This is a genomic window from Streptomyces sp. CNS606 (assembly GCF_000426325.1).
The window spans coordinates 57,236-114,103 of record NZ_AUFD01000015.1 but is presented as its reverse complement, the minus strand read 5'-3'; the positions used below and the strand labels follow the sequence as shown (position 1 = coordinate 114,103).

At 73.0% G+C, this 56,868-nt stretch carries 52 protein-coding genes and 1 tRNA gene (2 of these 53 only partly in view); 35 read left to right on the top strand and 18 right to left on the bottom strand.

What is annotated here, in order from left to right:
- The 4 genes from K304_RS0112600 to K304_RS0112585 all read left to right on the top strand — a co-directional run.
- Positions 1–17 carry the final stretch of an SUKH-3 domain-containing protein gene (locus K304_RS0112600; RefSeq protein ID WP_027764047.1) on the top strand. It extends 505 nt beyond the left edge of the window, so 17 of the gene's 522 nt are visible here — the last part of the coding sequence; the start codon falls outside the window, past its left edge; the stop codon is at positions 15–17.
- A gap of 96 nt (positions 18–113) precedes the next feature.
- Positions 114–950, top strand: a complete 837-nt coding sequence (locus tag K304_RS0112595; RefSeq protein WP_027764046.1) for a hypothetical protein — start codon at positions 114–116, stop codon at positions 948–950.
- Positions 951–1,241: 291 nt separating this feature from the next.
- The gene (locus K304_RS28710; RefSeq protein ID WP_078528990.1) at positions 1,242–2,078 is read left to right on the top strand and encodes an ABC transporter ATP-binding protein; all 837 of its coding nucleotides are present in this window, start codon (positions 1,242–1,244) and stop codon (positions 2,076–2,078) included.
- Positions 2,075–4,654, top strand: coding sequence for an FtsX-like permease family protein (locus K304_RS0112585; protein WP_027764045.1), 2,580 nt, complete (start codon positions 2,075–2,077; stop codon positions 4,652–4,654). The genes K304_RS28710 and K304_RS0112585 overlap by 4 nt, the downstream gene beginning before the upstream one ends.
- Positions 4,655–4,711: 57 nt before the next feature.
- Here K304_RS0112585 and K304_RS0112580 read toward each other — a convergent pair whose 3' ends face one another.
- Both K304_RS0112580 and K304_RS0112575 read right to left on the bottom strand, forming a co-directional pair.
- Complete coding sequence (locus tag K304_RS0112580; RefSeq protein ID WP_027764044.1) at positions 4,712–5,086, bottom strand: type II toxin-antitoxin system VapC family toxin; 375 nt, start codon at positions 5,084–5,086, stop codon at positions 4,712–4,714.
- On the bottom strand, positions 5,086–5,328 hold the full coding sequence (locus K304_RS0112575; RefSeq protein ID WP_027764043.1) for a type II toxin-antitoxin system Phd/YefM family antitoxin: 243 nt from the start codon (positions 5,326–5,328) through the stop codon (positions 5,086–5,088). The genes K304_RS0112580 and K304_RS0112575 overlap by 1 nt, the downstream gene beginning before the upstream one ends.
- A 187-nt stretch (positions 5,329–5,515) precedes the next feature.
- On the opposite strand from K304_RS0112575, the gene mfd reads away from it, so the two are divergent.
- Positions 5,516–9,061, top strand: coding sequence for a transcription-repair coupling factor (mfd, locus tag K304_RS0112570; protein ID WP_027764042.1), 3,546 nt, complete (start codon positions 5,516–5,518; stop codon positions 9,059–9,061).
- Between the two features lie 97 nt (positions 9,062–9,158).
- On the opposite strand, the gene K304_RS0112565 is transcribed toward mfd, so the two are convergent.
- Positions 9,159–9,788, bottom strand: coding sequence for a LysE family translocator (locus K304_RS0112565; RefSeq protein ID WP_027764041.1), 630 nt, complete (start codon positions 9,786–9,788; stop codon positions 9,159–9,161).
- 195 nt (positions 9,789–9,983) lie between these two features.
- On the opposite strand from K304_RS0112565, the gene K304_RS0112555 reads away from it, so the two are divergent.
- From K304_RS0112555 to K304_RS0112490, 14 genes are all read left to right on the top strand, one after another.
- Positions 9,984–10,841, top strand: coding sequence for an isocitrate lyase/PEP mutase family protein (locus K304_RS0112555; protein ID WP_078528989.1), 858 nt, complete (start codon positions 9,984–9,986; stop codon positions 10,839–10,841).
- 119 nt (positions 10,842–10,960) lie between these two features.
- Positions 10,961–11,659, top strand: a complete 699-nt coding sequence (locus tag K304_RS0112550) for an HNH endonuclease family protein (protein ID WP_027764039.1) — start codon at positions 10,961–10,963, stop codon at positions 11,657–11,659.
- A gap of 151 nt (positions 11,660–11,810) precedes the next feature.
- Positions 11,811–12,464: a SurA N-terminal domain-containing protein gene (locus K304_RS0112545; protein ID WP_027764038.1), complete on the top strand. Its 654-nt coding sequence runs from the start codon at positions 11,811–11,813 to the stop codon at positions 12,462–12,464.
- Positions 12,465–12,517: 53 nt separating this feature from the next.
- Entirely contained in the window at positions 12,518–13,528 is a 1,011-nt protein-coding gene (locus K304_RS28705) for a nucleoside triphosphate pyrophosphohydrolase (protein ID WP_037790162.1), read from the top strand.
- A 66-nt stretch (positions 13,529–13,594) separates the two neighbouring features.
- Positions 13,595–14,185 carry a Uma2 family endonuclease gene (locus K304_RS0112535; RefSeq protein ID WP_027764037.1) on the top strand — a complete coding sequence of 197 codons (591 nt, stop codon included), beginning with the start codon at positions 13,595–13,597 and terminating at the stop codon, positions 14,183–14,185.
- A gap of 79 nt (positions 14,186–14,264) precedes the next feature.
- Positions 14,265–15,482 carry a cytochrome P450 gene (locus tag K304_RS0112530; RefSeq protein ID WP_051308390.1) on the top strand — a complete coding sequence of 406 codons (1,218 nt, stop codon included), beginning with the start codon at positions 14,265–14,267 and terminating at the stop codon, positions 15,480–15,482.
- Positions 15,483–15,565: 83 nt separating this feature from the next.
- Positions 15,566–16,624 carry a transglycosylase family protein gene (locus K304_RS0112525; RefSeq protein ID WP_027764035.1) on the top strand — a complete coding sequence of 353 codons (1,059 nt, stop codon included), beginning with the start codon at positions 15,566–15,568 and terminating at the stop codon, positions 16,622–16,624.
- Between the two features lie 224 nt (positions 16,625–16,848).
- Positions 16,849–18,129, top strand: a complete 1,281-nt coding sequence (gene eno / locus K304_RS0112520; RefSeq protein ID WP_027764034.1) for a phosphopyruvate hydratase — start codon at positions 16,849–16,851, stop codon at positions 18,127–18,129.
- Positions 18,130–18,296: 167 nt separating this feature from the next.
- Positions 18,297–18,824, top strand: a complete 528-nt coding sequence (locus K304_RS28700) for a septum formation initiator family protein (protein WP_051308388.1) — start codon at positions 18,297–18,299, stop codon at positions 18,822–18,824.
- 139 nt (positions 18,825–18,963) lie between these two features.
- Positions 18,964–19,542 (top strand): DUF501 domain-containing protein, encoded by a 579-nt coding sequence (locus tag K304_RS28695; RefSeq protein WP_051308395.1) that lies wholly within the window; start codon positions 18,964–18,966, stop codon positions 19,540–19,542.
- Positions 19,539–20,480, top strand: coding sequence for a Ppx/GppA phosphatase family protein (locus K304_RS0112505; protein ID WP_027764033.1), 942 nt, complete (start codon positions 19,539–19,541; stop codon positions 20,478–20,480). Before K304_RS28695 ends, K304_RS0112505 begins: the two co-directional genes overlap by 4 nt.
- Before the next feature lie 336 nt (positions 20,481–20,816).
- Positions 20,817–21,590 carry an endonuclease/exonuclease/phosphatase family protein gene (locus tag K304_RS28690; protein WP_051308386.1) on the top strand — a complete coding sequence of 258 codons (774 nt, stop codon included), beginning with the start codon at positions 20,817–20,819 and terminating at the stop codon, positions 21,588–21,590.
- Positions 21,591–22,110: 520 nt separating this feature from the next.
- Positions 22,111–23,511, top strand: coding sequence for an NAD(P)/FAD-dependent oxidoreductase (locus K304_RS0112495; RefSeq protein WP_027764032.1), 1,401 nt, complete (start codon positions 22,111–22,113; stop codon positions 23,509–23,511).
- 173 nt (positions 23,512–23,684) lie between these two features.
- Entirely contained in the window at positions 23,685–25,001 is a 1,317-nt protein-coding gene (locus K304_RS0112490) for an SAM-dependent methyltransferase (RefSeq protein WP_027764031.1), read from the top strand.
- A 100-nt stretch (positions 25,002–25,101) separates the two neighbouring features.
- Here the strand turns inward: K304_RS0112490 and K304_RS0112485 are convergent, their stop codons facing one another.
- Entirely contained in the window at positions 25,102–27,639 is a 2,538-nt protein-coding gene (locus K304_RS0112485; RefSeq protein WP_027764030.1) for an ABC transporter permease, read from the bottom strand.
- A gap of 124 nt (positions 27,640–27,763) precedes the next feature.
- The gene (locus K304_RS0112480; protein ID WP_027764029.1) at positions 27,764–28,543 is read right to left on the bottom strand and encodes an ABC transporter ATP-binding protein; all 780 of its coding nucleotides are present in this window, start codon (positions 28,541–28,543) and stop codon (positions 27,764–27,766) included.
- A 428-nt stretch (positions 28,544–28,971) separates the two neighbouring features.
- Here K304_RS0112480 and K304_RS0112475 point away from each other — a divergent pair.
- The 5 genes from K304_RS0112475 to K304_RS0112455 all read left to right on the top strand — a co-directional run bounded on the left by K304_RS0112475 (position 28,972) and on the right by K304_RS0112455 (position 32,119).
- Positions 28,972–29,057, top strand: a tRNA-Leu gene (locus K304_RS0112475).
- A gap of 541 nt (positions 29,058–29,598) precedes the next feature.
- Entirely contained in the window at positions 29,599–30,168 is a 570-nt protein-coding gene (locus K304_RS28685) for a hypothetical protein (protein ID WP_051308384.1), read from the top strand.
- Positions 30,169–30,322: 154 nt separating this feature from the next.
- Positions 30,323–30,832, top strand: a complete 510-nt coding sequence (locus K304_RS0112465; RefSeq protein WP_051308381.1) for a M23 family metallopeptidase — start codon at positions 30,323–30,325, stop codon at positions 30,830–30,832.
- Positions 30,833–31,043: 211 nt separating this feature from the next.
- Positions 31,044–31,565, top strand: coding sequence for a hypothetical protein (locus K304_RS28680; protein ID WP_037790160.1), 522 nt, complete (start codon positions 31,044–31,046; stop codon positions 31,563–31,565).
- An 83-nt stretch (positions 31,566–31,648) separates the two neighbouring features.
- Positions 31,649–32,119: a hypothetical protein gene (locus tag K304_RS0112455; protein ID WP_027764027.1), complete on the top strand. Its 471-nt coding sequence runs from the start codon at positions 31,649–31,651 to the stop codon at positions 32,117–32,119.
- Positions 32,120–32,139: 20 nt separating this feature from the next.
- Here K304_RS0112455 and K304_RS28675 read toward each other — a convergent pair whose 3' ends face one another.
- Entirely contained in the window at positions 32,140–32,904 is a 765-nt protein-coding gene (locus tag K304_RS28675; protein WP_037790159.1) for a GvpL/GvpF family gas vesicle protein, read from the bottom strand.
- A 238-nt stretch (positions 32,905–33,142) separates the two neighbouring features.
- Between K304_RS28675 and K304_RS0112445 the strand changes: the two genes are divergently transcribed.
- A complete protein-coding gene (locus K304_RS0112445) occupies positions 33,143–34,012 on the top strand; it encodes a Bax inhibitor-1/YccA family protein (RefSeq protein ID WP_027764026.1) in 870 nt (289 codons plus the stop codon).
- Positions 34,013–34,124: 112 nt separating this feature from the next.
- On the opposite strand, the gene K304_RS0112440 is transcribed toward K304_RS0112445, so the two are convergent.
- Complete coding sequence (locus tag K304_RS0112440) at positions 34,125–34,352, bottom strand: DUF4287 domain-containing protein (protein ID WP_027764025.1); 228 nt, start codon at positions 34,350–34,352, stop codon at positions 34,125–34,127.
- A 130-nt stretch (positions 34,353–34,482) separates the two neighbouring features.
- Here K304_RS0112440 and K304_RS0112435 point away from each other — a divergent pair, with 130 nt between their 5' ends.
- Entirely contained in the window at positions 34,483–34,797 is a 315-nt protein-coding gene (locus tag K304_RS0112435; RefSeq protein WP_027764024.1) for a hypothetical protein, read from the top strand.
- 19 nt (positions 34,798–34,816) lie between these two features.
- Here K304_RS0112435 and K304_RS0112430 read toward each other — a convergent pair whose 3' ends face one another.
- From K304_RS0112430 to K304_RS0112420, 3 genes are all read right to left on the bottom strand, one after another.
- Entirely contained in the window at positions 34,817–35,851 is a 1,035-nt protein-coding gene (locus tag K304_RS0112430) for a hypothetical protein (protein ID WP_027764023.1), read from the bottom strand.
- Positions 35,852–36,173: 322 nt separating this feature from the next.
- On the bottom strand, positions 36,174–37,394 hold the full coding sequence (locus K304_RS0112425) for an acetyl-CoA C-acetyltransferase (protein ID WP_027764022.1): 1,221 nt from the start codon (positions 37,392–37,394) through the stop codon (positions 36,174–36,176).
- Positions 37,395–37,640: 246 nt separating this feature from the next.
- Entirely contained in the window at positions 37,641–38,714 is a 1,074-nt protein-coding gene (locus K304_RS0112420) for an SGNH/GDSL hydrolase family protein (RefSeq protein WP_027764021.1), read from the bottom strand.
- 246 nt (positions 38,715–38,960) lie between these two features.
- Here K304_RS0112420 and K304_RS0112415 point away from each other — a divergent pair, with 246 nt between their 5' ends.
- Positions 38,961–40,346, top strand: a complete 1,386-nt coding sequence (locus tag K304_RS0112415) for a cystathionine beta-synthase (protein WP_027764020.1) — start codon at positions 38,961–38,963, stop codon at positions 40,344–40,346.
- An 89-nt stretch (positions 40,347–40,435) separates the two neighbouring features.
- Here the strand turns inward: K304_RS0112415 and K304_RS0112410 are convergent, their stop codons facing one another.
- Entirely contained in the window at positions 40,436–40,873 is a 438-nt protein-coding gene (locus tag K304_RS0112410) for a hypothetical protein (RefSeq protein ID WP_027764019.1), read from the bottom strand.
- Between the two features lie 124 nt (positions 40,874–40,997).
- Between K304_RS0112410 and K304_RS0112405 the strand changes: the two genes are divergently transcribed.
- Positions 40,998–41,870, top strand: coding sequence for a MurR/RpiR family transcriptional regulator (locus K304_RS0112405; protein ID WP_051308379.1), 873 nt, complete (start codon positions 40,998–41,000; stop codon positions 41,868–41,870).
- Between the two features lie 44 nt (positions 41,871–41,914).
- Here K304_RS0112405 and K304_RS0112400 read toward each other — a convergent pair whose 3' ends face one another.
- The 4 genes from K304_RS0112400 to K304_RS0112385 form a co-directional block, all read right to left on the bottom strand.
- A complete protein-coding gene (locus K304_RS0112400; RefSeq protein ID WP_027764017.1) occupies positions 41,915–42,508 on the bottom strand; it encodes a TIGR03086 family metal-binding protein in 594 nt (197 codons plus the stop codon).
- Between the two features lie 9 nt (positions 42,509–42,517).
- Positions 42,518–42,898, bottom strand: a complete 381-nt coding sequence (locus K304_RS0112395; RefSeq protein WP_027764016.1) for a VOC family protein — start codon at positions 42,896–42,898, stop codon at positions 42,518–42,520.
- Positions 42,899–42,978: 80 nt separating this feature from the next.
- On the bottom strand, positions 42,979–44,448 hold the full coding sequence (locus K304_RS28670) for an APC family permease (protein ID WP_078528988.1): 1,470 nt from the start codon (positions 44,446–44,448) through the stop codon (positions 42,979–42,981).
- Between the two features lie 110 nt (positions 44,449–44,558).
- Entirely contained in the window at positions 44,559–45,935 is a 1,377-nt protein-coding gene (locus K304_RS0112385; protein ID WP_051308377.1) for a hypothetical protein, read from the bottom strand.
- Between the two features lie 185 nt (positions 45,936–46,120).
- Between K304_RS0112385 and hutU the strand changes: the two genes are divergently transcribed.
- The 5 genes from hutU (at position 46,121) to K304_RS0112360 (ending at position 52,648) form a co-directional block, all read left to right on the top strand.
- Positions 46,121–47,785, top strand: coding sequence for a urocanate hydratase (hutU, locus tag K304_RS0112380; protein ID WP_027764014.1), 1,665 nt, complete (start codon positions 46,121–46,123; stop codon positions 47,783–47,785).
- A 38-nt stretch (positions 47,786–47,823) separates the two neighbouring features.
- On the top strand, positions 47,824–49,026 hold the full coding sequence (locus K304_RS0112375; RefSeq protein ID WP_027764013.1) for an allantoate amidohydrolase: 1,203 nt from the start codon (positions 47,824–47,826) through the stop codon (positions 49,024–49,026).
- Positions 49,002–50,366: a formimidoylglutamate deiminase gene (locus K304_RS0112370; protein ID WP_037790158.1), complete on the top strand. Its 1,365-nt coding sequence runs from the start codon at positions 49,002–49,004 to the stop codon at positions 50,364–50,366. The genes K304_RS0112375 and K304_RS0112370 overlap by 25 nt, the downstream gene beginning before the upstream one ends.
- A 101-nt stretch (positions 50,367–50,467) precedes the next feature.
- Positions 50,468–51,640: an imidazolonepropionase gene (gene hutI / locus K304_RS0112365; protein WP_027764011.1), complete on the top strand. Its 1,173-nt coding sequence runs from the start codon at positions 50,468–50,470 to the stop codon at positions 51,638–51,640.
- Between the two features lie 57 nt (positions 51,641–51,697).
- A complete protein-coding gene (locus K304_RS0112360) occupies positions 51,698–52,648 on the top strand; it encodes a GNAT family N-acetyltransferase (protein WP_027764010.1) in 951 nt (316 codons plus the stop codon).
- An 80-nt stretch (positions 52,649–52,728) separates the two neighbouring features.
- On the opposite strand, the gene K304_RS0112355 is transcribed toward K304_RS0112360, so the two are convergent.
- Complete coding sequence (locus tag K304_RS0112355; RefSeq protein WP_027764009.1) at positions 52,729–53,718, bottom strand: RNA polymerase sigma factor SigF; 990 nt, start codon at positions 53,716–53,718, stop codon at positions 52,729–52,731.
- A gap of 248 nt (positions 53,719–53,966) precedes the next feature.
- On the opposite strand from K304_RS0112355, the gene K304_RS0112350 reads away from it, so the two are divergent.
- Positions 53,967–54,347: an STAS domain-containing protein gene (locus K304_RS0112350; protein WP_027764008.1), complete on the top strand. Its 381-nt coding sequence runs from the start codon at positions 53,967–53,969 to the stop codon at positions 54,345–54,347.
- Positions 54,348–54,478: 131 nt separating this feature from the next.
- Complete coding sequence (locus tag K304_RS0112345) at positions 54,479–54,985, top strand: ATP-binding protein (protein ID WP_027764007.1); 507 nt, start codon at positions 54,479–54,481, stop codon at positions 54,983–54,985.
- Between the two features lie 199 nt (positions 54,986–55,184).
- Here K304_RS0112345 and K304_RS0112340 read toward each other — a convergent pair whose 3' ends face one another.
- Both K304_RS0112340 and K304_RS0112335 read right to left on the bottom strand, forming a co-directional pair.
- Complete coding sequence (locus K304_RS0112340) at positions 55,185–56,297, bottom strand: glycoside hydrolase family protein (RefSeq protein WP_027764006.1); 1,113 nt, start codon at positions 56,295–56,297, stop codon at positions 55,185–55,187.
- Between the two features lie 199 nt (positions 56,298–56,496).
- A protein-coding gene (locus K304_RS0112335; RefSeq protein ID WP_027764005.1) for an oligopeptide:H+ symporter crosses the window boundary here: on the bottom strand, positions 56,497–56,868 show its 3' end. 1,125 nt of this gene lie beyond the right edge of the window; 372 of the gene's 1,497 nt are visible here — the last part of the coding sequence; the start codon falls outside the window, past its right edge; its stop codon occupies positions 56,497–56,499.

Below are 56,868 nucleotides of genomic sequence, written 5' to 3'. Positions count from 1 at the left end.
GGCTCGCGCGGACCTGAACCGCGGACCCCAACCGCGGACCCCAACCGCGGACTCGAACCGCGGACTCGAACCGCGGACCCGAACTGTCGGTGTCCGTCGGTAGGTTGCGTGGCATGTGCGTCTCTCTCGCCCCCGCAGAGTTCTCCGGCACGACCCTGTACGCCGGCCGGTGCCGGCATCCGCAGCACGGGCTGGTGCACGTGCTCGGCTACCAGAACACCGCCCTGAACCGGGCGTCCGGCCCCAACGCGATGCTGCTGCACCTGCCCGCGCGGCGGGTGACCGGCCGCCACTTCCTGCCCGTGGGCGACGACACGGACGTGCTGCGGCGCATGGTGGACGCGGTGCGTCCGCGTACGCGCAGCGCCGCCGCGCCGATGGACTGGATGGGCGCCGCTCCGGGCGGCGCGGTCGAGGTGTTCGACCACGACGTGTACACCGTGCTGCTCGCCGACGATCCGACGCTGCTGCCCGGCGCCCTGGCGAAGGTCCCGAAGCGGAAGCGGCCGCGGCTCGACCCGGAGCTGATGGCCTTCTACGCCCGGGCCTACCCGGGCCACTCGGTCGCGGTGTGCTGCTTCGACAACGCCGACGCGCGGGAGGCCAAGCCGCTGCTGCTCTGGTACGAGCCGCACGACCCGGACGTGCTGACCGCCCCCGCCCTGGACTGTCACACCGGCGGCCCGCCGGACCCGGACGGCCTGGTCGGGGTGGACCACTGGGTGTTGTTCGGCACCGACGAGGCGTCGCCGGAACAGGGCGCGCCGGTGACGTACCGCCGGGGCATGCGGCACGAGCTGCGGCGCTTCCTGCCGGACCGCGTCGTCGGGGCCCGGTACACCGGCAGTCTGCCCAACGGCGACTTCGCACTCGCCCATGCCGACCTGCTGGCCGGCGACCTCGGCCGGGTGCACCGGGTCGGGCCGGGCGGTGTGCCCGTCGGCGTGTAGCGGGCGGCCCGCGTCGCCGCACGGGTGTCGGGGACCGTCGCCGCGACCCCCTAGGGGTGGCACCCACCGGGGGATCGGTGGCGGTTCGTCCCTGGGCAGGACGAGGAGCCGGGTGGGCGTTCCTACCGTGTTGCTACGGGCCGCCGGGCGTGCGGGGTGGGGCAAACCCCCGGACGGGAACGGCGACGGGCACCATCGTGGCGCCGCCGCCGCTCCAGGAGGCTGAACACCGTCCGGGAGAACCGTCCCGGCACGAGGCGACCGAACGGTTTCGGCGGAGGAGAAGGACACGTGACGACGGCGGTAGCGGAGACCTGGACCGGGGGCGACGGGGGCCGTGCGGCCGTTGCGGCCGCGGCGCGGCAGGTGGTGAAGGCGTACGGCTCGGGGGAGACCCGGGTGGTGGCGCTGGACCGTGTGGACGTGGACATCGAACGCGGCGCGTTCACCGCGATCATGGGGCCCTCGGGGTCCGGCAAGTCGACCCTGATGCACTGCCTGGCGGGTCTGGACACGGTGACCTCGGGCAGCATCCGGGTCGGTGACCAGGAGATCACCGGGCTGAAGGACAAGAAGCTGACGCGGCTGCGCCGCGACCGGATCGGCTTCATCTTCCAGGCGTACAACCTGCTGCCCACGCTGAACGCGGCGGAGAACATCACGCTGCCCATGGACATCGCGGGCCGGAAGGTGGACCGGGCCTGGCTGGGCCGGGTGGTGGACACCGTGGGGCTGGGCGGGCGGCTGAAGCACCGCCCGAACCAGCTGTCCGGCGGCCAGCAGCAGCGCGTCGCGGTGGCGCGGGCGCTGGCGGCGCGTCCGGAGATCGTGTTCGGTGACGAGCCGACCGGCAACCTGGACTCGCGCTCCGGCGCGGAGGTGCTGGAGTTCCTGCGGCGTTCGGTGGACGAACTCGGCCAGACGATGGTGATGGTGACGCACGACCCGGTCGCCGCCGCGTACGCGGACCGGGTGCTGTACCTGGCGGACGGGCGCATCGTGGACGAGATGCACCGCCCGACCGCGGAGAAGGTGCTGGACCGGATGCGGATGTTCGCGCCCGCGGGCGAGCCGCTCCGGGCGCGCGGGGAGCGGCCGGCCGGCGCGGTGGCGGGGAGCGCGTCGTGACCGTGTGGAAGACCTCGCTGAGAAACCTGCTCGCGCACAAGGGCCGGATGGCGCTGAGCGCGGTCGCCGTGGTGCTGTCGGTGGCGTTCGTCAGCGGCACGCTGGTGTTCACCGACACCATGAATGCCACCTTCGACAAGCTGTTCGCCGCCACCTCGGGGGACGTGACGGTGTCGCCGAAGGAGACCGGTGAGGACGAGGAGGTGTCCGCGACCGGACGCCCCGCGTCGCTGCCGGCCGGGGCGCTGGCGAAGGCGGAGCGGGCGGAGGGCGCGCGGTCCGCCGAGGGCGTCGTCGTCAGCATGAGCGTGACGGTGGTGAACGCCGAGAACGAGAACATGGGCTCCACCACGGGCGCGCCGACGATCGCCTCCAACTGGACGGGCGTCGACCGGCGTTCGATGGAGGTCACCGCCGGCCACCCGCCGCGCGGACCGACCGAGGTGATGGTCGACGCGGACACCGCGGACAAGCACGGCCTGAAGGTCGGCGACGAGCTGAGCACCCTCGCCGTGACCGGCGACCACACGGCCCGCATCTCCGGCATCGCGGCCTTCGAGGTCACCAACCCCGGTGCGGCGGTCGTCTACTTCGACACCGCCACCGCGCAGCGGGTGCTGCTCGGCGACCGAGGTGCGTACACCGGCGTCGTCGTCACGGCCGAGGAGGGGGTGACGCACGAGCAGTTGAAGGAGAACGTCGTCGCGGCCGTCGGCTCCGACGCGTACACCTACCGCACGCAGGCGGAGACCGCGGACGACAGCCGGCAGGACGTCGCGGAGTTCATGGACGTGATGAAGTACGCGATGCTCGGCTTCGCCGGGATCGCGCTGCTGGTCGGGGTGTTCCTGATCGTCAACACCTTCTCCATGCTGGTCGCCCAGCGCACCCGGGAGATCGGGCTGATGCGCGCCATCGGGTCCAGCCGCCGGCAGATCAACCGGTCGGTGCTGACCGAGGCGCTGCTGCTGGGCGTGGTGGGGTCGGTCGTCGGCCTCGGTGCCGGGGTGGGCCTGGCCGTCGGCCTGATGGAGCTGATGGGCGCGATGGGCATGAACCTCAGCACCTCGGAACTGACGGTCAAGGCGACCACTCCGGTGATCGGTGTGGCGCTGGGCGTCGTGGTGACGGTGCTCGCCGCGTGGCTGCCGGCCCGCCGGGCGGGCCGGGTGTCGCCGATGGCGGCGCTGCGCGACGCGGGCACCCCGGCCGACGGCCGGGCGGGCGCCGTACGGGCCGTGCTGGGCGTGCTGCTCACGGCGGTCGGCGCGGCGGCGCTGTACGTGGCGTCGCGGGCCGAGGAGGCGTCGGCGGGTGCCGGGATGCTGGCGCTGGGCGTGGTGTTGACGCTGGTCGGCTTCATCGTGGTCGGCCCGCTGCTGGCCGGTGTGGTGGTGCGGGCGCTGAGCCTGGTGGTGCTGCGGCTGTTCGGCCCGGTCGGGCGGCTCGCGGAGCGCAACGCGCTGCGCAACCCGCGCCGCACCGGCGCCACCGGGGCGGCGCTGATGATCGGCCTGGCGCTGGTCGCGTCGCTGTCGGTGGTGGGCTCCTCGATGGTGGCCTCGGCGACGGAGGAGCTGGACAAGTCGGTGGGCGCCGACTTCATCGTCGGCTCCGACACCGGTCAGCCGATCACCCCGCAGGCCGCGGAGAAGGTGCGGAGCGCCGGCGGGCTGGCCGACGTCACCGAGTACAAGCTGCTGGACATCGCGATCACCACCCCGGACGGGACGACGCTGGAGGGTGAGACGCTCAACGCGGCCACCCCCTCGTACGCCGAGGTGCTGCGGGTGGAGACCACGCAGGGCGAACTGGCGGACGCGTACGCGAAGGACGGCATGTCGGTGTTCGCGGGCTTCGCGAAGAAGCACGGCCTGCGGACCGGCGACACGCTGCGGGTCGACTTCGCGCAGGGGCGTACGGCCGAGCTGACGGTGCGGGCGGTCACCTCCGACGAGGCCGTGATCGACAAGGGCGCGATGTACGCGAGCATCGCCACCGCGGAGCGGTACGTGGCGGAGAAGGACATGCCGCTGAACGCGCTGATGTTCGGCAGCGCCGTGGACGGGGAGGAGGACGCCGCGTACGCCGCGCTGAAGAAGGCGCTGGAGCCGTACCCGCAGTACACGGTGCGCGACCAGGCCGACTACAAGCAGACCCTCCAGGACCAGGTCGGGCAGCTGCTCAACATGGTGTACGGGCTGCTGGCGCTGGCGATCGTCGTCGCGGTGCTGGGCGTGGTGAACACGCTGGCGCTGTCGGTGGTGGAGCGCACCCGGGAGATCGGCCTGATGCGGGCGATCGGTCTGTCGCGGCGGCAGCTGCGGCGCATGATCCGCCTGGAGTCGGTGGTCATCGCCCTGTTCGGCGCGCTGCTCGGGCTGGGCCTGGGCATGGGCTGGGGCGCGACCGCGCAGCAGCTGCTCGCGCTGGAGGGGATGAAGGTGCTGGAGATCCCGTGGGCGACGATCGGCTGGGTCTTCGCCGGGTCCGCCCTGGTCGGCCTGGTCGCCGCGCTGGTCCCCGCGTTCCGCGCGGGCCGCATGAACGTGCTGGCGGCCATCGCCACGGAGTGACGGGAGCGGCGAGGGGGTCCGGGGGCCGGGAGTCCGGCTCCGGGCGCCCTCGCCGTCTCACACCGGCATGACCGGTACGTCGTACTGCGGGATCCACTTGTCCCGTGTCACCACCGTCATGCCCTCGATCTGGGCCTGGGCCACCAGGACGCGGTCGAACGGATCGCTGTGGTGGGCGGGCAGGCGTCCGGCACGGACGCCGTGCCCCGCGCCGATCGGCAGCGGGCTGAACTGGCTGTCCCGGACGCGTTCCGGCAGGTCGGCAGGACCGTCGAGCTTGCCGAGCGACTGCTTGATCGCGATCTCCCACGGTGTCACGGCGCTGACATAGATGGCCGGTTCCGTGTCGATCAGATGTTTCGTCTCGTCGCTCAGCTCCGGCGAGTCGTCCAGCCACCAGAGCACCACGTGCGTGTCGAGGAGCAGTCGCATCAGCGCATCCCGAAGGCTTCCGCGAGGTCGTCGGGGAGCTCGTCGAAGTCGTCGTGGAGGTGGATCTGCCCGCGCAGCGACCCCCTGCCGGTGCGGCGCACCGTCGGCCGCAGGGGGACCACCTTGGCGACCGGGGTGCCGGCCTTGCTGATCACGACGTCCTCGCCGGTGGCGACCTGCTCCAGTATCCGGGAGAAGTGGGTCTTGGCCTCGTGCACGTTGTACTGGTGGGCTGCGTCCATGAGTGCCTCGCAGGGCCGGGGCGAAAGGTGGACTAACTGCTGGACCAAGCATAGCCGGTCCGGTCGGCGGACGGCTGTCGGCGGGTGGTCGTACGCTGGAGACCCCGGCCTGCGGACGCATGTCGGGCTCTTCGTGTTGCCCACCCGACCGGACGCCCCCGGTCCGCCACCCCGGACGGATGCCTTCATGAGCCTGCACGGTCTGCTCGACGTGGTCCTGCGCGACCCCGCCCTCGACGAGGCGGTCGGGGCCGCGGCCGAGGGCCACCGCCATCACGTCGACCTGGTCGGCCCCGCCTCCGCCCGGCCGCTGGCGATCGCCGCGCTCGCGCGCGAGGCCGGCCGCCCCGTGCTGGCCGTGACGGCCACCGGCCGCGAGGCCGAGGACCTGACGGCGGCGCTGCGCAGCCTGCTGCCGCCGGACGGCGTCGTGGAGTACCCGTCCTGGGAGACACTGCCGCACGAGCGGCTGTCGCCGCGCAGCGACACCGTCGGCCGTCGCCTCGCGGTGCTGCGCCGCCTCGCCCACCCGGACCCCGCGGACGCCACCACCGGCCCGGTCTCCGTCGTGGTCGCGCCCGTACGGTCCGTGCTCCAGCCGCAGGTCAAGGGCCTGGGCGACCTGGAGCCGGTCGCGCTGCGCCAGGGCCGGGAGGCGGACCTGGGGGAGATCACCGAGGGCCTGGCGGCCGCCGCGTACGCGCGGGTGGAGCTGGTGGAGAAGCGCGGCGAGTTCGCGGTGCGCGGCGGCATCCTGGACGTGTTCCCGCCCACCGAGGAGCACCCGCTGCGGGTCGAGTTCTGGGGCGACGAGGTCGAGGAGATCCGGTACTTCAAGGTCGCCGACCAGCGGTCCCTGGAGATCGCCGAGCACGGCCTGTGGGCGCCGCCGTGCCGGGAGCTGCTGCTGACCGACGGCGTGCGGCGGCGCGCGGCGGAGCTGGCGCAGCAGCACCCGGAGCTGGAGGAACTGCTCGGGAAGATCGCCGAGGGCATCGCGGTGGAGGGCATGGAGTCCCTGGCGCCGGTCCTGGTGGACGACATGGAGCTGCTGCTGGACGTGCTGCCGTCCGGGGCGATGGGCGTGGTGTGCGACCCGGAGCGGGTCCGTACCAGGGCCGCGGACCTGGTGGCGACCAGCCGGGAGTTCCTGGAGGCGTCGTGGGCCGCCTCCGCCGGGGGAGGCGAGGCTCCGGTCGACGTCGGGGCGGCCTCGCTGTGGGGTATCGCGGACGTGCGGGAGCGGGCCCGCGAGCTGGGCATGCTGTGGTGGTCGGTGAGTCCCTTCGCGCCGGACACCTCCGTGGCCGGCGACGAGGACGACGTGCTCCAGCTCGGCATGCGCGCCCCGGAGACGTACCGCGGGGACACCGCCCGCGCGCTCGCCGACACCAAGGGCTGGCTGGCCGACGGCTGGCGCTGCGTGTACGTCACCGAGGGCCACGGTCCCGCGGCCCGCACGGTCGAGGTGCTGGGCGGCGAGGGCGTCGCGGCCCGGCTGGAGGGCGACCTGGGCGGCATCGAGCCGTCCGTCGTGCACGTGGCCTGCGGCTCGATCGACAACGGCCTGGTGGACCCGGCGCTGAAGCTGGCGGTGCTGACCGAGACGGACCTGTCCGGGCAGAAGGCGGCCGGGCGGGAGGGCGCCCGCATGCCCGCGCGGCGCCGCAAGACCATCGACCCGCTGACGCTGCAGGCCGGCGACTTCATCGTGCACGAACAGCACGGCGTGGGCCGCTACATCGAGATGGTGCAGCGCACCGTGCAGGGCGCCACCCGCGAGTACCTGCTGGTGGAGTACGCGCCGGCGAAGCGCGGGCAGCCCGGCGACCGCCTGTTCGTGCCCACCGACCAGCTGGAGCAGGTCACCAAGTACGTCGGCGGGGAGCAGCCGTCGCTGCACCGGCTGGGCGGCGCGGACTGGACGAAGACCAAGGCGCGGGCGAAGAAGGCGGTCAAGGAGATCGCCGCGGACCTCATCAAGCTGTACTCGGCGCGGATGGCCGCCCCCGGCCACGCGTTCGCCCCCGACTCGCCGTGGCAGCGCGAGCTGGAGGACGCGTTCCCGTACATGGAGACCGCGGACCAGCTCAGCACGATCGCCGAGGTCAAGGAGGACATGGAGAAGTCGGTCCCGATGGACCGGCTGATCTGCGGCGACGTCGGCTACGGCAAGACGGAGATCGCCGTGCGGGCCGCGTTCAAGGCGGTGCAGGACGGCAAGCAGGTCGCGGTGCTGGTGCCGACGACGCTGCTGGTGCAGCAGCACTTCGGCACGTTCACCGAGCGGTACGGGCAGTTCCCGGTGAAGGTGCGGGCGCTGTCCCGCTTCCAGACCGACACCGAGGCGGGCGCCGTGCTGGACGGCCTGCGGGACGGCACGGTCGACGTGGTCATCGGCACGCACCGGCTGTTCTCCTCGGAGGTGAAGTTCAAGGAACTGGGCCTGGTCGTCGTCGACGAGGAGCAGCGGTTCGGCGTCGAGCACAAGGAGCAGCTGAAGAAACTGCGGGCCAACGTGGACGTGCTGACCATGTCGGCGACGCCGATCCCGCGCACCCTGGAGATGGCGGTGACCGGCATCCGCGAGATGTCGACCATCACCACACCGCCGGAGGAGCGGCACCCGGTGCTGACGTTCGTCGGCCCGTACGAGGAGCGGCAGATCGGCGCGGCCGTGCGGCGTGAACTGCTGCGCGAGGGCCAGGTGTTCTACATCCACAACCGGGTGGAGTCGATCGACCGGGCGGCGGCGCGGCTGCGGCAGATCGTGCCGGAGGCCCGCATCGCCACCGCACACGGGCAGATGTCGGAGTCGGCGCTGGAGCAGGTCGTCGTCGACTTCTGGGAGAAGAAGTTCGACGTGCTGGTGTCCACGACGATCGTGGAGAACGGCATCGACATCTCCAACGCCAACACGCTCGTCGTGGAGCGCGGCGACAACTTCGGCCTGTCGCAGCTGCACCAGCTCCGCGGCCGGGTCGGGCGCGGCCGGGAGCGGGGCTACGCGTACTTCCTGTACCCGCCGGAGAAGCCGCTGACGGAGACCGCGCACGAGCGGCTGGCGACCATCGCGCAGCACACCGAGATGGGCGCGGGCATGTACGTCGCCATGAAGGACCTGGAGATCCGCGGTGCGGGCAACCTGCTGGGCGGCGAGCAGTCCGGGCACATCGCCGGCGTCGGCTTCGACCTGTACGTGCGGATGGTGGGCGAGGCCGTCGCCGACTACCGGTCCGCGCTGGAGTCCGGAGGCGAGGTCGAGGAGGCTCCGCTGGAGGTCAAGATCGAGCTGCCGGTCGACGCGCACGTCCCGCACGACTACGCGCCGGGCGAGCGGCTGCGGCTCCAGGCGTACCGGGCGATCGCCTCGGCGAACTCCGAGGCCGACATCGCGGCCGTCCGGGAGGAACTCGCCGACCGGTACGGCCCGTTGCCCGAGCCGGTGGAGAACCTGCTGCTGGTGGCGGGGCTGCGGATGCTGGCCCGCTCGTGCGGCGTCACCGACATCACGCTCCAGGGCTCCAACATCCGTTTCTCCCCGGTGGAGTTGCGGGAGTCGCAGGAGCTGCGGCTGAAGCGGCTGTACCCGCGGTCGGTCATCAAGCAGACGACGCGGCAGGTGCTGGTGCCGCGGCCCAAGTCGGGCGGCGGGATCGGCGGCAAGCCCGTCGTCGGCCGCGACCTGCTCGCCTGGGTCGGCGAGTTCCTGACCTCCGTCCCGGGCACCTGACGCCCGGCTTCGCCGCGACGCCCCCGCCGCCCGCTCCTCCCTGCCGAGGGGGCGGGCGGCCCCGGCGCGGTCGGGCCCGAGGATGCTCCTATGGCTGTCAGGCGTGGTCGCGGGCGAGGCGGGCGCTGAAGGCGAGGAGGACGGTGCCGGTGACCGCGTCGAGGGCGCGGCGCACGGTGCGGCGGCTCAGCACCCGGCGGGCCCGGTGCAGGCCGGTGACCAGGAGGAGCAGGTACCCGAGCGACAGCGCCGCGTGGGTCAGGGCGAGACCGGAGGACTGCCACAGCGGAGCGTCGCCGGGGAGGAACTGGGGCAGCACCGCGAGGTAGAAGACCAGCACCTTGGGATTGGTGATGTTGGAGAGGAAGCCCTGTCGCCAGCCGCGCAGCGCGCCGCCGCCGCCGTCGACGCCGTCCGCCGGGACCGGGGCGGAGTCGCCGCGCCAGGCGGAGCGCAGTGCCTGCAGGCCCAGGTGGGCGAGGTAGGCGACGCCGGCCCACTTGACGGCCGTGAACACCGGCTGGGAGGCCACGATCAGGGCGCCCAGTCCGACGGCGGCGGCCATGCCCTGGACCGCGTTGGAGGAGGCCACCCCGGCGCTCGCCCACGCGCCGCGGACACGCCCGGCGCTCAGGGTGTTCTTGGTGACGACCGCGAAGTCCGGCCCCGGTATGACGATCAGCACCAGGGCGAAGACCACGAACGATCCGTAGGTCTGCCAGGTCATCCCGCCAGGCTAGTCGAAGAGGAGTTCGACGGTGGGGGCGCGGAGGCGGACCCGGACGTAGGTGACGGGAAACCGCTGGCCCGGACCCCCGGCGCACGGCATGCTCGTCGGCGCGGCACCCGCAGCCCGCACGCGTCGGCCGGGTGGCGCAGCCACCACCGAGCCGTGTGCTCGCCCAGCCCCTGGAGGCCGAGAATGACCGCATCGTCGCGCACCTCCGCGCGCACCGACAGCACCGCTCGCGCAGCCGAACGGGCCGCCGAAGGGGCCGCCGAACGGGCCGCCGAAGGGGCCGCCGAACGGGCCGCCGAACTGCGCCGCCTGCACCACGATCCGGCGATCCTGGTGCTGGTCAACGCCTGGGACGTGGCCTCCGCCCGGGCCGTCGCGGAGGTCCCCGGCTGCCGCGCCGTCGCCACCGCCAGTGCCGCGATCGCCGCCTGCCACGGCTGTCCCGACGGCGAGCACATCCCCGCCGACCTCATGCTGGACGCCGTGGCACGGATCGCGGCGGCGGTCGATCTGCCGGTGACCGCGGACCTGGAGGCCGGCTACGGCGACGTGGACCGCACGATCCGCCGCGCCGTGCGGGCCGGCGTGGCCGGGGCCAACCTGGAGGACGGGATGCGCCCCACGGCCGAGTCGGCGGAACGCGTCGCCACCGCCGTGCGCGCGGGCGCAGCGGAGGGCGTGCCGCTGGTGCTCAACGCCCGCACCGACTGCTACCTGCGCGGCGACGGGCGGCCGGCTGCCGACCTGCTCGCGGACGCGACCGTCCGCGGCCTCGCCTACCTCGAGGCGGGGGCGGACTGCGTGTTCGTCCCCGGCTGCACGGACGAGGAAGCCGTCGCCGCGCTCGCCGAGCGCTTCGGTCCCGGACGCCTGAGCCTCCTCGGAACCCCCGGCGCTCCGTCTCCCACGCGGCTCCAGGAACTCGGCGTGGCCCGCGTCTCGTACGGCCCGTTCCCCCACCGCCGGGTGCTCGGCGCGCTGGCCGAGGAGGCCGCCGCGCTGCTCGGCGGCGACGACGGCGCGGGAGCCACCGGCGGCTGACGTCGCGTCGGATCCGGCGGGCGCCCTCCCGCCGGGCGGGTCCGGGCTGTCAGGATGAAGCCGCCCGCACAAGTGGCAGCGGCGGGGAGCAGGGGAGCCGGGGAGGCAGCGTGGCAGTGATGGGGCGGGCGTCGCGAGCGCGGCGGTGGACGCGAACGTTGTCGGCGGTGTCGCTGGCCGTGTCGCTCGCGGCGGTGTGCACGGCGTGCGGAACGGTCCGTGAGGGCGTGGAGGATCTCGAGGACGCCGCGCCGGAGCCGCCGGCGTCCACCGCGGCCCCCGGCGACGGCGAGGCCCGGCGCCTCCTCGCGGAGCTGGACGTGCGGCAGCCCGGCACCATGGACGGCTACTCCCGCGACCGGTTCGCCCACTGGTCGGACCAGGGGGGCGCGTGCGACACCCGCGAGGTCGTGCTGAAGCGGGACGGGAAGGACGTACGCACCGACGCCGACTGCTACGCCGTCTCCGGCACCTGGCACAGCCCGTACGACGCCGGGGTGTGGACGGACGCCTCCGACGTGGACGTCGACCACATGGTGCCGCTGGCCGAGGCGTGGCGCAGCGGCGCCCGTGCCTGGGACGACGAGCGGCGCGAAGCCTTCGCCAACGACCTGGAACGCCCGCAGTTGTGGGCGGTGACCGACAACGTCAACCAGTCCAAGGGCGACGAGCCTCCGGACGAGTGGAAGCCCGAGCGCCGTTCCTACTGGTGCACCTACGCGGGCCACTGGGTGGCGGTGAAACACCACTACGCGCTGTCGGTCACCGAGGCCGAGAAGACCGCGCTGACCTCGATGCTCGACAGCTGCGGAGAGTGACCCGGCAAACACGCGTCCGTTCCGGCGGCGGGGCCGATACGCGACGGGTGTGTCGAAGCGGTGGTCACAGCCGCGCGGACTCCCTACCATCGATCATCGCCAGGTTGTGAAACAGCGCACAACCGCTTTCGCCGCCGCCCGGGAGGCTTCCATGCACCGCCGTAGGTCCGCCGTCACCGTCTCCACCGCCGCCGCACTGCTGCTGGCGGCGCCGCTGCTGACCGGCTGCGGCGAGACGCATCCCGGGGCCGCGGCCGTCGTGGACGGCGAGCGCATCTCCCTCGCCCAGCTCCAGTCCCGCGTCGGCGAGGCCCGCGCGGCGCAGCGGGAGATGCCGCAGGGCGAGCAGATGATCCGCCGCACCGGGCAGCTCACCCGCTCCACCCTGGACGGCATGATCCGCCACCGCGTCGTCGAGCAGGCCCTCAAGGACGCCGGGGTCGGCGTCTCCCGCAGCGAGCTGCAGCGGCAGCGCGACGTGTACGAGCAGCAGACCGGCGGCGCGAAGGGCTTCCGGCAGGCTCTGCTGGAGCAGCAGGGCATCGCCCCGTCCGCCGCCGACGACTGGGTCTGGCTGAACGTCGCCGTGCAGAAGGTCGCCAAGGCCTGGGACATCGACCCCGCCTCGCCGCAGGGCAACCAGGAGCTCAACAAGCGCTTCTCCGAGCTGTCCGGCGAGATGGACATCGTCGTGAACCCCCGGTACGGCACCTGGGACGCGAAGAGCAGCGCGCTGACCACCGAGAAGATGCCGTGGCTCAACGACGTCACCGGGGAGAAGGCGCTGGAGCAGCAGCGGGCCTGAGGCCGCCACCGGCCGGGCCCCGGCGTGCGGGGGAGCTGGGTTAGGTTGCAGAGGTGTCCCCTTCACCCGCTCCCGGCCCGGCTCCCGGGCCCGAGTCCGCACCCGCGTCCGGCCGCATCGTCCTGCTGACCACCAGCCACCGCGTCGCGCCCGGCCTGCTGTCCTGGCCCGCCTGGCAGGCGTTGCGCGGTGCGGACCGCGTGGTGTGCGCCGACTCCGGTCACCCGCAGCTTCCGTACGTGCAAGAGGCTGACGTCGCGGTCGACGTCGAGGCGCCCACGGCGCGCGAGCTGGTCGACGCGTGCCGCGACGGCGGCCGTACGGTCGTGGTGCTCGCCACGGCCGAGGGCGAGCCGCGGCTGACCGACGGCCTGGCCCGGCTGGCCGGCTCCGGCCGGGAGGAGATGCCCGCGCTGGAACTGCTTCCCGGCGCGTACGACCTGCCGGGCGCGCGGCTGCTGGACCTGGTGCAGGTGATGGACCGCATCCGCCGCGACTGCCCGTGGAGCAGCGTGCGCACCCACGAGGACCTGGCCAAGTACGGCATCGAGGAGGCGTACGAACTCGTCGAGGCGATCGAGGCCGGGGACCGGGACGAACTGCGCGAGGAGCTGGGCGACGTGCTGCTCCAGGTCGTCTTCCACGCGCGCATCGCGCAGGACGACCCGGACGAGCCGTTCTCGGTCGACGACGTCGCCGCCGGCATCGTGACGAAGCTGATCCACCGGCACCCGCACGTCTTCGGCGACGAGAGCGCGCAGACGCCCGAGGACGTCAAGGCGCACTGGATGCGGACCAAGGCCCTCGAGAAGCGGCGGGAGTCCGTCACCGACGGCGTCCCGCTGGGGCAGCCCGCGCTGGCGCTGGCCGCGAAGCTGTCGAGCCGCGCCCGGTCGGCCGGTCTTCCCGCGCCGCCCGCCGGCGTCCCGGGCGTCGGGTACGAACTCCTCGCGCTGGCCGCCCGCGCGGAGGCCGAGGGCACCGACCCGGAGACCGCGCTCCGCGCCGCCGCCCGCACCTACCGCGACACCCTCCGCACCGCGGAGGCCGGAAGCGGGGCGTGACCGGCGCCGTGCCCGTATCGTTGAACCGCGCGGCTGCGCGGACGCGTGGCGGGGAGGGAGCGCACCATGACCGTCGAACTGGCCGACAGGATCGATATGGGCGACGCCGAGGCATCCGCGCTGGACGAGGAGCTCGCGCTCCTGGAACGGATGACGATCCCCGAGGGCTTCAAGGCCGAAATCGTCGAAGGGGCCGTCGTCGTGTCGCCGCAGAGGAACACGCACTGGGACATCATCGAGCTGGTGCTGCTGCAGATCAAGGAAGTCTTCGGGCGGCGGGCGCGCACCAAGTCCGACGTACTCCTTCCGCTGCCGGGCTTTCGCAACGGCTTCGCCCCCGATCTGCTCAAGCTCGCGGACGACGCCGAGGTGGACGAGAAGGGCCGCCTGCGTTACCGGGACGTGCAGTTCGTCCTGGAGGTCGTGTCCCGTGAGACACGGGAGAACGACTACGGCACCAAGCTCCGCACGTATGCCTCGGCGGGAATCCCCGTCTACGTCGTGGCCGACCCGTACTCGGGGAAGTGTCACGCGTTCGGTCACCCCGACGGTGAGCGGTACGAGAGCGAGCTGACGGCGAAGTTCGGCGACGGCCTGGACCTGGCCCCCCTGGGGTTCGCCCTGTGCCTGGCGACGGAGGACTTCCCGCAGGACTGACCGGCCGCCCGCCGTCGTCGGCTGCGGCGGATACGGTCGGGGCGTGCACGACGACGACAGACCTGCTCCGCCGCCCGACATGCCGCCGTTGTTCGACTGGCGGTTCGCCGCCGACCCGTACCCCGCATACGCGTGGCTGCGGGCGCACGCGCCCGTGCACCGGGCGACGCTGCCGTCCGGGGTCGAGGCGTGGCTGGTGACGCGCTATGCGGACGCCCGGCAGGCACTCGCGGACCCGCGGCTGAGCAAGAACCCGGAGACGCACGCCGAGCGCGCCGCGCACGGCAAGGGCAAGGTCGGCATTCCCGGCGAACGCAGCGCCAACCTGATGACGCACCTGCTGAACATCGACCCGCCGGACCACACGCGGCTGCGGCGGCTGGTCTCCAAGGCGTTCACCCCCCGGCGGGTCGCGGCGTTCGAGCCGCGGGTCCGCGAACTCGCGGACCGGCTGGTCGACGCCTTCGCCGGCCGCGGGGAGGCCGACCTGATCCACGAGTTCGCGTTCCCGTTGCCCATTTACGCGATCTGCGACCTGCTCGGGGTGCCGTCCGAGGACCAGGACGACTTCCGCGACTGGGCGGCCATGATGCTCCGGCACGGCAACGCCCCCCGGGGCGGCGTGGGGCGGGCGGTGAAGAAGATGCGCGGCTACCTGGCCGAACTCATCCACCGCAAGCGCGAGGGCCTGGGAGACGACCTCATCTCCGATCTCATCAGGGCCTCCGACCACGGCGAGCACCTCACCGAGAACGAGGCCGCCGCGATGGCGTTCATCCTCCTCTTCGCCGGCTTCGAGACGACCGTCAACCTCATCGGGAACGGCACCTACGCGCTGCTGCGCCATCCCGCCCAACGGGCCCGGCTGCACGAGGCGCTGGAGGGTGGGGACGAGGTGTGGCTGGCCGGCGCGGTGGAGGAGCTGCTGCGCTGGGACGGGCCGGTGGAGATGGCGACCTGGCGGTTCGCGACGCGGCCGCTGGAGATCGGGGGGCGGCAGATCGCCGCCGGTGAGCCGGTGTTGGTGGTGCTGGCCGCCGCCGACCGCGACCCGGAACGGTTCGGTGATCCGGACGTCCTCGACCTGGCACGTTCCGACAACCAGCACCTGGGGTACGGGCACGGCATCCACTACTGTCTCGGCGCGCCACTCGCCCGGCTCGAGGGGCAGATCGCGTTGTCCGCACTTTTCGGACGTCTGCCGGATCTGCAACTGGCATCCGATCCGGACGACTTGCGGTGGCGTGGCGGCCTCATCATGCGCGGATTGCGCACTTTGCCCGTGACCTTCACGTGATCCTTGTGACATTGGCTTGTGACGGACCTGGCCGTGCGGCTACGTTCGGCGATCGATTCGCACGGAACGACGAGAGGGTTCGCATGCGCTCCGGGAACGGCCGTCACCGGCGACCCCGTCAGGCTCCCGCGCTGTTCGTCACGGCGGGCGTGACCGGCGCCGGCCTCGCCCTGCCGCTGTTCGCGGCGGGTGGCGCCCAGGCGGCCGACGGCGCCACGTGGGACCGCGTCGCCGAGTGCGAGAGCGGCGGCCTGTGGAGTGCCAACTCCGGCAACGGGTACTACGGCGGGCTCCAGCTGACGATGGAGATGTGGGAGGAGTACGGCGGCAAGGTGCTCGCCGCGCGCCCCGACCTCGCCAGCCGCGGCCAGCAGATCGAGGTCGCCGAGAAGATCCTCGCCGACCAGGGCCCCCGTGCGTGGCCCAGCTGTTCCGGTGGCGCCGGGCTGCTGCCGGAGGGTTCGGGATTCCCGGACGTCGAGGTGCCGGAGGTGCCCGAGCTGCCGGACCTGCCGGACGCCGAACTCCCCGACGTCCCCGACCCGGAGATCCCGGACGTGCCCGAACTCCCGGACGCCCCGGGTGACTCCGACGGCTCCGACGACAGGGAGGACTCCGACGGCGGGGAGGACCCCGAGGGCTCGGGCGGCAGCGACGGTTCGGGCGGTTCGTCCGAGGGCGGCGGTGACCCCGACGACTCCACGGGCGGCTCCACGGGCGGCGGTTCGACGGGTGACGACGCGAACGGCGACGACCCCTCGGGCGACCCCCCGTCCGGCGGGACCGAACCCGCGCCCGAGGAGTCCTCCGACGGCACCAGCGGCACCGGCTCCGGCCTGGACCCCTCCGAGTCCGAGGGGCGCGGGGACGGGGAGGGCGCCGGCCGTCACCGCGGCGACCCGGGCGACGAGCGTGTCGACGACGACCGCTCCGCGCGCGGCAAGCACGGCAAGCCCGGCGACGCCGAGGACGGCTACCTGGTGCGTCCGGGCGACTCGTTGTCGGCCATCGCGGCCGAGCACGACCTGACGGGCGGCTGGCCGGCGCTCTACGACGGCAACCGGAAGACGGTCGGCGACGACCCCGACCTGATCCTTCCCGGTCAGCGCCTCGACCTGCTGACCGGCGGCGAGCTGCGTTGACCCGCGGCCGACGCGCACCGGCCGTCCGGGTGAGCGGTGCTCCGCCGCTGCGCGGACACGCCGCCCGCCGACCGGTTCCCTCCGCTCGGTGACCGCTTCCTGAACACTCCGTTATGGCTCGGTTCCGTAACGGAGTGTTTTCTTTACCACCGGAACAAACGACCGGGAGGCCCGTGCGGTTAGGCTGCGGGGGCAGGAACCAGACACACACGAAGGAGACCCACGTGCCGTCCATCGACGTCGTAGTGGCCCGCGAGATCCTCGACTCGCGAGGCAACCCCACGGTCGAGGTCGAGGTCGGCCTCGACGACGGCAGCACCGGCCGTGCTGCGGTCCCGTCCGGCGCCTCCACCGGAGCCTTCGAGGCCCTGGAGCTGCGCGACGGCGACACCGGCCGCTACGGCGGCAAGGGCGTCGAGAAGGCCGTCCTCGCCGTCATCGAGCAGATCGGCCCGGAGCTGGTCGGCTACGACGCCACCGAGCAGCGCCTGATCGACCAGGCGATGTTCGACCTGGACGCCACCGCGGACAAGTCCTCGCTGGGCGCCAACGCCATCCTCGGCGTCTCCCTCGCCGTCGCGCACGCCGCCTCCGAGGCCTCCGACCTGCCGCTGTTCCGCTACCTCGGCGGCCCGAACGCGCACCAGCTCCCGGTGCCGATGATGAACATCCTCAACGGCGGCTCGCACGCCGACTCCAACGTGGACGTCCAGGAGTTCATGATCGCGCCGGTCGGCGCCGAGTCGTTCTCCGAGGCCGTCCGCTGGGGCGCCGAGGTGTACCACGCGCTGAAGTCCGTGCTGAAGGAGCGCGGCCTGAACACCGGCCTGGGCGACGAGGGCGGCTTCGCGCCGAACCTCGGCTCCAACCGCGAGGCGCTCGACCTCATCCTCGAGGCGATCCAGAAGGCCGGCTACACCCCCGGCCAGGACATCGCCCTCGCCCTGGACGTCGCCGCCTCCGAGTTCTACAAGGACGGCTCCTACGTCTTCGAGGGCGAGAACCGCACCGCCGACCAGATGGCCGCGTACTACGAGGAGATCGTCGACGCGTACCCGATGGTCTCCATCGAGGACCCGCTGTACGAGGACGACTGGGCCGGCTGGACGACGCTGACCGCCAAGCTCGGCGACAAGGTGCAGCTCGTGGGCGACGACCTGTTCGTCACCAACCCCGAGCGCCTCTCCCGCGGCATCGAGGAGAAGGCCGCCAACGCCCTGCTGGTGAAGGTGAACCAGATCGGCTCGCTCACCGAGACCCTGGACGCCGTCGAACTGGCCCAGCGCAACGGCTTCAAGTGCATGATGTCCCACCGCTCCGGCGAGACCGAGGACGTCACCATCGCGGACCTGGCCGTCGCGGTGAACTGCGGCCAGATCAAGGCCGGCGCCCCCGCCCGTTCCGACCGCGTCGCCAAGTACAACCAGCTGCTGCGCATCGAGGAGATCCTCGACGACGCCGCCGTGTACGCGGGCCGTTCGGCGTTCCCGCGCTTCAAGGGCTGAGACCGCGGCCGGCCCGCGGCGCCGCAACGCCCCGACCGGGCGAAACCGGCGCCACCCGCGACGCGCTCCGCGCCCGTCCCCGCCACCGTTCCCGTACGGTGGCGGGGACGGGCGCGTGTGCGGCACGCGCGCCGAGGAGACCGTGACGTCCGACGCCGGGGAGGAACGTGCCTGCGGACCGCTTCTCGACCACCGCGAGACTCCGGGCACTCGGCTCCCAGGCCGCAGAGCGCGTCTACCGGGCCCAGAGCCGCCGGGTACGCGCCCCGCGCCGCAGCCGCCTCACCGGCCGCGCGGCCCTGCTCGCACTCGTCCTGTGCTCGCTGGTCGTGGCCCTCGCCTATCCGCTGCGGCAGTACATCGCCCAGCAGTCCGAGATCGACGAGCTGCGCCAGGAGGTCGAACGGCGCCAGGAGCGCGTGGAGGACCTGCGGCGGCTCAAAGCGCGCTGGCAGGACCCGGCGTTCGTCGAGCAGCGCGCCCGCGAGCGGCTGCACATGCTGCGCCCCGGCGAGACCGGCTACCTGATGGAGCGCGGCGCCGAGGACGAACGGCGCCCGCAGGGCGACGCCTCCGACCGGCCCTGGTACCGCAACCTGTGGGAGGGCCTCGACGCCGCCGACGCAGCGGACACAGCCGACCGTGACGACGCCCCACGGGACGCCGCCGGCCGCAACGAGGCCGGCTCCCGGTAGACGCCCCGCCGCCCCCCGACCGGCCCGTAAGCTCTCCCGCGTACCCCGCCCTCGCGCGCGGCCGGCCGGACCGCCGCGCCGCGTGACGGCACGGAACGCCCGCACACCCGACACCGGCAGCGAAGAGAACACCCCCGCGATGGACACCCCTCCGCCCCAGACCGATTCCACGCCCCCCACCGACGCGGACGTCGCCGCGTTCCGGGAACAGCTCGGCCGCCCTCCGCGCGGCCTGCGCGCCATCGCGCACCGCTGCCCGTGCGGCCTGCCCGACGTCGTCGAGACCGCGCCGCGGCTGGAGGACGGTACGCCGTTCCCGACCACGTACTACCTGACCTGCCCCCGTGCCGCCTCGGCGATCGGCACGCTGGAGGCCGACGGCGTGATGAAGGAGATGACGGCCCGCCTCAACGAGGACGAGGAGCTGGCCGCCGCCTACCGGGCCGCGCACGAGGACTACCTGGCCCGGCGGGACGCCGTCGAGGTGCTGGAGGGCTTCCCCAGCGCGGGCGGCATGCCGGACCGGGTGAAATGCCTGCACGTGCTCGTCGCGCACTCCCTCGCCGCCGGGCCGGGGGTGAACCCGCTGGGCGACGAGGCCCTCGCGATGCTGCCGGAGTGGTGGCGCAAGGGCCCGTGCGTCGCGCCGTGCGGCGGAGAACCGGCGGACGGCGCCGCGGACGGCCTGGAGGACGACGGAGAGAAGGACGCCCGATGACGCGCGTCGCGGCCGTGGACTGCGGCACCAACTCGATCCGGCTGCTGGTCGCCGACCTGCACCCGGAGACGGGCGAGCTGAAGGAACTGGACCGCCGCATGGAGATCGTGCGGCTCGGGCAGGGCGTGGACCGCACGGGGCGGCTGGCGCCGGAGGCGCTGGAACGCACTCTCGCCGCCTGCCGCGACTACGCCGGCCGGGTCCGCGCGCTGGGCGCCGAGCGGGTGCGTTTCGTGGCCACGTCCGCTTCCCGGGACGCGGAGAACCGGGACGACTTCGTGCGCGGCGTGGTGGACCTCCTCGGCGTGGAGCCCGAGGTGATCAGCGGCGAGCAGGAGGCGGAGTTCTCCTTCACCGGCGCCACCCGCGAGCTGGCCGGCTCCGCGCACCCGCGCCCGTACCTCGTGGTGGACATCGGCGGGGGCTCCACCGAGTTCGTGCTCGGCGACGACCGGGTGCGCGCCTCCCGCTCCGTGGACGTCGGCTGCGTCCGGCTCACGGAACGGCACGGGCTGCGCGGCCCGGCCACCGCCGACCAGATCGCCGCCGTCCGTGCGGACGTCGACGCCGCGCTCGATCAGGCCGCGGAGGTCGTGCCGCTGGACGAGGCGCGCACGCTCGTCGGGCTGGCCGGGACGGTCACCACCGTCGCGGGCATGGTGCTGGAACTCGACGCGTACGACTCCGCCGCGATCCATCACGCCCGGGTGACCCGTGGTCAGGTCGACGACGTCACGGCCTGGTTGCTGGCCGCGACGCACGACGAGCGGGCCGCGGTCCCGGTGATGCATCCGGGGCGGGTGGACGTGATCGCGGCCGGGGCGCTGGTGCTGCGCACGGTCATGGAGCGGACGGGTGCCGAGGAGGTCGTCGTCAGCGAGCACGACATCCTCGACGGCATCGCGCACAGTTGCGCCGCACCCGATCGGCGGCCCTGAGCGGCGGCCCTGAGCGGCGGCCCTGAGCGGCTGTGCTGGACGGAACAGCGCCTTCGGCGGTCATCCGCCGGGGGCGCTGTTCCGCTTTCCCGGAACGGTCAGGTCGTCGGCCTCCGGCGTCGGACACGGCTCGTCGTGAACGCGGACTGCGCGGGTTTGTAGGCCAGTTGTATCTCCGGCCGGTACTTGTGGTCGGTCAGCGTGCAGGAGTGGCCGCGTACCGGTCATGCGCCGCTCACCGGGAGGCAACGATGCGCCGGCCGACGCGTTGCCCGTGGCTCGGGGTCATGAGCGGAGTGTCGCCCGCACAGACCGTTCAGCAGCGAGGAGTTACCCGTGAAACAGCGCAGGAAGACGCTGGTCGCCTCGGTGGCGATCCCGATGGCCTCCCTGGTCGTGCTCTCCACCGTGTCCGCCCACGCCGCGCCGTCCCAGGAGGCCGGTGCGGCGTCCGGGACGAAGGCCGCCGTCACCCTCACGGTCGGCACGCACAACGTGCTGCGCGGCAACGCCGAGTACAAGCCGTTCGCCGACGTCATCGGCTGGCAGGAGGTGAACGACCCCCAGGACCGGGAGCGGCTCAAGAACAAGCTCGGCGCATACCGTCACTTCCTGCCGGACAAGAAGGCGGCGCGGGCGGTGCCGATCTCCTGGCGCAAGGACACGTTCGAGTTCGTCAAGGGCTACGCCAAGCTGACGCACAAGGGCGAGGCCAAGGTGACGCCGAACCGCTACGTCGTCTGGGCCGTCCTGAAGCACCGGAAGACGGGCAAGCGGCTGATCGCGATGAACACGCACTTCATCTCCGGCGCCTGGCACAAGCACCCGAACCGCCAGGCACGCTGGCTGCAGCACGCGGAGAAGCTCCGCACGTCGGTCAGGAACCTGCACGAGAGGCACCCCAAGCTGCCGATCTTCCTGGTCGGTGACTTCAACCGGCACAAGGCGCTGAAGCTGCCGGCCAACGTCGACTACATCCGCGTCGAGGGCGTGAAGGGCGTGCCGATCGACCAGGCGTACGCCACCGGTTCGGTGCGCAACTCCAAGGTGAAGCGTCTCCCGAAGTCCGGTTCCGACCACCACGCGTACCGCTTCACCGCGACCTTCTGACCGTTTCCGGGGGCTGTTCGTGACGTGACCCGACAGCGGCCCACGCCGGGGGAGCGCCCGCGTGGGCCGTTCGTCGCCTGGAGCCTGGAGCCTGGAGCCCGGAGCCCGTCGGAGCGCGACTGCGCCCTGGTGAGCGGCCTGCGGAGGGTCTTCGCGGCCCGTGTGGGGACCGGGCGCGACGAACTTCGTGAACTTCTTCACAAGGAAAAGTCCCCGATCGCCCGCGCAACGGCGATGTGAAGGCCGGATAAGCACCCGCACGACGCCGCAGGGTGCTCCGCGGGCCCGCCCGGCGCCCGTGCGGGACGGCCGCGGAGAGCGGCGTCGACGTCACCGGTCCACTCGTGACATCTTTCGTCGCCGCAGCTCACAGCCGTGACGGAAGGGCCGTGAGGCCCGGTGGTACACCCCTCGTGCGCGCGCCCGGCGGGCACGGGTCGCGCATGGTAACAGAAGTACCCGGGATGCTTGTGAAGGCCCTCACGAGCACCCCCCTCACGGGTGCTGGATACTCGATGGCATGAGCACCACGGAGCGTCCTCGAATCCTCGTAGTGGGTGGCGGGTACGTCGGCTTGTACGCGGCTCGCCGCATCCTCAAGAAGATGCGGTACGGCGAGGCCACCGTCACCGTCGTCGACCCCCGGTCGTACATGACCTACCAGCCCTTCCTCCCCGAAGCGGCCGCCGGGTCCATCTCCCCGCGCCACGTCGTGGTCCCGCTGCGGCGGGTACTGCCCAAGGCGGAGGTGCTGACCGGTCGCGTCACCACCATCGACCAGGACCGCAAGGTCGCCACCGTCTCCCCGCTGGTCGGCGAGGCGTACGAGCTGCCCTTCGACTACCTGGTCGTCGCCCTCGGCGCCGTCTCCCGCACCTTCCCGATCCCCGGCCTGGCCGAGAACGGCATCGGCATGAAGGGCGTCGAGGAGGCCATCGGCCTGCGCAACCACGTGCTGGAGCAGCTCGACAAGGCCGACTCCACCCAGGACGAGGACGTCCGCCGCCGTGCACTCACCTTCGTCTTCGTCGGCGGCGGCTTCGCCGGCGCGGAGACCATCGGCGAGGTCGAGGACATGGCCCGCGACGCCGCCGGCTACTACCCGAACGTCAAGCGCGAGGACATGCGCTTCGTGCTCGTCGACGTCGCCGACAAGATCCTCCCCGAGGTCGGGCCCAAGCTCGGCGAGTGGGGCAAGGAGCACCTCCAGGACCGCGGTGTCGAGGTCTACCTCAAGACCTCCATGGAGTCCTGCATCGACGGCCACGTGGTGCTCTCCAACGGCCTCGAGGTCGACTCCAACACCATCGTGTGGACCGCGGGCGTCAAGCCGAACCCGGCCCTGAAGCGCTTCGGCCTGCCGCTCGGTCCGCGCGGCCACGTCGACACCCGCCCCTCCCTCCAGGTGCAGGGCACCGACTACATCTGGGCCGCCGGCGACAACGCCCAGATCCCCGACCTCGCCGCCGGCGAGGGCGCGTGGTGCCCGCCGAACGCCCAGCACGCGCTGCGGCAGGCCAGGGTGCTCGGCGACAACGTCATCTCCGGGATGCGCGGCTTCCCGCAGAGCGACTACAAGCACGCCAACAAGGGCGCCGTCGCCGGTCTCGGCCTGCACAAGGGCGTCGCCATGGTCGTCCTGGGCAAGCTGCGCATCAAGCTGCGCGGCCGCCTCGCCTGGTACATGCACCGCGGCTACCACGGCCTGGCGGTGCCGACCTGGAACCGCAAGATCCGGGTGTTCGCCGACTGGACGCTCGGCATGTTCCTCAAGCGCGAGGTCGTCTCGCTGGGCGCGATGGAGAAGCCGCGCGAGGAGTTCTACGAGGCCGCCGCGCCGGTCACCGCCGCCGCGTCCGCCGCGAGGACCGAGTCCGCCGTCAAGGCCGGGGCCGCCAAGGAGAAGGCCAACGCCGGCTGATTCTCGTCACCACCCGTACGCCGAAGGGGCGTGAGCCATCCGTGGGGCTCACGCCCCTTCGGCGTACCGCGTGCCGGTGATTCCCGGAAACGGTGGGCATACCGGACGACTCCGGTGTGTTATGGGAGGAGTCGTCGCTCTCGAGTCGTCGCTTCTCCCCTCGGAGGTGTGCCATGGCCGGTGCCGCACCGCGGCTGCACGCACTCGCCGGAAGAGTCCTGGGAACTCCGCTCCCCGTGCGCCTGCGCGCCTGGGACGGCAGCGAGGCCGGTCCGCCCGGGGCGCCCGCCCTGGTGATCCGTCACCGCCGCGCCCTGCGCCGACTGCTGTGGCGGCCCGGTGAACTCGGCCTGGCCCGCGCCTGGGTGGCCGGCGAGATCGACGTCGACGGCGATCTGTACGCGCTGCTCGACCTGATCGCCGGCTTCCTCTGGGAGAGCGGCGACTCCGGCGAAAGCGGCGAGGGTGCTTCCCGCCGCGGCCTGCTCGCCCTCGCGCGGGACCCCGCCGTACGGGCCGCCGCCCGCGAGCTGGTCGCGCTGGCCGGGCCGTGGCCCGCGCCGCCGCCCCCGCCGGAGGAGGCCCGCGGCCGCGGCGGCCTGCGGCACACCCGCCGCCGCGACCGCGTGGCCGTCAGCCACCACTACGACGTCGGCAACGACTTCTACGCGCTGGTGCTCGGCCCGTCGATGGTCTACTCGTGCGCCTACTGGGAGCCCGGCGGGACCCTCGAAGACGCCCAGCGGGCCAAGCTCGACCTGATCTGCCGCAAGCTCGGCCTGCGCCCCGGGATGCGCCTCCTCGACGTCGGCTGCGGCTGGGGCTCGCTGGCCCTGCACGCCGCCCGCGCGCACGGCGTGGACGTCGTCGGCGTCACCCTCTCCCGCGAGCAGGCCGGTCACGCGCGGAAGCGGATCGCCGAGGAGGGCCTGACCGACCGCGTCGAGATCCGCGTGCAGGACTACCGCGAGATCCCCGACGGTCCGTACGACGCCATCGCCTCAATCGGCATGGCCGAGCACGTCGGCGCGGAGCGCTACCGCGAGTACGCCGAGGTGCTGCACCGGCTGCTGCGGCCCGGCGGGCGGCTGCTCAACCACCAGATCGCGCGGCGCCCGGTCGCGGACGAGGCGGCGTACGCCGTGGACGACTTCATCGACGCGTACGTCTTCCCCGACGGGGAGCTCGCGCCGCTCGGCCGCACGGTGGCGCTGCTGGAGGAGGCGGGCCTGGAGGTGCGGGACGTCGACGTGCTGCGGGAGCACTACGCGCTGACGCTGCGCGCGTGGGTGCGGAATCTGGAGCGGGGCTGGGCGGACGCCCTGCGGCTCGTGTCGCCCGGGCGGGCGCGCGTGTGGCGCCTCTACATGGCCGCGTCGGCGCTGGCCTTCGAGCGCAACCGCATCGGCGTCAACCAGGTGCTGGCCGTCCGGACCACGCCCGACGGGGACTCGCGCCTCCCCCTCCGCCCCCGCCTCTGGGGCGGCTGACCCCTCCCGGCGCGGGGAAGGCGCGCGGGAGTACCGCACCGCGCACTGCGGGGCGGCACCCCCGGAGGGGTGCCGCCCCGCGGTCGGGGAGGGGAGGGGGTCATTCGGTCTTGATGGCCGCCAGCATGTTGAGCCGTGCGGCGCGCCGCGCGGGCCACAGTGCCGCCAGGACCCCGACCAGCGCCGCCAGCCCCAGGAACACGGCCAGCCGGTCCCAGGGCAGCACCAGCGCGTACGTCGTCAGGCCCGCCGCGGCGATCAGCTCGCCGACGGCCCAGCCGAGGAAGACACCGAGGCCGATGCCCAGCACCCCGCCGAACAGCGAGATCACCAGCGACTCCAGCCGCACCATCCGCTTCACGCCGCGCCGGTCGAGGCCGATCGCGCGCAGCATGCCGATCTCCTGCCCGCGTTCGAAGACCGACATCGCCAGGGTGTTCACGACGCCCAGCACGGCCACGACGACGGCCATGGCCAGCAGGCCGTAGAGGATGTTCAGCAGCAGGCTGATCATCTTCGCGATGTCCTCGGAGATGTCCTGCTGGTCCTGGACGAGGACGGCCGGATTGTTCCCGAGGGCCTTCTCCAGCGCGTCCTTCACCTGGGCGCTCGCGCCGTCCCGGGTCTTCACCATCACCTGCATGTCCGTCACCTTGGCCATGTGCGGGGTGAGGGTGCCGGTGTCCAGCATGATGCCGCGGACGAGCTGGTTGCTCTCGTACAGGCCGCTGACGGTGAGCGTGCCCCGCTTGCCGTCGGCGTAGGTGACGCGGAAGTCGGAGCCGAGCTTCCAGTCGTGCTGCCGCGCGGTGGTGGTGTCGACGACGACCTTGTCCCCGTCGGCGACGCCGGCCCAGGAGCCCTGCGTGAAGTCGAGCGTCAGCAGCCGGTCGATGGACGCGCCGTCGACGCCGGTCAGGTACTCGGTCTCGCCGTCGATACGGGAGGCGGAGTTGCGCAGCGGCGAGCTGGCCTCGACCTCGTCCAGCGCGGAGAGCTTCTTCTCCACGTCGGGGGAGAGCGGCGAGAAGTTCGCCATGGAGACCTGGTAGTCGGCCTTGAGCGAGTCGGCGGCCATCTTCCCGATGGCCTGCTGCACGCCCCCGGCGACGACGGTCAGCCCGGTGATCAGCGTCAGGCCGATCATCAGCGCGGACGCGGTGGCGGCGGTCCGGCGCGGGTTGCGCACCGCGTTCTGCCGGGCGAGCCTGCCGCTCACCTTGAACAGCCGCAGCACCGGGGCGGCGGTGGCGATCAGCGGCCGGGACAGCAGCGGCGTCAGAACGAAGACGCCGACCAGCAGCAGTGCTGCGCCCGCACCCATCGGGACCTTGCCGTCGTCCATGCCCGTCGCGTACAGCACCAGCGCGGCGCCCCCGCCGGCGAGCAGCGCGCCGAGCGTGTTGCGCAGCACCAGCGAGCGCGTGGTGGCCGGGGCGTGCACGCTGCCCATGGCGGCGACCGGCGGGATCTTCGCCGCACGCCGCGCGGGCAGCCAGGCGGCGAGCACGGTGACGAGGACGCCGACCACCAGGGCCGCGGCGCCGGTCGTCGGGGTGACGATCAGCGGACCGTCGGGCATGGCGCCGAGCCGGCCGACGAGGGCCCGCAGGCCGACCGCGATGCCGATGCCCGCGCCGAGCCCGGCGACGGCCGCGACCAGGCCCACGCTGACGGCCTCGACCAGCACCGAACGGGTCACCTGGCGGCGGCTGGCGCCGACCGCGCGCAGCAGCGCCAGCTCGCGGGTGCGCTGGGCGACGAGCATGGTGAAGGTGTTGGCGATGATGAAGACGCCGACGAAGAGGGAGATGCCGGCGAAGGCGAGCATGGTCGTCTGCATGCCCGACATCTGCTCTTCGATCATCTTCGACTGCTCGTCGGCGAGCTTCTGCCCGGTGACGGCCTCGGCCCGCTCGGGCAGGATGCCGACGGCCTGCTTCTTCAGCTCCTGCTGCGAGGTGCCGGCGGCGGCCTTCAGCTGGATCTCGGTGTATTCGCCGGGCTTCGCGAACAGCTGCTGCGCGGTGGCGTTGTCGAAGAGCACCAGGGTGCCGCCTGCGGCGACGTTGCCGTCGTCGGTGGTGAAGACGCCGACGACCTTCTCCTCACGCACCGGGCCGCTCACGGACATCCGGGCGGTGTCACCGACCCGGTAGCCGGTGCGTTCGGCGGTGCGGGCGTCGAGGGCGATCTCGCCGCGCTGCTCCGGGGCCCGGCCGTCACGCATCGGGTAGCGCGGGTCCGCGCCGTCCGGGCCGGCGTAGTAGTTCGCGCCCCGGGTGCCCCAGCCGTCCCCGACCAGGTCGCCGTTCTTGTCGGCGACCGCGGTGAAGCCGGAGACGACGCCGGTCGCCGACGCGGCACCGGGCAGCTTCTCCGCCTCGTCCAGGGTCTGCTGGGTGAGGTTCGGGGGCGGGCCGGGCGCCGCGTCCTTCGCGTCTTCGCCGTCGCCGGGCTCGACGGCCACGTCGACGTGGCCGTAGCCCTTCTCGGAACTCTTCTGGAACGCCTCGGAGACGGTGGACGTGAAGACCAGGGTGCCGGAGACGAAGGCCACGCCGAGCATGACGGCGAGCACGGTCATCAGCAGCCGGCCCTTGTGCGCGAGCACGTTGCGCAGGGCTGTTCGGAACATGTGTGAGTCCTGGGTGAGCGTCCCGCGGCGGGCGCGGGACGGAAGCTGTGGGGTCTCGGGTGGGCTCGCCGCCGGCCGGACGCGGTCCGGTGAACGGCCTGAGGGGTGTCTGGCACCCCCTGGCTCATGTGCGGGGGTCGAGGGACTTCATACGGTCCAGCACCGAGTCGGCGGTGGGGCCGGTGATGTCGTCGACGATGCGGCCGTCGGCGAGGAAGACGACGCGGTCGGCGTACGCCGCGGCGACCGGGTCGTGGGTGACCATGACGACGGTCCGGCCCAGCTCGCGCACGGAGTTGCGCAGGAAGCCGAGGACCTCCGCGCCGGAGCGGGAGTCCAGGTTGCCGGTCGGCTCGTCGCCGAAGATGATCTCCGGCTTGGAGGCCAGCGCGCGGGCGACGGCGACGCGCTGCTGCTGGCCGCCGGAGAGCTGGTTGGGCCGGTGCTTGAGCCGGTCGGCGAGGCCGACGGTGTCCACCACGCGGTCCAGCCACTGCCGGTCGGGCCGGGTGCCGGCGATGTCCATCGGAAGGGTGATGTTCTCCATCGCGTTCAGCGTCGGGAGCAGGTTGAACGCCTGGAAGATGAAGCCGACGCGGTCCCGGCGCAGCCGGGTGAGCTTCTTGTCCTTGAGCGTGGTGAGTTCGGTGTCGCCGATGCGGGCGCTGCCGCTGGTCACCGAGTCGAGCCCGGCCATGCAGTGCATCAGCGTCGACTTGCCGGAGCCGGAGGGGCCCATGATCGCGGTGAACTGCGCCTGCCGGAACTCGACGGAGACGCTGTCCAGGGCCACCACCTTGGTCTCGCCCTGTCCGTAGACCTTGGACAGGTCCGTGGCACGGGCGGCGGCGACGCCGGTCTGCGCGGTGGCGGCGGCGGGGGCGCCGGTGAAGGTGGTGGTCACGAGGCTGCGCTCCTGTCGGGGTGTACTACCGGATGACGTGTCCATCGTCCCGGCCGTTCCCCGCGCCGGGATCCGTCCGGGAACCGGTTTCCGGGGGAGCCTTGGGAGGTACTCCCGGCAGCCCTGCTCCTACCTGGGGAGGACGGCGCCCCTGAGACGCGGTCCGGTGCGGGCGCCTTCCGGGCGGTTGTGCAGACCGGACGGTTTGCGTCAATTCCCGTCCGCTTCCGCTGCCGCGAGGCAGAGCGGGGAAGGCCCTCCGACCTGCTCTGACGTGTCGTCAGGTAGCCTTAAAATAAGACAACTTCGAGGACGCGATCCCCAGTTCGGGCGCGGTCCTGGATAGTCTCTCTCCGTACCCCGCGTGGGCCGTCGCTCACGCTCCGGCGTTGTGCCAGCTCCGAGCGGGGTGCGGGCGTGGAGCCAGTGCCCGGATGGTGGAATGCAGACACGACGAGCTTAAACCTCGTTGGCCCTCAGGGTCGTGCCGGTTCAAGTCCGGCTCCGGGCACCACCCCCCTTCCCCGCCCCCACGCCCCATGCCCTCGACGAGGCCCCGTTCCCGTCGCTCCGTCCCACCGTCCGGTGCGTCCGGTGCGTCCGGTGCGTCAAGCGTGACGGGTGCCGACCGCCGCGGGGCGGCCGTCGGAATACAGGACGTGCACGCGCGTGAAAGCAACGTCGTGTCACTTTGCGACGTCCCTTTCCTGTGCGCAATCCGGAGAGCGACGTTTGCGCGCACAAAGCGCCAGTGGTGCCACCACTGAAACGGGCGCGGTTCCCGGCGATCCGCTGTGGTGCGGTGGTGCTCGCCCCGGGCAAAAGCGCGCCCCAGCAGGCTTGTTCGCGCCCCTCGTATGCGTCGAGGCCGGTTTCCGTGCACCTGTTGACGGCCCATTGACCGGCTTGTACGTTCCCTTTTCGAAATTGCTTGCCCACGGTCTGCGTTCCCCCCACAGGTACCCCGGTCGTGAGCAGCAGGTGTGCACGCCTTTTCCACGGGACCGCTCGTTCTACGCGCGTTCCCGACCCCCCACATGGAAGGCCACAACCTCATGACACGCTTCGCGAAGAGCGGCAGAGGCCGTCTCCTCTCCCGCAGCGCCGTCGGCCTCGCCGCCGGCGTCCTGGTCCTCACCGGCTTCTCCGCCACCGCCTCGGCCGCGGGCTCGGACGTCCCCCCGGCGCCGCGCGCCGGTGACACCCGGGCGAACGCCGAGATCCTCGACGCGGCCTGCACCGTTCCCCCCACCCACGACCCGGCGATCATCAACGTCGTCCATGACATCGCCACCCAGCGGGCCGTGACCCCGAAGGTCATGCTCGCCGCCTTCGAGGCGGGCTGGGTCGAGTCGCACATGCACAACCTGAACTGCGGCGACCGTGACTCGCTGGGTGTCTTCCAGCAGCGCCCGAGCCAGGGCTGGGGAACCCCCGAGCAGTGCATGGACCCGGTCCACGCCACCAACGCGTTCCTGGACCAGGCCATACCCAACGACGCGAACAACCCGGGCTACACCGCCGGTCAGCTCGCCCAGAGCGTCCAGCGCTCCGCGTACCCCGAGCGCTACGACCAGGCCGAGGGCATCGCCCATCAGCTGATCGCCGAGGCTGCGGCCACCTGACCGGCGAGCGCCGCCGCGGGCGCCGGGGTCCTCTCCCGACCGGGGGAGGGCCGCGGCTCCCCGCGTTCGCGGCTCGTCGTGTGCACGATCTTCCGCCGTCCCGGCGCTGCTCGAACGGGACGGCGCCCCCCACGATCATGCCCGAGGAGAGCACATGCCCCTGTTTCCCCGCGGAATCCGAACCGCCCGCAGCACGGCCGCCGTGGCGCTGGCCGGCGGCGCACTGCTGACCGCGCTCACCGCCGCACCGGCGGTCGCGCAGCCCCACGGCCCCGCCTTCACCGGCGCCTGCCCCGCCGCCGGCGTCATCAGCCAGGACTACCACAGCGGTCATGACGGCCTCGACATCGCCAACACCCGCGGTACGCCCCTCTACGCGGCGGACGCCGGCACCGTGACGCACTCCGGCACGGCCAGCGGCTACGGCCAGTGGATCCGCATTCGCCACGCGGACGGCTCGGTGACCGAGTACGGCCACATGTACGAGCGCTTCGTCGCCGTCGGCGACACGGTCGCCTCCGGCCAGCGGATCGCCTCCATGGGCAGCGAGGGCCAGTCCACCGGGCCGCACCTCCACTTCGAGGTGCACCTCGACGGCGGCTTCGGGTTCGGCGACAACCCGCACGACTACATGGCCGCCCGGGGAGTCGCCTTCCCCTGCTAGTGGGCTGACGCATCCCGTCCGAGGGGCGGCGCCGCGCACGCACGGCGCCGCCCCGCGTCCCGCCGCGTCACGGCACACCGCAGCGGCTTCGGCACGTCGCCGCGCCCGGCCGGGCGGTGAGGACCGGCCGCCGGGAGCCTGGGTACACACAGCGGCACACTGAGCACGCGTACTCATGTGCCGACGGGGGCGCCGCGGTGGACTGGGGGACATGACGACGACCCGTGACGCAGCGCCCGCCACCGCAGCCGACGACGCCTCGTCTCCCGACGCCGGCTCGTCCGACTACTCTTCGTCCGTCGAGCCCACGACGTCCCCCGACGCCGGCTCGTCCGACGCGACCGTTCCGCCCGGCGAGGCCGGCGAGGCCGGCGGAGCCGCGCAGGCGGCCCGAAGCCCGCAGTCGCGCGGGGACGCGCTCCTCGGCCGCGTCCTCGCCACCGTGGTGACGTTCCCGCTGGCCTACATCTGCTTCATCGTCCTGGCGATCGCCTCGATGGGCTGCGCCTCGTGCGGCGACGCGGAGGCCGCCCGCTTCCACGACTCCCTCGAACTCGCCCACGCCGTCTACCAGTGGGGACTGCTGCTGCCCGCCGCCCTGCTCGTCGCCTCCTGGCTCCTCCCGCCCCGCCGCCGGTCCGCCGACCTGCGCCTGGCCCTCGCCGCCCTGGCGCCCTTCCTGGTCGTCCTCCTCATGCTCGGAGCCCTCTCCCTCGTCGGCGCGTCGAGCTGAAGCACCGTGCGTCCGGGGCGAGTCCGCGGCCCGGTGAAGGGGAAAGCTGTGTACGGGGCGTCGGTCCGAAGCCGGGAGGCGGCATGGCGGTACTGGTCTGCTCGTTGTACGTGCACGGGAACGGTCAGATGATCGAGCCGGGCGGATACCGGCTGGTGCGCTTTCCCTACGGAAGCCGGGAGTCGTACGACCGGCACGGGATGCACCAGACCCGGCAGCCGGACGGCGACGGGTCCACGTACCCGGACGAGCGGTCCGGGCTGATCTGGCCCGCGGCCGACGGCTGGGGCGATCTGGTCGCGAACATCCACTGGGAGGCCGGCGACTACACCGAGCTGCGGGACCGCTTCGTGCGCGACCCGCTCGGCCTGGCGGGCGGGGAGGACTCCACCGGCACCGATCACCGGCGGCCGTCGCCCGGGATGCAGTGCTTCACCAAGACCCATGCGATCTTCGTGCATCCCGACACCCCGCTGGGCCTGAAGGTGGCGCACAACGACGACCGGCCCCGGCGCCTGCTCCACGCGCAGTTCAAGCTCGCGATCCACGTCTGAGCGCCGGGCCCCTCCCCGGTTCAGCCGGCCCGGGTCGCGGTACGGGAGGCGGGGTCGGCCGTCTCCCGCGTGACGAAGCTGTAGCAGGGCAGCGGGCCGCTGACCCGGAGCACCAGGGCGTCCCGGTGCCGGGCCGTCAGGCGTTCGGCGGCGGCACGGAACGCGTCCTGCCGCTTGGCGTCGACCAGGAACGAGGTGCTGCGTACGGAGTCGGGCGCCGCCGGCCCCTCGGCCGACGCCACGGCCAGCGCCGCCAGGTCGTCCATCACCCGGCGTGCCGCGTGCCGCGCCCGGCGGTCCAGACCGGCCGCCACCGTCTCGCCCAGCCGGATGCTCGCCTCGTAGCCGGGGTCCCGGTGCAGTTCGTCCCGCAGCCTCCGCACCTGCGGGTCCTCGCGCATCAGCGCTTCCGGGCCGTCATCGGAGACGGCCGCCTTGACGTTCAGCTCGACCCGGCCGGCCACGCGCTCCAGCGACTCCAGATGCCACGGCTCGGCGGCGGCGAGTCGTTCGCGGACCGTCTGCTCGTCCGGGGCGACGCTGCCGAAGCCCATCGGCAGCACCGGTCGCCCGCCGGAGGCGAGCGCCAGCAGCAGGTCCCGGTGGGCCGGCAGGTCACGGCGCCGGGCGCGGAGCCCGGCGGGCGCGTCGCTGACCACGGCGGCGGTCGACCGTGCGGTGACCAGCCGCAACTCCCCGGGCGGCGAGCCCACACCGCACAGCGCGGCCGGCAGGCGGCGGCCGGGACGCACCACGCCGTACAGGTAGAGGCCCGTCCCGTCCACGGTTCAGTCCTCCCGCACGCGTCGACGTTCACGCTGCACTGCCATGGGCACCATTGTGGGAACGCGGGGGCCTGGGCCGCGCCTTCTGCTGGACCATGCGGGTCAACGGAAAAGGTCACTCGTGGTCTCGGAACAATCACGGGCCTTCCGCTCGTTCTCACCGCTGCACTAGCGTGCTGTTTTTGCCCAGGCATTACTCTGGAGGCAAGGCCGCGCCGTGCGGTCATGGAGGAGTGAGATGAGGAGCAGCAACCCGGTCTTCTCGCGACGGGGACTCAGCCGAGACGGCGGTGCCGCCACCGGTTTCGCCGGCCAGCAGCAGGCCGGGAACCCGTACGCGGCCGGTCCGGCGGCGAACAACCCGTACGCGACCAACCCCTACGCGCAGCAGACCGCTGCGCCGGGCCAGCCGTACCCGCAGGGCGCCCCGCCGGCCGCACCGGCGCAGACCGGCCGGATGACGATCGACGACGTCGTCGCCCGTACCGGCATCACCCTGGGCACGGTCATCGTCACGGCCGCCGCCGCGTGGATCCTGAACGTCAGCCTCGGGGTCGCCATCGCCGCGGCGCTGATCGCGATGGTCCTGGCGTTCGTGCAGATCTTCAAGCGCAAGGCCTCGCCCGCGCTGATCCTGGGCTACGCGGCCTTCGAGGGCGTGTTCCTGGGCGCGATCAGCAACTACCTCAACAGTTATGTCGGCAACGGCGTGGCGATGCAGGCGGTGCTGGGCACCATGGCGGTCTTCGCCGCGGTGCTGTTCATGTACAAGCAGCGGATCATCCGCGTGACCCGGCGCTTCTACAAGTTCGTGATGGCGGCCGCGATCGGCTTCATCCTGCTGATGGGCGTCAACCTGCTGTTCGCCGTCTTCGCGGGCGGCGACGGCCTCGGGTTCCGCTCCGGCGGTCTCGGCATCCTGTTCGGCGTCCTCGGCGTGGTGCTCGGCGCCTGCTTCCTCGCCCTGGACTTCAAGCAGGTCGAGGACGGCATCGCCTACGGGGCGCCGCGCGAGGAGTCGTGGCTGGCCGCATTCGGTCTGACCCTGACCCTGGTCTGGATCTACCTGGAGTTCCTGCGGCTCCTGTCCATCCTCAACAGCGACTGACCCGGCGGCCCACGGCGGCCGGACCAGACGTGGGAAGGGCCCGCGAGGCGAACGCCTCGCGGGCCCTTCCGTCTGTCCGTTCCGGGATTCGGTGCCCTTCCGGAGGGCGTGGTCACAGGTGGCGCGCGGCGCGCCTCAGGTCGTACTCGTGGACGATCGCCTTGGCGTAGCCGTAGGTGAGGTTGTGCTCCCCGCGGAGCCAGCTCACCTTTTCCTCGAAGCGGAAGAGGGACGGCCCTTCGTCGACGGTGCGGATCCACTCGGAGATCTCGCGACCGGTGCACTGCGGAATGCGGGAGAGCAGGTTCTGATGGGTCTCGGCGGAGAAGGTCTGGGACATCGGCGCCTCCGGATGCTGCCGCTTGGAGTCCTTCCCGCCACGGTGCCTGAGCGCGGGGGTATTGGCAACCGTCCGGCTCCGTGGATCGGGGGCGCACGGTTGCTCGTCCGGTGACGCGTAGGGTGGCGGCGTGCTGGATGTGACGCCCTTGACCGACGAGGTGGACCTTCTCGCGGACCGGCTGCGGGCGATGCCGCAGAGTGCGCTGCTGCGCGGCGCGGCGGCCGAGGCGCACGGTCTGGCCGCGGAGCTGGCGCGCCGCGCCCAGCTGCTGGAGTTCCCGGGCCGGGACCCCCGGCCGCTGCCGGAGGCGGGCCCGTTCGCGGCGGGCGACCAGCTCTCCGTCGCGGGCCACGACCTGGCGGTGGCGCTGGCCGACTCCGGTACGCCGGAGCAGCTCGAGGAGGTGCTGCGGCTGGTCGCCGAGGTGAGGGCGAAGCTGTGACCGGAGCGGCGCGTCCCGGCTACAGCGAGGCGATGACGCGGTCGGCGAGCAGGTAGATCCGGTCGTCGCCGATCTCGAACGTCAGCGAGTACGCGCCGGAGACGCTGGAGCCGCCCAGCAGCAGCGGGGTGAGACCCGCGTCCAGCGCGTCGGCGAGCTGCTCGGCCGTCTCCCGGTGCCCGGGGGACATGCAGACGGTGGTGCCGTCCTCGAACGCGTAGATGTCCAGGGTGCCGAGCGGGCCGGGCCGGACGTCCAGCAGCGGCGTACGGGCGTCGGCGAGCTCGGTCAGGCGGCGCACGGTCCGCTCGTGCTCGGCGAGCGTCGGCGTGCCGGCGGCGGGGACCGGGGAGGGGCCGACGGGCTCGCCGGAGAGGGTGAAGTCCGGGTGCGAGGGGTGGCGGCGGCGGGCGGCCGCCAGTTCGGCGGCGTCGGCGCCCGCGTCGTCGGTGTCCGCGGCGAACGGGTACGGGTCGTCGTACGCGCCGAGGTCGGTGAGGCCCGGGTAGTCGTCCAGGGCACCGGCGAGAGTGGCGTCGAAGGGGCCCCCTCGGTCGTCGGTCCGGTCGTCGGTGAGGCCGTCGCCCGGGTCGGCCTGGCGGGGCACGAACAGGTCACCGTCGCGGTCCGTGAGGCCCTCGGAGCCGTCGAGGCGCCCGTCGAGCAGGGCCTCCAGGAGGGCGCGGTCCGCCTCCGGGGAGACCTCGTACTCGGTGCCGTGCCCGGCGAGGAGCGACGCCTCGCCGTCCCGGGTCTCCTGCGCGGCCCAGAAGGCGCGCGCCTCGGCCAGCTCCCGCTCCCGCTCCTCGGCGAGCGCCTGGGCCACCGCGGTGCGGATCTCGTCGGCCGGCGCGGGGCGGGCCGCCGGCACCGACATGGCAGACACGGCCGCCGTGGCGGTGTCCGCGGTGGCGCGGGCCGCGACCGCCGCGTCCAGGCGGCCGCCCAGGTCGGCGAGTTCGCGGTGCAGGCCGCGCAGCAGGAGGAGGGCGGCGCCGCCCAGCGCGATGGCCAGGCCCGCGGCCGCCAGCAGGATGAGGGATATGGCGCTCACTGAGGTACTCCCGGTTCCGTTTCGGTCTCCCGAATTCCTACCGCAGTTTCTCGGTAAGACTTGCACGACCGTAGTGCAAAGCGCCATCAATGGGACAGATGGAAATGCACGACGGTCCGGGATCTACGTTCGTGACCAGGAAGAACGCAGCGCCCCCAGGGGATATATCACATCCTGAGGGCGCTTCGAACTCGTCCGGACGGAGAAAGTGAGACGGGCAACAATTCCGATCTGTTCGATTGCATTTCCCTGCCGAAAGTGACCGGCAGGTGACGCTCGGCTCAAATTCTCGCTCGTTCGGCCGGTGTGATCGGGAAAGCGCTCAGCTGAGCCGTTCCAGCACCATCGCCATGCCCTGACCGCCGCCGACGCACATGGTCTCCAGGCCGAACTGCTTGTCGTGCCACTGGAGGGAGTTGAGGAGCGTGCCGGTGATGCGGGCGCCCGTCATGCCGAACGGGTGGCCGACGGCGATGGCGCCGCCGTTGACGTTCAGCCGGTCCAGGTCGATGCCGAGGTCCTGGTAGGACGGGATGACCTGCGCGGCGAACGCCTCGTTGATCTCGACCAGGTCGATGTCGCCGATCGTCATCCCGGCCCGCGCGAGGGCCTGCTTCGACGCCTCCACGGGGCCGAGGCCCATGATCTCCGGCGACAGCCCGGACACGCCCGTCGACACCACGCGGGCAAGCGGCGTGACGCCCAGCTCCCGGGCCTTGGTGTCCGACATGATCACCAGTGCGGCGGCGCCGTCGTTGAGGGCGCAGCAGTTTCCGGCGGTGACCCGTCCGTCGGGGCGGAACACCGGCTTCAGTCCTTGCACGCCCTCCAGTGTCACGCCCGCGCGCGGACCGTCGTCCTTCGCCACGACGGTGCCGTCCGGCAGCGTGACGGGAGTGATCTCGCGCTCCCAGAAGCCGTCGGCGAGGGCCTTCTCCGCGAGGTTCTGCGACCGCACGCCGAACTCGTCCATCTCGCGCCGCGAGATGCCCTTGTGCCGGGCGAGGTTCTCGGCGGTCTGGCCCATCGCGACGTAGATGTCGGGGACCTTCCCGTCCTGGCGCGGGTCGGTCCACGCGTCGGCGCCGTTCTCCGCCCGGTCCGCCGTACGGGCCTCCGCGTCAGCGAACAGCGGGTTGTGGGTGCCGGGCATGCCGTCCGACGAACCGTTCGCGAACCGCGACACGGTCTCGACGCCGGCCGACACGAACACGTCGCCCTCGCCGGCCTTGATGGCGTGCATCGCCATCCGGGTCGTCTGCAGCGAGGACGAGCAGTAGCGGGTGACGGTGCAGCCCGGAAGGTGGTCCATGCCGAGCTGCACGGCCACCACGCGGCCCAGGTTGTGGCCCTGCTCGCCGCCGGGGAGACCGCAGCCGAGCATCAGGTCGTCGATCTGCGTCGGGTCCAGCTGTGGAACCTTCGCCAGGGCGGCCTTGACGATGTCCGCGGTCAGGTCGTCCGGGCGCACGTCCTTCAGCGAGCCCTTGACGGCACGGCCGATCGGTGAACGGGCGGCGGAGACGATCACGGCTTCGGGCATCACGGGCTCCCTCGGGGCGGCGCGGACGGGCGGGTCTGTCACGTGAAGCTACCCGCACGTAGGGAGCGGGTCACGGCTCCCGCGGTGTGACGCGGACCTCTTTCCTAAGCGTACGCTTTCCCCTCCGGGTGCCTGCCGAGGTCTCCCGTCCGCGGGTGCGGTGGGAGCCGCCCCCGCCCGGTCCTGTCCGCCCCCGGGGGCCGGCCGGGCTCGGGGAGGCGCCGCCGCGTGGGCCGGACGCGTGCGTCAGCGCGCGTCGGCGTCGGCGGGGCGGGCCGGTTCGCGGTCCTCCGCGGGAGGCAGGCGCCGCCGGCGGCGGTGCTTGAGGAGGGCCCACGGTCCGCGCACGGAGGCGACCTCCGTGCCGCCCTCGGCCGCGGCCTCCGCGGCCGCGCGGGCCACCGGCAGGATGCCCTCGCGGCGGCGCGCGTCGGGCCGTTCCTCCTCCGTCGGCCACAGGCCCAGCGTCGCGCACACCGTCGGCAGTATCGCCATCGCGGCGGTCGCGTACCCCTCCGCCGAGGGGTGGTAGTTGTCGGGGCTGAACAGCTCCCGGGGGTTGGCCTGGAACTCCGGCCCCAGCAGCTCGCCCAGGGAGACCGTGCGGCCGCCCTCCTCCACCACCGCGATGGTCTGCGCGGCGGCGAGCTGACGACTCAGCCGCCGTGCGATCCAGCGCAGCGGCTGAGCGACGGGCTCGATCGTGCCGAGGTCGGGGCAGGTGCCCACGACGACCTCGCAGCCCGCGGTGCGCAGCCGGGCGACCGCGTCGGAGAGCAGGCGCACGGACCGTGCGGGCGGCATCCGGTGCGTGACGTCGTTGGCGCCGATCATCACCACGCACACGTCGGGTGCCCCGTCGCGTTGGCCGAGCAGCATGGTGACCTGGCGTTCCAGGTCGTCGGACTGTGCGCCGGGCAGCGCGACGTTCCGGAACTCGACCGGCCGTTCGGCGACGGCCGCCAGTGCGGAGGCCAGGAGCGCGCCGGGTGTCTGCCGGGGGCGGTGCACGCCCTGGCCGGCGGCCGTGGAGTCGCCGAGCATGGCCAGCCGGAGCGGACGGACGTACGGGTCGTCGAGTGCCGCGAGACCGCCGAGCCCGCGGGTCCGGTGCCGGGCGGCGTACGCTCCTCCGTAGAGGCCGTCCGCCACGGGTGGCGAGTCGTCGGAGCCGCCCACCCGGCGTTTGGCGATCTGGGCCTCGGTGAACAGCAGACCTACGGCCGCGCCCCCGATCAGCCCGAGGCCCCCGCTGCCGTACGCGGCAGCGGTTGCGATCCGGCGCGCCACTCTGGCGGTCGCCGCCTTCGACATCGGCATGGTGGTGGTCCGCCTCCCAGTGTTTCGATACGTGACGAGCGGGCGGTGCGTTCAGTTCCGCCGAGCTTCCTTCCTCAACACTGTGTTGCCCCGCGTAGCCCTCCGTGATACGCGCCCCGGGCGTGCGCGTGGTGCGCAATAGGGTGTCGACACGGGTAGAGAGGTGGCGGCAACCGCTGGATTCACCTGGGGGCGAACCCCCCGAAAACCTGACAAGGGTCAACCCCCGAGAGGCGTGGAGAACAGGTGCAGTATCACGAGTCGATGATCGATCTTGTCGGCAACACCCCGCTGCTCAAGCTGAACAGCGTCACGAAGGGCCTGCGGGCGACCGTGCTGGCGAAGGTCGAGTACTTCAACCCCGGCGGCTCGGTGAAGGACCGCATCGCCGTGCGCATGATCGAGGCGGCGGAGCGCAGCGGCGCCCTGCAGCCCGGCGGGGTGATCGTCGAGCCCACCTCGGGCAACACCGGCGTGGGCCTGGCGATCGTGGCCCAGCAGAAGGGCTACCGCTGCATCTTCGTCTGCCCGGACAAGGTGTCGCTGGACAAGATCAACGTGTTGCGCGCGTACGGCGCCGAGGTGGTCGTGTGCCCGACGGCGGTGGACCCCGAGCACCCCGACTCGTACTACAACGTGTCCGACCGGCTGGTGCGCGAGACGCCCGGCGCCTGGAAGCCGGACCAGTACAGCAACACGGACAACCCGCGGTCGCACTACGAGACCACCGGCCCGGAGCTGTGGAAGCAGACCGACGGGCGGATCACGCACTTCGTGACCGGTATCGGCACGGGCGGCACGATCTCGGGCACCGGGCGCTACCTCAAGGACGCCAGCGAGGGGAAGATCCGCGTCGTCGGCGCCGACCCGGAGGGGTCGGTCTACAGCGGCGGTTCCGGGCGCCCCTACCTGGTGGAGGGCGTCGGCGAGGACTTCTGGCCGGACGCCTACGACCGTGAGGTCGCGGACGAGATCGTCGCCGTCTCCGACAAGGACTCCTTCCAGATGACGCGCCGCCTCGCCCGCGAGGAGGGCCTGCTGGTCGGCGGCTCGTGCGGCATGGCCGTCGTGGCCGCGCTGCGGGTCGCCGAACGGCTCGGGGAGGACGACGTCGTGGTGGTGCTGCTGCCGGACGGCGGCCGCGGCTACCTCAGCAAGATCTTCAACGACGAGTGGATGAACGACTACGGCTTCCTGGAGGAGGGCGAGTCCGCCGCGGGGCGCGTCGGCGACGTGCTGCGCTTCAAGGAGGGGCCCATCCCGTCACTCGTCCACATGCACCCGGAGGAGACCGTCGGTGAGGCGATCGAGGTGCTGCGCGAGTACGGCGTCTCGCAGATGCCGGTGGTCAAGCCGGGCGCCGGCCACCCGGACGTGATGGCCGCCGAGGTCGTCGGCTCGGTCGTGGAGCGGGAACTGCTGGACGCGCTGTTCGCACAGCGGGCGTCGCTGGGCGAACCGCTGGAGAAGCACATGAGCCCGCCGCTGCCCCAGGTGGGCTCCGGGGAGAGCGTCGGGGACCTGATGGCGGTGCTGGAGGGCGCGGACGCGTCGCTCGTCCTGGCGGACGGGAAGCCGACGGGCGTCCTGAGCCGGCAGGACCTGCTGGCGTTCCTGGCGCGCGACAAGTAGCACTGCGGGCCGCCCCCGCAGCCGGGGGCGGCCCTCGAACTCCGCGGGCCGTGCACCGGCCCGCGCGGGCCGGTGCCGAGCGCGGTCCGTCAGCCCCAGTCGTCGGCGTCCGCGTCGCGGGAGCCGCGGCGGCCGAAGACGTCGCGCGCCGCCTGGACGGCGTTGACCGCGACGACGCCGGTCCAGCACACGAGGAGTCCGGCCAGGCCGGCGTTGACGACGGCGATGGCCGAGAGGGGGACCGCCAGCACCAGGGAGGTGACGGCGAGCCACAGCCGTGGACCCAGACCGTCGGGGTAGGCGGGGGACGCCGAGGACAGCGCCCCGCCGCGCACCCCCGCTCCGTGGCCGCGGGCGATCTCCATCTGCCGTTCCGCGAGCTGGCGCCGCACGCGGCGTTCCACCGCGCCGTCCAGCTTCTCCAGGAAGCTCTCCACGAGCTCGTCCTCGTATTCGGGACCCAGTTCCTTGCGTGTCTGCAAGGTCGCGTCGAGGTCCTTCCGCAGCTCACCGCCGCTGCCGCCCATGCTCTCCATGGCGTTCACGGTACGGAGCGCGCGGGCGCCGCACAGTGGGGCCAGCCCCCCATTCGGGCGGGGGACGCGCCCCCGCTTGCCCGGTCTGCATAGAGTCATGCAGAGTCGTCAGGTGATGAATGGTGACCAGGGGGCTGCGGGGAACGGCGTCCCGGCGGGCGGGCGGCTGCAGCAGCTCTTCGAGGGGCGGCGGCTCACTCCGACGCAGCGCCGGATCGCGCACTGCATGGTGCGGCGCGCGGCCGACGCGCCGTTCCTGTCCAGCGTGGAGCTGGCCGAGCTGGCGGGCGTCAGCCAGCCGTCGGTGACCCGGTTCGCGGTGGCTCTCGGCTTCGACGGCTACCCCGCCCTGCGCCGCCACCTGCGGGAGGTGCCGGCCACCGCGCCGTCCCCCGGGGAGGGCGAGTCCGCGCCGCCGAACGCGTACCAGCAGGCCGTGCGGGCGGAGATCGACAACCTCCGGCACCTCGCCGAACTGCTGGCCGATCCGGAGCCGGTCGAGCGGGCGGGACGGCTGCTCGCCGCCTCGCCCACGCTGCCGGTCCTCGGGCTGCGCGCCGCCTCCGCGCAGGCGCGCGGCTTCGCGTACTTCGCCGCCAAGGTCCATCCGGACGTGCGGTTGCTGGACGAGAGCGGCTCGATGCTGTCCGACCGGTTGGAGGCGGCGGCACGCGCCGGGGCGAACGTGCTGCTGTGCTTCGCCCTGCCGCGCCACCCGCGGGAACTGGCGGACGCGCTGGAGCAGGCGCGGGGCGCCGGGTTGCGCGTCGTCACCGTCGCGGACAGTGCGTTCGCCCCCGTCGCCGGCCCGGACGACCTGCTGCTGCCCGCCGCCGTCGGCACCGGGCTGGCCTTCGACACCGCCTGCGCGCCGATGCTGCTGGGCCGGGTGCTGCTGGAGGCGATGTGCGACGGCCTGCCCGACGCGCAGGCGCGCCTGGAGGAGTTCGACGCCCGCGCGGCGGCGCGCGGGCTCTTCCTCGACTGAGCCCGCCGCCGCCCCGCGCCCCCTGGGGCGGCCGCCCCGCGAGGTCAGTGCGGATCGCGCCCCAGGAACGCCACCAGCCGGTCGCCCGGGTCCGCCCGCGCCGGAACCGCCACCGGCAGGGCGAACAGCGGGTACCGTTCGGCCGGTTCCGGGACCAGCCCGCGGGCCGCGCGCAGCAGCGCGGCCGCCAGGGCGGGCGGTATCGGGCGCGGCAGTCCGGTCGCACGGCCGATGTCCCAGCCGTGCACGGCGACCTCCAGCGCGCCCGCCGCCGCGAGGGCGGTGCTCTCCAGCGGCCACCCGTCCACCGTGACCACCGCCTGCCCGCGCCGCCCCCGCGCCGGCGCGCGCGCCGCGCAGGCGCTCAGCAGCCGGGAGGCGTGCAGACGGAACGCCGCCACCGGGTCGCCGCACGCCTCGGCGGCCGGCAGCAGACCCACGCGTCCCGCAGCGGTGCCCTCGTGCAGCGCGGCCAGCGAGTCGTTCGCGTGGCGCAGCAGCGCGGCCAGGTCCCAGCCGCGGCAGGGCGTCGGCCGGGACAGCAGCGCCGGGGTCACCTGGCGCACGCTGCACAGCGCGTACCCGACGGCCCGCTCCAGCAGTTCCGCGCTCTCCGTCTCCTCTCCCCGCCCGGCCATGACCGGCCGTCAGCGTCCTTCGCCGGGCACCTGGATGAACTGGAGGAAGTTGCCGTCCGGGTCGGTGACGGTGGAGAAGTACACCCCGTCGCCGACGTCCTCCACGGGCCGGACCCAGGTCACGCCGAGGGTGTTCAGGTGCGCCTCGGCGGCGCGGATGTCGGTGACGGTGATGTTGACCATGTGCCGGCCGGGCTCGGCCGGCTTGCCCTCGATGTCGTCCCGTCCGTCGAAACCGAGGTACATGCCGCCCGCCACGAGCAGCATGTGCTCCTGCCACACCGCGCCGAGCGGCTCCAGCGCCGCCCTGTACCACGCCACGAGCCGGTCCGGGTCGGTGCTGGCGATCAGCACGCCGCTGGTGCCGAGGACGTCCTTCGTCGCTGCCATGGTGGGGCTCCCTCCGGGGTCGGTACGGTCCGCGCTCGCGCACCGTGCTCATCCGTACCGACCCCCGGGGGGCCCGGAAATCATCGGCCGGGGCCGGCTCCGTCGCTCTTCGCCCCGGGGCCGGCTCCGTCGCTCTTCGCCCCGTCGCCGGCTCCGTCGTCGGACCTCCCCTCGGAGGCGGAGGCGGAGTCGGAGGCGCGCAGCACCAGCTTGTTCACGACCCACAGCGCGATGCCGACGGCCACCAGCACGCCCGCCCGGACGTAGACACCGGTGTCGCGGTCGGCCAGCGGGCTGGCCAGCACCAGCGCGGTGACCGCGCCGACGACCGGCAGCACGGTCGGGGTGCGGAAGTGGTGGTGCTCGACGCGGTCCTTGCGCAGCACCAGCACCGCCACGTTCACCACGAAGAACACGCACAGCAGCAGGAACGAGGTGGTGTCGCCGAGGCCGCCGATCTCGCCCGTCGACACCAGGCCGACGGCGATCAGGGACACGAAGACGATGCCCACCACGGGCGTGCGGCGGGAGGGCAGCACGCGGCCCATGCCGCGCGGGATGACGCGCTCGTTGGCCATGCCGTACACGAGGCGGGACGCCATCATGATGTTGATCAGGGCGGAGTTGGTCACCGCGAAGAGCGCGATCAGCGCGAACAGCTTGGGCGGGAAGTCCAGTCCGCCGGCCTCGACCACCTCCAGCAGCGGCCCGGACGACGACTCCAGCCTCTGTGGTGTCACCAGCAGCGAGGAGACCAGCGCGACCAGGATGTAGATCGTGCCGGTGAGGGCCACGCCGATGAACAGCGCCTTCGGGAACGTACGGGACGGCCTGCGGGTCTCCTCGGCCATGTTCACCGAGTCCTCGAAGCCGACGAAGGCGAAGAACGCCAGCGCCGTCGCGCCCAGCACGCCGCTCACCACGGCCTGGCCCGTGCCCGTGTCGATCTCGGTCAGCCGCGAGGGCTCGCCGTCGCCCGACAGCACCGCCCACACGCCGATCGCGAGGATGACCGCCAGGCCCGTCAGCTCGACCACGGTCAGCACCACGTTGGTCTTCACCGACTCCGACACGCCGCGCAGCGTCAGCGCCGCGAGCGCGAGCACGAACAGGATCGCGATGAGCGTCGGCGGGATGTCCACGAACGCCTGGAGGTAGTCGCCGCTGAACGCGCGCGCCGCCGCACTCGCCGAGGACAGACCCGACGACATCACCATGAACGCCACGATGAACGTCAGGAACGGCACCCGGAACGCCTTCTGCGTGTACAGCGCCGCGCCCGCCGCCCGCGGGTACTTGCCGACCAGTTCCGCGTACGAGGCGGCGGTCAGCAGCGCCACCACGAAGCTGATCGCGTACGGCAGCCACAGCGCGCCGCCGACGCGTCCGGCGATCTCGCCGGTCGTCGCGTAGATGCCGGTGCCCAGGATGTCGCCGACGACGAACAGGACGAGCAGCTTCGGTCCGATCGCACGCTTCAGCGGCGTACGGCCCTCGTCCTCTGCGCCGCCGACGGCACCCGGCCCGTCTGCATGAGGTTGATGCGCCATGGCCGGAAGGGTTCCCCGGCGCTCGCAGAGAATGCTCCCTCCGCGGCGCCCTGCGGTGGCGGGGGCCCGTCGGGCGGGCCCTGCGCTCCGGGCGGTGCGGAGGCCGACGTTCAGAGCAGGGCGTCGCGGTGGTGGCCGCCGGACTCGGCGACGAGGTCGTCGAGGGACTGCGGCGCGCGGACGGTGCGGAAGCGCACCGCTTCGCCCTCGGCGACGAAGCCGTGGACTCCGGGCCGGGGGAGCGAGTTGTAGCCGAACGGGTTGGAGAAGTAGTACGCCCCGGTGTCCAGCAGGGCCGCGTGGTCCCCGGCGGCCAGCAGCGGCAGGTCGCGGCCCTTGGCGACCAGGTCTCCCGCGAAACAGCAGGGACCGGCGACGTCCTGGGTGACCTCCGGGCCCTCCTTGGGCAGCCCCTTGGCGTCGTAGGCCGCCACCCGGATCGGCCAGGCGTCGGGCGCGAACACCGTGCGCACGGCGACCTGCGCGCCCGCGTGCGTCACGGCGATGGGGCGCCCGCCCGCGGACTTGGCGTACTCGACCCGCGCCACGATCACGCCCGCCTTGGCGAGCAGCGACCGCCCGAATTCGGTGACCAGCCCGTAGCGGCCGTCGAAGAGACCGGGGACCTGAGCGGCCAGCAGCCGCGCGTAGTCCGCGTAGCCGGGCGTGACTTCGTCCGTGGCGAAATTGACGGGCAGGCCGCCGCCGATGTCCAGCACCGTGATCTGCTGCCGTCCGACGGCCGCGTTGATCTCCTCCGCCAGCTCGTACGTCGCCCGGACCCCGGCCGCCATGTCGGCCAGGGGCATGCCCTGCGAGCCGACGTGGCAGTGCAGCCGGGTCAGCCAGGGGCGGGCCCGGTACGCCTCGACGACCCAGGCCCGCGCCCCCTCGTCGCGCAGCGCGATGCCGAACTTCGAGGTGGCGGTCGCGGTGCTCATGGCGTCGATGGCGCCGCCGCCGATCTGCGGGTTGATGCGCACACCGATCGCCTGCTCGCCGGCCGCGCGTGCCCCGCGCGGGCCGCCGGAGAGGAGGTCGTCGAGGCGGGCCAGCTCCTCGGGGTTGTCGGCGTTCAGGGCGATGCCCAGGTCCAGGGCCTCGCGCAGTTCGGCGGTGGTCTTGGCCGGGCTGTCCAGCACCGTGCGGCAGGCCGGCACCCCGGCCGCGCGGGCGAGGGCCAGCTCGCCGGGGCTGGCCACCTCGGCGCCGATGCCGCAGTCGTCGAGCAGCCGCAGTACCGGCACCAGCGAGCCCGCCTTCACGGCGAAGGTGTGCAGCACGCGCTGGCCCTCGGCGGCCACCTCGGCGAAGGCCGCGTGCAGGGCCGCGGCGGTCTCCCGGATCGTCGTGAGGTCGAGCAGTGCGGCGACCGGCAGCCGGTCGCCGTCGATCAGGCCGTCCGCCACGGCGGCGCGTACGGCCAGGTCACGGCGGTGGGCGAGGGCCCGGGACGGAGCGGGTGCGGGAGGGCCTGCGGGTTCCATGACTCCCAGCCTGTCATCCCCGCCGGGGGAATCCGACGGTGGTTGTTGACTGAAAATATTCACTCCGTAGGGTGTATGAATAGATGGATGCTCCGCGGCGGACACCCGGGGACACCCGGGCCGGCCGGAGCGGGCCGACACCGACCCACCCACACCGACCGACCACCGACCAGGGAGGCAGCTTCATGGCAGGACCCCGACCCGTACGGGCGCCGCGCGGCACCGAGCTGACCACACGGGGCTGGCAGCAGGAGGCCGCCCTGCGGATGCTCCAGAACAACCTCGACCCCGAGGTCGCCGAGCACCCCGACAAACTGGTCGTCTACGGCGGTACGGGCAAGGCCGCCCGCGACTGGCGGTCCTTCGACGCGATGGTCCGCACGCTGCAGACCCTCAAGGACGACGAGACGATGCTCGTCCAGTCCGGCCGCCCGGTCGGCGTCATGCAGACCCACGAGTGGGCGCCGCGCGTGCTGCTCGCCAACTCCAACCTGGTCGGCGACTGGGCGAACTGGGAGGAGTTCCGGCGCCTGGAACAGCTCGGCCTGACCATGTACGGCCAGATGACCGCCGGTTCCTGGATCTACATCGGCACCCAGGGCATCCTCCAGGGCACCTACGAGACCTTCTCCGCCGTCGCCGCCAAGAAGTTCGGCGGCACGCTCGCCGGCACCCTCACCCTCACCGCGGGCCTCGGCGGCATGGGCGGCGCCCAGCCGCTCGCCGTGACGATGAACGACGGCGTGGTCATCTGCGTCGAGTGCGACCCCTCGCGGATCGAGCGGCGTATCGAGCACGGCTACCTGGACGTGCGCGCCGACTCGCTCGAACACGCCCTCCAGCTCGCCACCGAGGCGCGGGACGCCCGCCGCCCGCTGTCCGTCGGCCTGCTCGGCAACGCCGCCGAGATCCTGCCCCGGATGCTGGAAATGGACGCCCCCATCGACATCGTCACCGACCAGACCTCCGCCCACGACCCGCTCGCCTACCTGCCCGTCGGCGTCGACTTCGCCGACATGGCCGACTACGCGGCGGAGAAGCCCGCCGAGTTCACGCAGCGTGCGCAGGACTCGATGGCCCGGCACGTCGAGGCGATGGTCGGTTTCATGGACGCCGGCGCGGAGGTCTTCGACTACGGCAACTCGATCCGCGGCGAGGCCCGGACGGCGGGCTGCACGCGCGCCTTCGACTTCCCCGGCTTCGTCCCCGCCTACATCCGGCCGCTGTTCTGCGAGGGCAAGGGCCCCTTCCGCTGGGCCGCGCTCTCCGGCGACCCCAAGGACATCGCCGCCACCGACAAGGCGCTCCTCGACCTCTTCCCCGAGAACGAGTCGCTCGCCCGCTGGATCCGGATGGCCGGTGAACGCGTCCGCTTCCAGGGCCTGCCCGCCCGCATCTGCTGGCTCGGCTACGGCGAACGCGACCGCGCCGGCGAACGCTTCAACGACATGGTGGCGAGCGGCGAGCTCTCCGCACCGCTGGCGCTCGGCCGCGACCACCTCGACTGCGGCTCGGTGGCCTCCCCGTACCGCGAGACGGAGTCCATGCTCGACGGGTCCGACGCCATCGCCGACTGGCCGCTGCTCAACGCCATGGTCAACGTGTCCTCCGGTGCGTCCTGGGTGTCGCTCCACCACGGCGGCGGCGTCGGCATGGGCCGGTCGATCCACGCCGGGCAGGTGACCGTCGCCGACGGCACCGCACTGGCCGGCGAGAAGCTGCGCCGCGTCCTGACGAACGACCCCGGGATGGGCGTCATCCGCCACGTCGACGCGGGCTACGACCGCGCCGACGCCGTCGCGGCGGAGCGCGGCGTCCGCGTCCCCATGCGCGAGGGTGACGACGCGTGACCGTCCACGACCCGGCGGGACCGCCGTCCTTCCAGGAGATGTGGCGGGACCTCGCACCCGTCGGCCGGGACACCTCGACGCGCGGCTACCGGCGCTACGCCTGGACGGGCGCCGACGCCGACTGCCGTGCCTGGTTCCGCGAGCAGGCCGAGTCCCGCGGGCTGACCTACGAGCTGGACCGCAACGGCAACCAGTGGGCCTGGCTCGGCGACCCCACGGCCGGCGACGCCGTCGTCACCGGCTCGCATCTGGACTCCGTGCCGGACGGCGGCGCCTTCGACGGCCCGCTGGGCGTCGTGTCGTCCTTCGCCGCGCTCGACGAGCTGCGCGCCCGCGGCGCGCGGCCGAGCAGGCCGCTCGCCGTCACCAACTTCGGCGACGAGGAGGGCGCCCGCTTCGGCCTGGCCTGCGTCGGCTCCCGCCTCGCCGCCGGGCAGCTCACCGTCGAGAAGGCGCACGCGCTGCGCGACGCCGACGGAGTGACGCTGCCGCAGGCGATGGAGCGCGCCGGACACGACCCGGACGCCCTCGGCCCCGACCCCGAACGCCTCGCCCGCATCGGCGCGTTCGTCGAGCTGCACGTCGAGCAGGGCCGCGCCCTGGCCGACACGCCGCACCCGGTGGGCGTCGCGTCCGCGATCTGGCCGCACGGCCGCTGGCGTTTCGACTTCCACGGCGAGGCCAACCACGCGGGCACGACTCGCCTGGACGACCGCCGGGACCCGATGCTCACGTACGCCAACACCGTCCTCGCCGCCCGCAAGAAGGCGCGGCTCGCCGGTGCTCTGGCCACCTTCGGCAAGGTCGCCGTCGAGCCGAACGGCGTCAACGCCATCCCCTCGCTGGTGCGCGGCTGGCTGGACTCCCGCGCCGCCGACGAGGACACCCTCGCCGCCGTCGTCGCCCAGATCGAGCAGGCCGCGACCGAGCGCGGCGGCCGCGACGGCGTGCGGGTGAGCGTCACCCGGGAGTCGTTCACCCCGGTCGTGGAGTTCGCGCACGCCCTGCGCGACCGGCTTGGGGCACGCCTCGGCGGGGTACCGGTGCTCCCCACGGGCGCCGGACACGACGCGGGAATCCTCTCCGCCGCCGTGCCGACCGCCATGCTGTACGTACGGAACCCGACCGGCGTCTCGCACTCGCCGGCCGAGTTCGCGGAGGAGGACGACTGCGTGGCCGGAGTGACCGCACTCGCCGACGTACTGGAGGATCTCGCGTGCCAGCCGACAACCAGCCGGTGACGACGACGTACTGGGCCGAGTACGCCTGGCTCGACGGCACCGTCGAGCCGGGCGTCGCCCTCGACGTGAGCGCCGACGGCCGCATCCTGGCCGTCGGCACCGGCGTCACCGCGCCGCCGCCCGGCGCCGAGCCGCTGCGCGGCCTCACGATCCCCGGCCTCGCCAACGCCCACAGCCACGCCTTCCACCGCGCGCTGCGCGGCACCGTCCAGGTCGGGTCCGGCACCTTCTGGACCTGGCGGGAGACCATGTACCAGGTCGCCTCGCGGCTCACCCCCGAGTCGTACTTCGCGCTGGCCCGCGCGGTGTACGCGGAGATGGCGCTGGCCGGCATCACCTGCGTCGGCGAGTTCCACTACCTGCACCACGACCGCGACGGCCGGCCCTACGGCGACCCGAACGCGATGGGCGGGGCGCTGATCGCGGCGGCGGCGGAGGCCGGCATCCGGCTGACCCTGCTGGACACCTGCTACCTCTCCTCCGGCTTCGGCCGGGAACCGGAGCGACACCAGCTCCGCTTCTCCGACGGCACCGCCGAGGCGTGGGCGGAACGGGCGGGACGGCTGCGCGCCGACGAGGACGGCACCGTGCGCCTCGGGGCCGCCGTGCACTCCGTGCGCGCCGTTCCCGCGCGGGAGCTGGGCACCGTCGCGCAGTGGGCGGAGGAGCGGCAGGCGCCGCTGCACGTCCACCTCTCCGAACAGCCCGCCGAGAACGAGGCGTGCCGTGAGGCGCACGGCTGCACCCCCACCCAACTGCTCGCCGAGCACGGCGTCACCGGCCCGCGCACCACGGCCGTGCACGCCACGCACCTCACCGACGGCGACATCGCGCTGCTCGGCGGCTCGTCGACCGGCGTGTGCATGTGCCCCACGACGGAGCGGGACCTCGCCGACGGCATCGGCCCGGCGGCGGCCGTGCGGCGCGCCGGCAGCCCCCTCTCGCTGGGCAGCGACAGCCACGCCGTCATCGACCTGCTGGAGGAGGCCCGCGCGATGGAGCTGGACGAGCGGCTCCGCACGCGCAGCCGCGGCCACTGGACGGCGGCGCAGCTGCTGCGGGCGGCGACCGAGGACGGTCACCGGGCGCTGGGCTGGCCGCAGACGGGCAGGCTGGAGGCCGGGATGCTCGCGGACTTCACCACCGTGGCCCTGGACTCCGTGCGGACGGCCGGGCCCGCGGCCCGGATGGCGACCGAGGCGGTGGTCTTCGCGGCGACGGCGGCCGACGTGCGGCACACGGTCGTCAACGGCACGCACGTCGTCCGGGAGGGCGTCCACACGACGGTCCCGGACGTCCCCGGAGCGCTGGCCGACGCCATCGCGGCGGTCCACATGTGACCGAGGGGCCACCGCACGCCACTCCCACCCCGCGACCCGCGACCCCGCCCACCCCGCCCACCCCGCCCACCCCGCCACGCCGCAGAAGCCCAGGAAGCCCCATGACCAAGAGCACCCTCATCCGCAACATCGGCACCCTCGTCACCAACGACCCCACCCTCGGGGAGGGCCCCCTCGGCGTGATCGAGGGGGCGGCCCTCGCCCTCGACGGGGACCGCGTCGCCTGGGCGGGCCCCGGTGCCGACGCCCCCGCGACCGACGAGGCCCACGACGCCGAGGGGCGCGCCGTCCTCCCCGGCTTCGTCGACTCCCACTCGCACCTGGTCTTCGCCGGCGACCGCACCCGCGAGTTCGCCGCGCGCATGTCGGGCCGCCCCTACACCGCCGGCGGCATCCGCAGCACGGTCGCCGCGACCCGTGCCGCCTCCGACGCCGAGCTGGGCGCCAACCTGGCCCGCTACCTGCGCGAGGCGCTGCGCCAGGGCACCACCACGCAGGAGACCAAGTCCGGCTACGGCCTCACCCCCGAGCAGGAGGCCCGCGCGCTGCGCATCGCGGGGGAGCACACCGACGAGGTGACCTACCTCGGCGCGCACATCGTCGCGCCGGAGTTCGCCGACGACCCGGCCGGATACGTCGCGCAGGTCACCGGCCCGATGCTGGACGCCTGCGCCCCGCACGCCCGCTGGGTGGACGTGTTCTGCGAGCAGGGCGCGTTCGACGGCGACCAGGCCCGCGCCATCCTCACCGCCGGCCGGGCGAAGGGCCTCACCCCGCGCATCCACGCCAACCAGCTCTCGTACGGTCCGGGGGTGCAGCTCGGCGTCGAGCTGGGCGCGGCCTCCGCCGACCACTGCACGCACCTCACCGACGCCGACGTGGACGCCCTGGCCCAGGGGGACACCGTCGCCACGCTGCTGCCGGGCTGCGAGTTCTCCACCCGCGCCGTCTACCCCGACGCCCGGCGGCTGCTCGACGCGGGCGCGACCGTAGCGCTGTCCACGGACTGCAACCCGGGGTCGTCGTTCACCTCGTCCATGCCGTTCTGCATCGCGGTCGCGGTGCGGGAGATGGGCATGACGCCGGACGAGGCCGTGTGGGGTGCCACCGCGGGAGGAGCCCGCGCCCTGCGCCGCGAGGACGTGGGCCGGCTGTCGCCGGGCGCGTACGCCGACCTGCTCCTGCTCGACGCCCCCTCCCACGTCCACCTGGCGTACCGTCCGGGCGTTCCCCTCACCGCCGCCGTGTGGCGCCGCGGCGTCCGCGAAGTCTGACCGTCCGGCCGCCCGCCCCGCCGAGCGGCTCGTCACCTCGTGATCAGGAAGGTGCCCGTGTTCGCACTGCCGCTCGGCGACGACGCTCAGCTCCGCCCCCTGGAGCCCTCGCACGCCGAAGAGTTCCTCGCCCACATCGACAGAGCCCGCCCGCACGTCGACCCGTGGATACCCTGGGCGACGTTCAGCACCGACCTGGCCTCCGCCACGGCCGTCCTCCAGCGCTACGCCGACCGCCAGGCCCAGGACGCGGCCCGGATCTACGGGGTGTGGCTGGACGGCACGCTGGTCGGCGGCGTCATGTTCACGAAGTTCGACGCCGCCGAGGGGGTGTGCGAGGTCGGCTGCTGGCTGGAGGCGGACGGGGCCGGCCGGGGGCTGGTGACCCGGGCGTGCCGGGCCCTGATCGACTGGGCGTTCACGGAGCGCGGCATGAGCCGGGTCGAATGGTGGGTCGCGACGGGCAACGACCGCAGCATCGACGTCGCCCGCCGGCTCGGCATGACCCGCGACGGCGTGCTGCGGGGGCGTTCCGCGTACCGGGGCGTGCGGCGCGACACCGAGATCTGGTCGGTGCTCCGCGAGGAGTGGGAACGCCCGGCCTCTTCGGACAAGGCGGAGATCGACGCCCTGACCCGGCTGTTCCTCGGCGCGTTCACCAACACCGGCGGCAGCCGGCCGGACGTCGACGCCATCCGCGAGGTGTTCATCCCGCAGGGGCGGATCATCAGCAACGTCGGGGGCGCCCTCGTGACGTACGACCTCGACGCCTTCATCGAGCCCCGGCGGGAGATGCTCACCGACGGGAGGCTGACGGAGTTCTCCGAATGGGAGGTCTCCGAGCGGACCGAGATCTTCGGCTCGATCGCGCACCGCTTCAGCGCGTACCGCAAGTCCGGATACCTCGCCGGCGAGTGGTTCGAGGGCTCCGGCGCCAAGACCACCCAGTTCGTGCGGACGCCGGCCGGCTGGCGGATGAGCTCGCTGCTCTGGGACGACGCCGCGTAGCGTCCGGGCCGCCCGCGCACGTGAGGGAGCCCCCGCCTCGGCGGGGGCTCCCTCACGTCACGGCTGTGCGGCCGGAAGGCTCACTCCTCGATCATCAGGCCCTTGCGGAGCCTGCCCAGGGTGCGGGCGAGCAGACGGGAGACGTGCATCTGCGAGATGCCCAGCTCCTCGCCGATCTCCGACTGCGTCATGTTCGCCACGAAGCGCAGCGACAGGATCGTGCGGTCGCGCGGCGCGAGGTCGGCGATCAGCGGCTTCAGGGACTCGACGTACTCGATGCCCTCCAGGCCGTTGTCCTCGTAGCCGATGCGGTCGGCGAGGGCGCCTTCGGAGTCGTCCTCCTCCGGCTGCGCGTCCAGCGAGCTCGCGGTGTAGGCGTTGGAGGCGGCCATGCCCTCGACCACCTCGTCGCGGCCGAGACCGAGCCGTTCGGCCAGCTCGTCCACGGTGGGGGCGCGGTCCAGGCGCTGGGCGAGCTCGTCGCCGGCCTTGGCCAGGTCGAGGCGGAGCTCCTGCAGCCGGCGCGGGACGCGCACGGACCACGAGGTGTCGCGGAAGAAGCGCTTGATCTCGCCGACGATGGTCGGCATCGCGAAGGTGGGGAACTCCACGCCGCGGTCGGTCTCGAAGCGGTCGATCGCCTTGATCAGGCCGATCGTGCCCACCTGGACGATGTCCTCCATCGGCTCGCTGCGGGAGCGGAAGCGGGAGGCCGCGAACTTCACCAGCGCGAGGTTGAGCTCGACCAGCGTGTTGCGGACGTAGGAGTACTCGTGCGTGCCTTCCTCGAGGCTCTCGAGGCGCTCGAAGAGGGTCTTGGACAGGGCTCGCGCGTCGACCGGTCCGACGTCCTCGAAGGAGGGCAGCTCCGGCAGGTGGAGCTGTTCGAGGATGTCGCCGACGACCCCCTCGGGGGCGTGGACCGCGGACGCCTCGACGGCGTGAGCGAGGGTGTCCGGGCTCGCGTCCGGGCTCGTGTCCAGGGACTCCAGGGACAGAGCGTCCGTAACGGCCGGGTCGGTGGTCTCCGATATCCCGTGATCGAGCCGGGGTGACATGGTGTCCTCCATGATTCTCGGCATATGGCTGCCGGAGCCGTGACGTGCACTGCGGAGTGCGGCGCCTCCAAGCCGACGTGGTTTCGAATGTCTCTATAGGTCCTACCGGCAGATGCACGTGCATGGCAAGTCTGCGATGGCCGCTTTGTCCGGGTGCGCGGGCACTCGGCTACCGCATGCGACGGTGAGGGCGTAGGGTTCGGAAGGTCTGCCCGTGGGCAGCAGAGGGGGCTCATGTCGTGCGATCGGAAGGGCTTTTCATGGACCGCGGGGTACCCGGGGGAGCGAGCCGAGGTCGGCTGACGGTCGACGTCCGGCACCGGGGCGCCAGCGCCGTACTGACGCCCGCGGGTGAGCTTGATCACCACACGGCCGAGCTGTTCAGCGAGCCGCTGGAGCGCTGCGTCGAGGAGGGGTACAGCCGCCTCGTCGTCGACTGCTCGCGGCTGGAGTTCTGCGACTCGACGGGCCTCAACGTGCTGCTCGGCGCCCGCCTCCGGGCGGAGGCCGCCGGGGGTGCCGTCCACCTGGCCGGGATGCGTCCGGCCGTCGCCCGGGTGTTCGAGATCACCGGGGCGGACGCCGTGTTCACCGTGCATCCGGACCTCGACAGCGCGCTGTCGAGCGCTGCCGGCGCGTAGTCCCTTCGGCTGTCCGTGATCCGCGCGTTATGCGCATCACACCATCCCGTCCGAATCCGTGGGTGTTCTCATCGTCCGGCAGGGCAGGAGACCTTTCGAATCTTCAAGGTACCCGGTGAGGTGAACCACTGATGAGCACCACCCGGCCGTTCCCGGCGGACCGCGGCCAGGAGCCCGACGGCGCCGCGCCGTTCGCTGCGGTGCCGGAGGCCGAGCGGGAGCGGCCGCTGAGCCAGGTGCGCAGACTGCGCCTCGTCGGTGCCGGCGGCACCGTCTCACGAGCACGTGACTTCACCCGCAAAGCGCTCCAGGACTGGGGCTGGCTGCCCGCCGTGAACGCGGACCAGCGCGCCGCGGCCGAGGACGTGCTGCTCGTCGTCTCCGAGCTGGTCACCAACGCCTGCCTGCACGCCGGCGGTCCCGAGGAGCTGCGCATCGGCAGCGGCCCGAAGCTGCTGCGGCTGGAGGTCGTGGACGCCGGCACGGGCGCCCCCTCCACCCGCACCCCGCACCGGCCCGGCCGCCCCGGCGGGCACGGCATGTTCATCGTTCAGCGGCTCTGCATGGACTGGGGCGTCGTCCGCAACGCCGACGGCGTCGGCAAGACGGTCTGGGCCGAACTGGCCGCCCCCGCCTGATCCCACCGGAGCCGACCGGGCCGTCCTCGACCCGGCCCGACCCCGCGTGGCCACGTCACGGATTCCGTGCGCCGCCGTGGTGCCGTCTGCTGCCGCCTGCCCGCTCGTCCCGTCTTCCCGCGGTGCCGGAGGCGTGCGCGTTCCCGGGGGACGGCCCGACGGTGGGCCCTCCCCCGGGGGAGCGGTGGCTCCGGTGCGCTCAGAGGCGCCCGGGCACCTTCGGCCTGCCGTTGTTCCAGGCGACCCAGCCGACGTACAGCGTGAACGGGCTGCGGCGCACGTCCGTGACGTGACCGTTGTAGAAGACGCGCCAGGAGTCGTCCGGCAGGCCGCGGACGACGTGCGCGTTGCCCGTCCCGCACGTGTCGGAGGGCATCGGCAGCCGGGTCGGGCCGCGGTCCAGCCAGCCGTTCCACAGCGAACCGTTCTGCCGGTAGCGGGTGTGGTAGTCACAGGTCCCGTACCAGCCGAACGAGGTGAACAGGGTGTAGCGGGCGCCCCGCTTCACCATGACCGGGTTCTCCTCGATGTACTTGCTGCGCGCGTCGGTCAGCTTGATGCTGCCGCCGTCCGCGTGGCGCGGGTTGGCGACGGGCCGGTCCGGACGCGCCGGGTCGAGCTTGAGCATTCGCGTGGTGGTGTGCCACATCTGCCGGCCGGAGCTCTGGTAGCCGTTGCTGGTCTTGTAGGTCAGCACGAGCTGCGAACCCACCCGGGCCGGTGTCGCGTCGATCAGCTTGAAGTTGCCGCTCTCCGACGGGATCGCGTCGAACGGGTTCGTTCCCGACCCCGCCCAGCAGGCGATCGGCCGGTCGTGCGGGACGAACGGACCGGTGGACCGGTCGGCGCGCCCGGTGCCGATGCACCTGCGGCCGTCGGTGCCCCGGACCACGGCCGAGTAGTAGACGACGTAGCCGCCGTCGTCGGCGCGGGCTATCGACGGCGCCCACACGCTGTGGTTGGACGTGCTCGCCCACTGCGGCCGCCGGGTGAGCAGGTCCCGGCTGAGGCGGTCCCACGGGCCCTTGGCCGCGTCCGCCACGGCGATCCGCCCGCCCGTCGACCAGGAACCGGTGGAGAGCATCACCCACTTGTCGCCGTCGTGGACCACGCCGGGATTCGCGAACCGTCCGCGCCCGTCCGGGTACTGCCGAGCGGCCGCAGCGGCCCCCGCCGCCTCTGCGGACGTCGCGGGGCCGGGCTCCGGCGGAGCCGCACCCGCCTGGGGTGCGAGGGCGCCGAGCGCGAGCGCGAGCCCGAGAGTGAGCGCGGCTGTGCGACGGTGCAGAGTGCCGGGTCTGAGTGCACGCATGGGCGAGTCCTTCGCGGGAGACGGCGGGTTCGACGGGGAGGCTTCCGTCCCCCGTACGTGGTCAAACCCCCTTCGCCTTGCGACTGGGCACACGCGGCCGTGCGGTGCGGCGGGCCGGCGCCCCGGACCGCGAAAACAGTGGCGCTCGGCCGGGAGGACCGGCCGAGCGCCACTGTTCGTACTTCCCGGAGGGGACGCGTCAGTGCACGTCGCCCATGAGCCGGATGACCTTCTTGCGGTTCAGGAGGAAGGCGATGCCCGCGACGACGGCGAGCGCACCGATCACTCCGAAGTACACCGGCGAACCGGTCTTCTCGCCGAAGATCAGCGCCATGATGGACGCCAGGCAGTTGCCGGCCGTGACGGCCAGGAACCACAGGCCCATGACCTGGCTGGAGTACTTCTCCGGGGCCAGCTTCGTGGAGACCGAGAGGCCGACCGGGGAGAGGCACAGTTCCGCCACGGTCATGATGAGGTAGACGCTCGCCAGCCACAGCGGCGAGACCCTGTCGTCGGTGGCGGCGGCGACGCCCATGGCCAGCATCATCACGCCGAACGACAGGCCGATGCC

Coding starts and splice junctions, on each gene's coding strand:
- K304_RS0112595 (WP_027764046.1), top strand. CDS start 114: ATGTGCGTCTCTCTCGCCCCCGCAGAGTTCTCCGGCACGACCCTGTAC.
- K304_RS0112580 (WP_027764044.1), bottom strand. CDS start 5,086: ATGCGACTGCTCCTCGACACGCACGTGGTGCTCTGGTGGCTGGACGAC.
- K304_RS0112575 (WP_027764043.1), bottom strand. CDS start 5,328: ATGGACGCAGCCCACCAGTACAACGTGCACGAGGCCAAGACCCACTTC.
- mfd (WP_027764042.1), top strand. CDS start 5,516: ATGAGCCTGCACGGTCTGCTCGACGTGGTCCTGCGCGACCCCGCCCTC.
- K304_RS0112565 (WP_027764041.1), bottom strand. CDS start 9,788: ATGACCTGGCAGACCTACGGATCGTTCGTGGTCTTCGCCCTGGTGCTG.
- K304_RS0112555 (WP_078528989.1), top strand. CDS start 9,984: ATGACCGCATCGTCGCGCACCTCCGCGCGCACCGACAGCACCGCTCGC.
- K304_RS0112550 (WP_027764039.1), top strand. CDS start 10,961: ATGGGGCGGGCGTCGCGAGCGCGGCGGTGGACGCGAACGTTGTCGGCG.
- K304_RS0112545 (WP_027764038.1), top strand. CDS start 11,811: ATGCACCGCCGTAGGTCCGCCGTCACCGTCTCCACCGCCGCCGCACTG.
- K304_RS0112535 (WP_027764037.1), top strand. CDS start 13,595: ATGACCGTCGAACTGGCCGACAGGATCGATATGGGCGACGCCGAGGCA.
- K304_RS0112530 (WP_051308390.1), top strand. CDS start 14,265: ATGCCGCCGTTGTTCGACTGGCGGTTCGCCGCCGACCCGTACCCCGCA.
- K304_RS0112525 (WP_027764035.1), top strand. CDS start 15,566: ATGCGCTCCGGGAACGGCCGTCACCGGCGACCCCGTCAGGCTCCCGCG.
- K304_RS28695 (WP_051308395.1), top strand. CDS start 18,964: ATGGACACCCCTCCGCCCCAGACCGATTCCACGCCCCCCACCGACGCG.
- K304_RS0112505 (WP_027764033.1), top strand. CDS start 19,539: ATGACGCGCGTCGCGGCCGTGGACTGCGGCACCAACTCGATCCGGCTG.
- K304_RS0112495 (WP_027764032.1), top strand. CDS start 22,111: ATGAGCACCACGGAGCGTCCTCGAATCCTCGTAGTGGGTGGCGGGTAC.
- K304_RS0112490 (WP_027764031.1), top strand. CDS start 23,685: ATGGCCGGTGCCGCACCGCGGCTGCACGCACTCGCCGGAAGAGTCCTG.
- K304_RS0112485 (WP_027764030.1), bottom strand. CDS start 27,639: ATGTTCCGAACAGCCCTGCGCAACGTGCTCGCGCACAAGGGCCGGCTG.
- K304_RS28685 (WP_051308384.1), top strand. CDS start 29,599: ATGACACGCTTCGCGAAGAGCGGCAGAGGCCGTCTCCTCTCCCGCAGC.
- K304_RS0112465 (WP_051308381.1), top strand. CDS start 30,323: ATGCCCCTGTTTCCCCGCGGAATCCGAACCGCCCGCAGCACGGCCGCC.
- K304_RS28680 (WP_037790160.1), top strand. CDS start 31,044: ATGACGACGACCCGTGACGCAGCGCCCGCCACCGCAGCCGACGACGCC.
- K304_RS0112455 (WP_027764027.1), top strand. CDS start 31,649: ATGGCGGTACTGGTCTGCTCGTTGTACGTGCACGGGAACGGTCAGATG.
- K304_RS0112445 (WP_027764026.1), top strand. CDS start 33,143: ATGAGGAGCAGCAACCCGGTCTTCTCGCGACGGGGACTCAGCCGAGAC.
- K304_RS0112440 (WP_027764025.1), bottom strand. CDS start 34,352: ATGTCCCAGACCTTCTCCGCCGAGACCCATCAGAACCTGCTCTCCCGC.
- K304_RS0112425 (WP_027764022.1), bottom strand. CDS start 37,394: ATGCCCGAAGCCGTGATCGTCTCCGCCGCCCGTTCACCGATCGGCCGT.
- K304_RS0112420 (WP_027764021.1), bottom strand. CDS start 38,714: ATGCCGATGTCGAAGGCGGCGACCGCCAGAGTGGCGCGCCGGATCGCA.
- K304_RS0112410 (WP_027764019.1), bottom strand. CDS start 40,873: ATGGGCGGCAGCGGCGGTGAGCTGCGGAAGGACCTCGACGCGACCTTG.
- K304_RS0112405 (WP_051308379.1), top strand. CDS start 40,998: ATGAATGGTGACCAGGGGGCTGCGGGGAACGGCGTCCCGGCGGGCGGG.
- K304_RS0112400 (WP_027764017.1), bottom strand. CDS start 42,508: ATGGCCGGGCGGGGAGAGGAGACGGAGAGCGCGGAACTGCTGGAGCGG.
- K304_RS0112395 (WP_027764016.1), bottom strand. CDS start 42,898: ATGGCAGCGACGAAGGACGTCCTCGGCACCAGCGGCGTGCTGATCGCC.
- K304_RS28670 (WP_078528988.1), bottom strand. CDS start 44,448: ATGGCGCATCAACCTCATGCAGACGGGCCGGGTGCCGTCGGCGGCGCA.
- K304_RS0112385 (WP_051308377.1), bottom strand. CDS start 45,935: ATGGAACCCGCAGGCCCTCCCGCACCCGCTCCGTCCCGGGCCCTCGCC.
- hutU (WP_027764014.1), top strand. CDS start 46,121: ATGGCAGGACCCCGACCCGTACGGGCGCCGCGCGGCACCGAGCTGACC.
- K304_RS0112375 (WP_027764013.1), top strand. CDS start 47,824: ATGTGGCGGGACCTCGCACCCGTCGGCCGGGACACCTCGACGCGCGGC.
- hutI (WP_027764011.1), top strand. CDS start 50,468: ATGACCAAGAGCACCCTCATCCGCAACATCGGCACCCTCGTCACCAAC.
- K304_RS0112355 (WP_027764009.1), bottom strand. CDS start 53,718: ATGGAGGACACCATGTCACCCCGGCTCGATCACGGGATATCGGAGACC.
- K304_RS0112350 (WP_027764008.1), top strand. CDS start 53,967: ATGGACCGCGGGGTACCCGGGGGAGCGAGCCGAGGTCGGCTGACGGTC.
- K304_RS0112345 (WP_027764007.1), top strand. CDS start 54,479: ATGAGCACCACCCGGCCGTTCCCGGCGGACCGCGGCCAGGAGCCCGAC.
- K304_RS0112340 (WP_027764006.1), bottom strand. CDS start 56,297: ATGCGTGCACTCAGACCCGGCACTCTGCACCGTCGCACAGCCGCGCTC.